This window comes from Streptomyces sp. NPDC002676 (assembly GCF_053592455.1).
On the sequence record NZ_JBSFVT010000014.1, the window covers coordinates 168,574 to 222,639 of the forward strand.

Sequence of the window (54,066 nt, forward strand, 5' to 3'; positions counted from 1 at the left end):
AGGCGGGGCCCGATCTCATCAAAGCGGTGTAGCTCAGTCGGTAGAGCAAGCGGCTCATAATCGCTGTGTCACCGGTTCAAGTCCGGTCACCGCTACTGACAGTAGCCGATTGTGGGGTCGGTCCTTCGATCGGCTACTCTTTCTTGCGTTGTATTAGACCATCCGTTCGTCTTAGGAGCACTCACGTGGCTGCCACCGACGTCCGCCCGAAGATCACGCTGGCCTGCGTGGAGTGCAAGGAGCGGAACTACATCACCAAGAAGAACCGGCGTAACAACCCGGATCGCCTTGAGATGAAGAAGCACTGCCCGCGTTGCAATGCGCACACCGCGCACCGCGAAACGCGATAAATCAGGCTCGTACATGAGGCCGCCCCCGCAGTCCGGGGGGCGGCCTCATGTCGTTTCACACGCTGCGAGACCAGGAGGTTCCGGGCCATGGCGCTCGACCAGTCCTTCGTGGGGCGGACCTATCCGCCCACCGCGCCCTATGAGGTGGGCCGGGAGAAGATCCGCGAGTTCGCCGAGGCGGTGGGCGAGACCAACCCGGTGTACACGGACCCGGAAGCCGCCAAGGAATTCGGTCACGCCGATGTGATCGCCCCGCCGACCTTCGTGTTCTCCATCACCTTCCGCGCCGCCGGACAGGTCGTCCAGGACCCGCAGCTCGGCCTCGACTACAGCCGCGTGGTGCACGGCGACCAGAAGTTCGCCTACAACCGCCCGGTGCGCGCCGGTGACCGTCTTGCCGTCACCTCCACGATCGAGGGAATCAAGTCCCTCGCGGGCAACGACATCCTCGACATCCGGGGCGACGTGCACGACGAGACGGGCGAACTCGTCGTGACCGCCTGGACCAAGCTGGTCGCGCGCGCGGCAGAGGAGGCGTGAGGAAGCGATGACGGCGAAGATCGCGTATGACGATGTCGAGGTCGGCACCGAACTGCCGGCGCAGACCTTCCCCGTGACCCGCGCCACCCTGGTGCGGTACGCGGGCGCCTCCGGGGACTTCAACCCGATCCACTGGAACGAGAAGTTCGCCAAGGAGGTGGGCCTGCCGGACGTCATCGCGCACGGCATGTTCACCATGGCCGAGGCGATCCGCGTGGTCACCGACTGGACCGGCGACCCGGGCGCGGTCGTCGAGTACGGCGTCCGCTTCACCAAGCCGGTCGTGGTCCCGAACGACGACGACGGTGCTCTGATCGAGGTCAGCGCCAAGGTCGCCGCCAAGCTCGACGACAACACGGTGCGCGTGGACCTGACCGCGACCAGCGCGGGCCAGAAGGTGCTGGGCATGTCCCGGGCGGTCGTACGGCTGGCCTGACGGCAGACATCCGGGTAGTCCGGGTAAGGGGCGTCCGCCATTGCGTACGCCCCTTACGCATGTCTGCGGCCAGGGCGGCACGCGGGTCTGCGGCCAGGGCATTCAGGTCGTTCGGAAGCGCCCCTTGCCAAGTTAGTGATTGAGTACTAACTTACTGCCCATGGTCAGGATGAGCGCAGAAGAGCGGCGTGAGAGCGTCATCCGCGCGGCGATCGCGGAGTTCGCGCAGAAGGGGTACTACGGCACCTCCACCGAGGCGATCGCCAAGCGGGTCGGGGTGTCGCAGCCGTACCTCTTCCGGCTCTTCCCGGGCAAGAAGGCGATCTTCGCCGCCGCCTCGCTCCGCTGTGTGGAGGACACCTGCCGGGTCTTCAGGGAGGCGGCCGAGGGGCTGGAGGGCGAAGAGGCCCTGCATGCCATGGCGAGCGCGTACGTCCGGCTGATCACGGAGCACCCCGAGAGGCTCCAGATGCAGATGCAGACGTACATCACGGTGGCGGCGGCCGAGGCGGAAGGCGACCACGCATTCGGCGAGGCCGTGCGGTCCTCCTGGATGCGGCTCTGGGAGACCGTGTATCTGCCGCTGGGGGCGGATGACATCGAGACCACGACCTTCCTGGCGTACGGCATGCTCGTCAACACCCTCACGGCCATGGGGTTTCCGCCCGAGCACCGGGTCTGGCAGGGGATGTACCCGTCGGCACGGATCACCGGGCGGCTGGAGAAGTAGCGCGACCGGAGGCGGTGTCCCGCCTCTTTCATGAACGTCAAAGTTAGTCAGCAATAACTAATCAACGGCAGTGATCGCTCTCTGGGGGAGAGATGTCAGAAGAGATGTCAGAGCAGACAACCATGCGCGGGGGAGCGGTCTGGGCCCTCGTCATCACCAGCGTCGCCGGATTCATGGCGGCCCTCGACAATCTCGTCGTCACCACCGCCCTGCCCTCCATCCGCAAGGACCTCGGCGGCGCGCTGGACGACCTGGAGTGGACCGTGAGCGCCTACACGCTCACCTTCGCCGTCCTGCTGATGTTCGGCGCGGCCCTCGGTGACCGCTTCGGACGCCGGCGGCTCTTCCTCGCCGGACTCGCCGTCTTCACCGGTGCCTCCGCCGCCGCGGCCATGGCACCCGGCATCGGTTCCCTGATCGCCGCCCGCGCGGTCCAGGGCGTCGGCGCGGCCGTGATGATGCCGCTCACGCTCACCCTGCTGACGGCGGCCGTGCCCGCGGCCAAGCGGGGGACGGCGTACGGCATCTGGGGCGCCGTCAACGGGCTCGCGGTCGCCTCCGGGCCGCTGATCGGCGGCAGCCTCACCGAGCACGTCTCCTGGCACTGGATCTTCTGGCTGAACGTTCCGCTCGGCCTCGCCCTGCTGCCGCTCGCCCGTCTCCGCCTGGCCGAGTCCCACGGAACCGGCGCCCCGCTCGACATCCCCGGCACCCTGCTCGTCAGCGGCGGCCTCTTCGGCATCGTGTACGGGCTGGTGCGCGGCCCCTTCGACGGCTGGACAGGCGCCCCTGTGCTGACCGGGCTGATCGCGGGCGCCGCGCTGCTCGCCGGCTTCGTCCACCACGGCATCAACAACAAGAACCCCATGCTGCCGATGCGGCTGTTCCGCTCCCGGGCCTTCTCCGGCATCAACGCAGCGAGCCTGCTGATGTTCCTCGGGATGTTCGGCTCGATCTTCCTGCTCAGCCAGTACATGCAGGGCGTGCTCGGCTACTCGCCCACCGAGGCGGGCCTGCGGATGCTGCCGTGGACCGGCATGCCGATGCTGGTCGCACCCGTCGCCGGGATCCTCTCCGACCGCATCGGCGGCCGGCCGGTCGTCGCCGCCGGGCTCTTCCTGCAGGCGCTCGGCCTCGGCTACATGGCCGCCGTGGTCACCGCGGACGCCTCCTATGCGGACCAGCTTCCCGGCCTGATCATCAGCGGCGTCGGCATGGCCCTGTACTTCGCCCCGGCGGCCAACCTGGTGATGTCCAGCGTCCTCCCGCACGAGCAGGGCATCGCCTCCGGCGCCAACAACGCGCTGCGCGAGGTCGGCGGGGCGCTCGGTATCGCGGTGATGTCGTCGATCTTCTCCGCGCAGGGCGGCTACCGGAGCGCGCAGGACTTCGTGGACGGCCTGCGGCCCGCCCTCGTCGTCGGCTCGGCGACGGTCGCCCTCGCGGCGGTGGCGGCCCTGGTGATCCCGGCACGGCGCGCGGCAGCGCGAGTCGTGGTGGCGGGGGAGCCGGCCGAGGCGGCCGTCGGCCGCTGAGAGGGACCTCGGGACCGAGTCCGAGCATTGCGAACGCCACGCGCGCGTACGGCCCCGTCTTCACGATCGGGGCCGTACGCGCGCGTGGGCGCACTCCCGCAGCCCCCGAGGGCGCCAGGGCCGGGGCTGTCAGAGCCGTCTCGTAGTCTTGGGCCCGTGCAGGTACTCCACGACGCCCCCCTTGCCCCGCTGACCACCTTCCGGCTGGGCGGTCCCGCGGCGCGGCTGGTCACCGCCTCGACCGACGCCGAGGTGATCGCCGCCGTCCGTGAGGCCGACGACAGCGGTACCCCGCTGCTGGTCATCGGCGGCGGGTCCAACCTGGTCATCGGCGACAAGGGCTTCGACGGCACCGCCCTGCGCATCGCCACGCGCGGTGTCGAGCTGCGCGGGACGACGGTGGAGCTGGCGGCCGGCGAGGTGTGGACGGACGCCGTCGCCCGCACGGTCGAGGCCGGGCTCGCCGGGATCGAGTGCCTGGCCGGGATCCCGGGCTCCGCGGGAGCCACGCCGATCCAGAACGTGGGCGCCTACGGCCAGGAGGTCTCCTCCACCATCACCGAGGTGATCGCGTACGACCGGCGCGCGGGCGAGACCGTCACGCTGACGAACGAGGAGTGCGCCTTCTCGTACCGCCACAGCCGCTTCAAAGCCGACCCCGAGCGCTACGTCGTGCTGCGCGTCCGCTTCGAGCTGGAGGACGCGGACGGGCTGTCGGCGCCGCTGCGGTACGCCGAGACGGCGCGGGCGCTCGGCGTGGAGCCGGGCGAGCGGGTGCCGCTGGCCGCCGCGCGCGAGACCGTGCTGAAGCTGCGTGCCGGCAAGGGCATGGTCCTCGACCCGGAGGACCACGACACCTGGTCGGCCGGGTCGTTCTTCACGAACCCGATCCTCACCGACGAGCAGTTCGCCGTGTTCCACGTGCGCGTGCGGGAGCGGCTGGGCGACGGCGTGGAGCCGCCCGCGTACCCGGCGGGGGAGGGCCGTACGAAGACCTCCGCGGCCTGGCTGATCGACAAGGCCGGCTTCACCAAGGGGTACGGCACCGGGCCCGCCCGAATCTCCACCAAGCACACGCTCGCCCTCACCAACCGGGGCGCCGCCACGACCGAGGACCTGCTGGCCCTGGCCCGCGAGGTCGTCGCCGGAGTCCGGGAGGCCTTCGGGGTCACCCTGGTCAACGAGCCGGTGACGGTGGGCGTGAGCGTGTAGTCCTGCCTCAGCGCTCCCGCGGCGCTCCGCAGGGGCTCAGTCGGCCACCCCGACCCCCTGCTTCACCGTCCCCTCGTCGTCGATCATCGACAGCATCGCGTGGGCGACGTCCGCGCGGGCGATGAAGCGGCCGTTGCGCGGGAAGCCGCCGACCACCGTGCGGTAGCGGCCGGTGAGTGGCTTGTCCTGGAGGCGTGGCGGGCGTACGGACGTCCAGTCGGTGCTGCTGCGGGACAGTTCCGCCTCCATCTCGCGCAGGTCGTCGTAGACGCCCTTGAGGAGCGCCGAGACCACGCCCTTCATCGCGCGGTCCAGCAGGCTGTCGTCCGCGGCCGTCGGGCCGATCGGGGCGGCGCTGACCACCAGCAGCCGCCGTACGCCCTCGGCCTCCATGGCGCGCAGGACCGTGCGGGTCAGCCGGGTGGCGATCCCGGCGTCCTTGCGGCTGCGCGCGCCGAGGCCCGACAGGACCGCGTGCCGGCCGCGGACGGCGGCCCGCAGCGGCTCCGGGTCGCTGAGGTCGGCGCGGACGACGTCCAGGCGGTCGCCGACGACGGTGAGCCGGGCGGGGTCCCGGACGACCGCCGTGACCTCGTGGCCGGCGTCCAGGGCCTGGCGGACGACCTCCTTGCCGATTCCTCCGGTGGCGCCGAAAACGGTGAGCTTCATGGCGACGTTCCTGTTCCCGAGAGGTGGGTGAGTATTTACTCACCCCTGCCTCCTCTAGAGTGGGTAAGCACTCACCCACTCGTCAAGCCGATTGGACGCCCTCATGGAGACGAAGCCGGCCCGCGTCCGCATCCTCGATGCCGCATACGAGCTGATGCTCACCGTCGGACTGGCCCGCGCCACCACCAAGGAGATCGCGAAGGCCGCCGGGTGCTCCGAAGCGGCGCTCTACAAGTACTTCGGCGGCAAGGAAGACCTGTTCGTCCAAGTGCTCATGGAGCGCCTGCCCCCGCTCAAGCCCCTGCTGAGCAGCCTCGCGGCCGAGCCGGGCCAGGGCACGCTGGAGGAGAACCTCACCGAGATAGCCCGCCAGGCGGCCCTGTTCTACGAGCAGAGCTTTCCGATCGCCGCGTCCCTGTTCGCCGAGAAGCAGCTCAAGCGGCGGCACGACGATGCGCTGCGCAAGCTCGGCTCCGGCCCGCACAAGCCGATCGAGGCGCTGGACGCCTACCTGCGCGCCGAACGCGACGCCGGCCGGATCCGCGCCGACGCCGACACCTTCGCCGCCGCCTCCCTCCTCCTCGGCGCCTGCTCCCAACGAGCCTTCGCCTACGAGGCAACCGAAACCGGCGAACGCCCCCCACTGGACGACTTCGCCACCCGCCTCACCCGAGCCCTGCTGACCGGCCTGGTGTAGCGACAAGACCCCGCCCGCCTTAGGCCCTGTCGTCGGATGACCGGGGCCCTCAGCCGGCCGGTGACCGGGTCAGCCAGTCGTCGATGCCGGTCAGCAGTCGCTCCTTGGCGTCCTCGGGGGCCGCGGAGGCGCGGACCGACTGGCGGGCCAGTTCTGCGAGTTCTGGGTCCGTGAAGTTGTGGGAGTGGCGGGCGAGCTCGTACTGGGCCGTCAGGCGGGAGCCGAAGAGGAGGGGGTCGTCGGCGCCCAGGGCCAGGGGGACGCCTGCCTCGAAGAGGGTGCGCAGGGGGACGTCCTCCGGCTTCTCGTAGACGCCGAGCGCCACGTTCGACGCCGGGCACACCTCGCAGGTCACGCCCCTGTCGGCCAGCCGCTTGAGCAGGCGCGGGTCCTCCGCCGCGCGTACCCCGTGCCCGATCCGCGAGGCGTGCAGGTCGTCGAGGCAGTCCCGGACCGACGCCGGGCCGGTCAGCTCGCCGCCGTGCGGGGCCGAGAGGAGGCCGCCTTCGCGGGCGATCGAGAAGGCGCGGTCGAAGTCCCGGGCCATGCCGCGCCGCTCGTCGTTCGAGAGGCCGAAGCCGACCACGCCCCGGTCCGCGTACCGCACCGCCAGCCGGGCCAGCGTGCGCGCGTCCAGGGGGTGCTTCATACGGTTGGCGGCGACCAGGACGCGCATGCCGAGGCCGGTCTCCCGGGAGGTCGTGTCGACCGCGTCCAGGATGATCTCCAGCGCCGGGATCAGACCGCCCAGCCGGGGCGCGTACGACGTCGGGTCCACCTGGATCTCCAGCCAGCCCGAGCCGTCCCGCAGGTCCTCCTCGGCGGCCTCCCGGACCAGCCGCTGGATGTCCTCCGGCTCTCTGAGGCAGGAGCGCGCCGCGTCGTACAGCCGCTGGAAGCGGAACCAGCCCCGCTCGTCCGTGGCCCGCAGCTTCGGCGGCTCACCGCTGGTCAGCGCGTCCGTCAGCGCCTCGGGCAGGCGCACGCCGTACTTGTCGGCCAGTTCCAGCACGGTCTTCGGCCGCATCGAGCCGGTGAAGTGCAGGTGCAGATGGGCTTTCGGCAGCTCAGAGAGATCACGTACACGCTCCATCCCAGGATCCTGCCGTACGTCCCTGAATTCCCGGTAGCGGTTTCCCTGAACGTGGTCTTGCTCGCACGGACGAACGAGGGCCACCTGCGAAGAGCAGAGGGCCGCCTGCAAACGTTCGCAGGCGGCCCTCCGGCAGAGCGGCGGACGTCAGTCCCGCGCCTCCGCCAGCAGCTTCTGCACCCGGCTCACGCCCTCGACGAGGTCCTCGTCACCGAGCGCGTACGACAGCCGCAGGTAGCCCGGCGTGCCGAAAGCCTCGCCCGGGACGACCGCGACCTCGGCCTCCTCCAGGATCAGCGCGGCCAGCTCGACCGTGTTCTGCGGGCGCTTGCCGCGGATCTCCTTGCCCAGCAGGGCCTTGACCGACGGGTACGCGTAGAACGCGCCCTCGGGCTCCGGGCAGAGCACGCCGTCGATCTCGTTGAGCATCCGCACGATCGTCTTGCGGCGGCGGTCGAAGGCCTCGCGCATCTTCGCCACGGCCTCCAGGTCGCCGGAGACGGCGGCCAGGGCGGCCACCTGGGCCACGTTGGAGACGTTCGAGGTGGCGTGCGACTGGAGGTTCGTCGCGGCCTTGACGACGTCCTTCGGGCCGATGACCCAGCCCACGCGCCAGCCGGTCATGGCGTACGTCTTCGCCACACCGTTGACCACGATGCACTTCTCGCGCAGCTCGGGCAGCAGCGCCGGCAGGGAGACGGCCGTGGCGTCGCCGTAGACCAGGTGCTCGTAGATCTCGTCCGTGAGGACCCACAGGCCGTGCTCGACGGCCCAGCGGCCGATCGCCTCGGTCTCGGCCTCGGAGTACACCGCGCCGGTCGGGTTGGACGGGGAGACGAAGAGGACGACCTTGGTCTTCTCCGTGCGCGCCGCCTCCAGCTGCTCCACGGTGACGCGGTAGCCGGTCGTCTCGTCCGCGACGACCTCGACCGGGACACCGCCGGCCAGGCGGATCGACTCCGGGTACGTCGTCCAGTACGGAGCCGGGACGATGACCTCGTCGCCCGGGTCGAGGATCGCGGCGAACGCCTCGTAGATCGCCTGCTTGCCGCCGTTGGTGACCAGGATCTGGGAGACATCGGGCTCCCAGCCGGAGTCGCGCAGCGTCTTCGCGGCGATCGCGGCCTTCAGCTCGGGCAGGCCGCCGGCCGGGGTGTAGCGGTGGTACTTGGGGTTCTTGCAGGCCTCGACGGCCGCCTCGACGATGTAGTCCGGGGTGGGGAAGTCGGGCTCTCCGGCGCCGAAGCCGATCACCGGACGCCCGGCGGCCTTGAGGGCCTTGGCCTTGGCGTCCACGGCGAGGGTGGCGGACTCGGAGATCGCGCCGATTCGGGCGGAGACCCGGCGCTCGGTGGGAGGGGTTGCAGCGCTCATGGGGCCCATCGTTTCAGACCGGAAACCCCCACGGCACGCCCGTTTCACTTGTTGGCCGATGCAGCCGGTCCGGGAGCCCTTGGAGGCACGAACCCCGCTCGCCCGGGTCACACGGTTGTGGTCGGCGCCGAGCAGGCCCGCGTAACCGGGTTTTCCGGTGTGGGGCCTGGCCGTCGGTCCCGTGCCCATCAGGGGGGATGCGACCTCGACGCCGCAGCCGGCGGTGGTGCGGAGCGCGACGAGGTGTGATCAGCCGAGCGTGCTGCTCGGCCGTTCACGGCTGAGAAGGCGGCAGACCGAAGAGCAGGGGTTGGGGCGTGAACAGGAATCCGAATCCGGCCCCCGGCCAGGACGATCTTCGGCCCGGCGACTTCGGACAGGCACTTTCTGTTCGACGCCGGGCCGCGGACCACGTACACTCTCACCTCGTTGGCCTTCAGCAGCCGCAGCCGAAACCGGTGCACTCCGAGCATCCGGCCGGATGCGGTACGTTGGGGGACACACAAAGGGTCGTAGCTCAATTGGTAGAGCACCGGTCTCCAAAACCGGCGGTTGGGGGTTCAAGTCCCTCCGGCCCTGCTACACACACCGCCAGGATGTGTGCGCATGTACGTACAGCAATGCACCGCCGTGCGGCTCCAGAACCGGGCGCGGCACGGCCACGACCCGGGATCAGGTGAGGAAGAATGACGGACGCCGTGGGCTCCATCGACACGCCTGATGCGCAGGACGAGGTGCAGGAGTCCAAGAAGAAGGCCCGCAAGGGCGGTAAGCGCGCCAAGAAGGGCCCGCTGAAGCGCCTCGGCATCTTCTACCGCCAGGTCATCGCGGAACTCCGCAAGGTCGTCTGGCCGACGCGCAATCAGATGACGTCGTACACCACCGTGGTGATCTTCTTCGTTGCGATCATGATCGGTCTGGTGACCGTGATTGACTATGGGCTCAACCACGCGGCCAAGTACGTCTTCGGCTGAGCCAAGAGCGAAGGGCGCCGTGGTACCGGCGCCCGTTTTCGCATGTTCCACCCCTATGTATCCAGGAAGAAGCAGCCATCGTGTCTGACCCGAACCTGAACGACGCCATCGAGCCGGAAAAGTCGGTGGATGACGAGCTCGACATCGTCGAGGGCGCGGACGAGACGGACGAGTTCGAGGCTGCCGAGGCCGAGGCGGGGGAGGCGGCCGAGGAAGCCGCTCTGCACGTTGAGGACGAGGACGCCGAAGAGGCCCCTGTCGCCGAGGCCGAGGAAGCAGCCGAGGCCGACGAAGCAGCCGAGGTCGAGGAAGTCGCCGAGGCTGAGGAGGAGGCCGCGCCGGTCGACCCGGTCCAGGCCCTGCGCGAGGAACTGCGCACCCTCCCCGGCGAGTGGTATGTCATCCACACCTACGCCGGTTACGAGAACCGCGTGAAGACCAACCTGGAGCAGCGCGCCGTCTCGCTGAACGTCGAGGACTACATCTTCCAGGCCGAGGTGCCGCAGGAAGAGGTCGTCCAGATCAAGAACGGCGACCGCAAGACGATCAAGCAGAACAAGCTGCCGGGTTACGTCCTGGTCCGCATGGACCTGACCAACGAGTCCTGGGGCGTCGTCCGCAACACCCCGGGCGTCACCGGCTTCGTCGGCAACGCCTACGACCCGTACCCGCTGACCCTGGACGAGATCGTCAAGATGCTCGCCCCGGAGGCCGAGGAGAAGGCCGCCCGCGAGGCCGCCGAGGCCGAGGGCAAGCCCGCCCCGCAGCGCAAGGTCGAGGTCCAGGTGCTCGACTTCGAGGTCGGCGACTCGGTCACCGTCACGGACGGCCCGTTCGCCACGCTGCAGGCGACCATCAACGAGATCAACCCCGACTCGAAGAAGGTCAAGGGCCTGGTCGAGATCTTCGGCCGCGAGACGCCGGTCGAGCTGTCCTTCGACCAGATCCAGAAGAACTGACGCCTTCGGCGACTTAAGCCACCGGCCAGGTCAGACGGGCTGTTACAGCCTGTCTGACCTGCTCGGTTTTTGGCCGCACATCCATACCCGTTATCGTTGTGCGGTATGCCTGTGTCCGGGTGGTCCCGGAAGCGGGCATAGGACCCGAATGAAAGGACCCGGAGAGTAATGCCTCCCAAGAAGAAGAAGGTCACGGGGCTCATCAAGCTCCAGATCAACGCCGGTGCGGCGAACCCGGCCCCGCCGGTCGGCCCCGCGCTGGGTCAGCACGGCGTGAACATCATGGAGTTCTGCAAGGCGTACAACGCCGCGACCGAGTCGCAGCGTGGCTGGGTGATCCCGGTGGAGATCACGGTCTACGAGGACCGTTCCTTCACCTTCGTCACCAAGACGCCGCCGGCCGCGAAGATGATCCTCAAGGCCGCTGGTGTCGAGAAGGGCTCCGGCGAGCCGCACAAGACCAAGGTCGCCAAGATCACCGAGGCGCAGGTCCGCGAGATCGCCCAGACCAAGATGCCCGACCTGAACGCCAACGACCTGGACGCCGCGTCGAAGATCATCGCCGGCACCGCCCGTTCCATGGGCATCACGGTCGAGGGCTGACCTCACCCCCCAGCAGTCATGCGGCCGTAGCCGGTCGCACGTGGCAGGGCCTGCTCGGCCCGTGGACCACGACTCCTTTCAGAACACACAGGAGCAAGTTGTGAGCAAGCGCAGCAAGGCTCTCCGCGCTGCGGACGCCAAGGTCGACCGGGAGAAGCTGTACGCCCCGCTCGAGGCCGTCCGTCTCGCCAAGGAGACCTCCACGACCAAGTTCGACGGCACCGTCGAGGTCGCCTTCCGCCTGGGTGTCGACCCGCGCAAGGCCGACCAGATGGTCCGTGGCACCGTGAACCTTCCGCACGGCACCGGTAAGACCGCCCGGGTCCTGGTCTTCGCGACCGGTGACCGTGCCGAGGCCGCGCGTGCCGCGGGCGCCGACATCGTCGGTGCCGACGAGCTGATCGACGAGGTGGCGAAGGGCCGTCTGGACTTCGACGCCGTCGTCGCCACCCCGGACCTCATGGGCAAGGTCGGCCGCCTCGGCCGCGTCCTCGGCCCGCGTGGTCTGATGCCGAACCCGAAGACCGGCACCGTGACCCCGGACACCGCCAAGGCCGTGACCGAGATCAAGGGCGGCAAGATCGAGTTCCGCGTCGACAAGCACTCGAACCTGCACTTCATCATCGGCAAGGCGTCCTTCGACGACGCCAAGCTGGTGGAGAACTACGGCGCCGCGCTGGAGGAGATCCTCCGTCTGAAGCCGTCCGCCGCCAAGGGTCGCTACATCAAGAAGGCCGCCATCACCACCACGATGGGCCCCGGCATCCCGGTCGACCCGAACCGCACCCGCAACCTCCTCGTCGAGGAGGACCCGGCCGCCGTCTGAGCCCCGCGCTCACCCGGTAGCCGCGTCACGGACGCGTAAGTAGAGGGCGGGCCCTGCAACCTTCGAGGTGCGGGGCCCGTCCTTCTTTTTGACGTACGACTGTCAGAGGCCTGGGTTACCGTGCAGGCACAGGACTCGCATTAGGGGTGGGACGAGAAATGAAGAGCACGACCGTGCGCCGGACGGCCCTTTCCATCGCCATGGTGGCCGCGCTGACCGGAGTGGCCGCCTGCGGCGGTTCCGACTCAGGCAAGGGTGACAAGGGCGACAAGGCCGCCGGCGGGACTCCGATCCACGTCGACCCCATCGCCGCCCTGCGCTCCGCCGAGCAGTCCACCCAGAACGCCGACTCGGCGAAGGTCCAGGGCACCACCTCCATCGGCACGATGATGACGATGGACGCCTCCGGCGCCCTCACCTGGGGCCACGGCCTCAAGGGCAGCCTCACCATGACGTACACCGGCGGCCAGATGGGCGAGGCCATGCGCAAGGCCGGCTCCGCGTCGATGCAGGCGCGCTACCTGCCGGACGCCTACTACGTGAAGATGAGCGACAAGTTCGCCCAGCGCATGGGGGGCAAGCACTGGCTCCGGTACGGCTACGACGACCTCGCCAAGCTCGGCGGCGGCTCTGGTGCCTACGTGAAGGACCAGATGCAGAACTCCTCGCCGAACCAGTCGGTGAAGATGCTGCTGGCCTCCGGCGACGTGAAGAAGGCCGGCGAGGAGACCGTTGCCGGCCAGCACACCACGCACTACGCGGGCACGGTGAACATCGCCGACCTGGCCGACCGGACGAACCACAACCTCACCGCCTCCCAGCTGGCGGACATGAAGGCGCAGCTCACCAAGGCGGGCATCACCACGGAGCACGTGGACCTCTGGATCAACGACCAGAACCTCCTGGTCAAGAAGGTCGAGAAGGCCGACATGAAGAACGGCCGCATGGTCAGCACCGCCACCTACAGCGACTACGGCGTGAAGGTGACCGCAGTGGCGCCGCCGACCAGTGACACCAAGGACTTCGGGGACCTGCTGAAGTCCGGCGGCGCCGCGTCGGGCAGCAGCAGCTCCAGCAGCGGCATGGGCACCATGTCCTGACTCCGCAAGAACCGAATCCGGGGGAACTCCGGGAACCCCTGAGGTACGCTCGCGATCTTGCTGCGCGCCGACCACGCGCAGGCTGAGCGCTCCTCGGGGGTTTTCCATGAAGTCGCCGCTGTCGTCGAAGTCGTCCATACGCGTGCCGCTCGCCGTCCTGGCCGCCCTCCTCACCGCAGGCCTGGCCGGCTGCACGACGGCGGCCGACGGCGAGAAGGCTCCCGGCGGGCCGGAGGCGGCGGCCGTCGACAAGGCCGTACGCAGGTCCGAGGCCGCCGGCTCGCTGCATTACCGCACCACCGGCCGGGTACCCGGGCAGCGGCTGACCGTCGAGGCCGCGACCGGCACCAGACCCGCCGCCGCCCAAATGAGGATCAGCTACCTCGACGGCGCCGACGCGAGCATGCTCGTCGAGTTCCGCCTGGTCGACGGCCACCTCTACGAGAGCATGAGCGAGCACGGCGTCGTCAAGAAGACCCAGGGCAAGCACTGGGCCGACTTCGGCACCACCGCCCACTTCCACACCGGCGGCGGCCTGAGGATGGACATGAGCGGAATGCGCGACACGGCCGCGCAGAACCCCGTCCGCGAGGCCGCCTTCCTCACCGCCGCCGAAGACATCCGCCGTACCGGCACCGAGACCGTCGACAAGGCCCGCACCACGCACTACACGGGCACGGTCACCGTCCACGACCTGCGGAGCTGGCTGAAGGGCCAGGAGGGCCCCGGCCGCGCCGGGCGGAAGCGGAGCCTGGACGCGTACGCGCAGATGGGCGTCGACGAGCTGACCCTGGACGTGTGGATCGACAGTCAGGACCACGTGAAGCGCCAGCGCGTGCGCGGCTTCGGCCGGCACGGCGAACTCGACCTGACCGTCACCTTCCGCGGCTACGACAAGCCGGTGGGCGTGGCGAAGCCCCCGGCCGGGGACACCGTGGTCGTTCCCGAGCGTGCGAAGAAGGCCCACTGAGCGTCGTACGCCCCGGTCAGGGCCCGATTTGCTTGACGGCGACCGGGTCCCGTACTCTCTTGCAGAAGCCAAAGACCGCTGGTCGTTGCCGTGCGCTCTAGTGAGGGTGCGGTGGCCGAAGGATCCGCTGCAAAGTGGACGACCCGCGCAGGTGTCAGTGGAAGAACTCCCGGAACATACGCGCTCGACGCGTGTGCAGCCGGTCGAGTCCGCCCCGTGCGCCTGCGCCGGGGCGTTTCGTTTTCCCCAGTCCTCCTTCGGGTCCGCGCGGTCCGAATCACCCGGAAGGAGGCCGAGGCTCTATGGCGAGGCCCGACAAGGCTGCCGCGGTTGCGGAGCTGACGGACAAGTTCCGCAGCTCCAACGCCGCCGTGCTGACCGAGTACCGCGGTCTCACCGTGGCGCAGCTCAAGACGCTGCGCCGGTCGCTCGGTGAGAACGCCCAGTACGCCGTGGTGAAGAACACGCTGACCAAGATTGCGGCCGACGAGGCCGGGATCACGCTGCCGGGCGAGCTTTTCGCTGGCCCGACGGCTGTTGCCTTCGTCACCGGTGACCCGGTGGAGTCGGCGAAGGGTCTCCGTGACTTCGCCAAGGACAACCCGAATCTCATCATCAAGGGCGGTGTCCTTGAAGGTAAGGCGCTGACCGCCGATGAGATCAAGAAGCTTGCGGACCTCGAGTCCCGCGAGGTTCTGCTCGCCAAGCTGGCGGGCGCCATGAAGGGCAAGCAGTCCCAGGCTGCCTCGCTCTTCCAGGCGCTCCCGTCGAAGCTCGTCCGCACCGTGGACGCGCTTCGCGCCAAGCAGGCCGAGCAGGGCGGTGCCGAGTAATTCGGCTCGCATCATGACCGCCGCCTGAGGCAGCGGTCGTAGCGGGCCAACGTACGCCCGCCAGTCATGTACATCCGGCACCAGCCGATTTAGTGGAAGGAAAGCCATCATGGCTCTCACCCAGGACGAACTGCTCGCCGAGTTCGAGTCGATGACCCTCATCCAGCTCTCCGAGTTCGTGAAGGCGTTCGAGGAGAAGTTCGACGTCACCGCCGCCGCCGCCGCTCCGGTCATGATGGCCGGCCCGGGCGCCCCGGCCGCCGAGGCCGAGGAGGAGAAGGACGAGTTCGACGTCATCCTCACCGGCGCCGGCGAGAAGAAGATCCAGGTCATCAAGGTCGTGCGCGAGCTCACCTCCCTGGGCCTGAAGGAGGCCAAGGACCTGGTCGACGGCACCCCGAAGCCGGTTCTCGAGAAGGTCAACAAGGAAGCCGCCGACAAGGCCGCCGAGGCCCTCAAGGGCGCCGGCGCCTCCGTCGAGGTCAAGTAAGACCTTCCGGGGTTCCTCGAACCTCACTGCACGCTGACTACAGCCCCGTAGGGCTGTAACGCGGACGCACCGAAGAGCGATCATCCATCCGGGTGGTCGCTCTTCGGCATGTTCGGGGGCCTGACCACGGTTGCCTTGCACTCGCGTCGGTGAGGGGTATGGTGATCTTCGTTGTGTCTCCGGAGGCCCCGTTCGGGCTGGGGGGCCTTGACGAACCGCACGCAGCGCGCAATTCTCAGGACGCGTCGTCACAAGGATCCGAATCCGAGGCATGGATCGACGACGAAGAGGGCAGTATCAACGTGCGTTGAGGGCAGGCAGGCCGAAGGCGTTGAGAACAACGAGGGTCTCGCAAAACCCGCACTGGACATCAGTGTGCCAAGTGGCTACACTGACCCTTTGCGCTGCCTGTTAGCTGTCCCCTGCCCGTCACCAGGGGTCTGCCCTCACTCGAGCATCGATGACAAAAGCTCCCCTGACCTGGGGTTTCTGTCTCTGTGTATGGGAGAGGGACCGGTACGCGCGTAGTGAGTCCGAGCCCTCGGAAGGACCCCCTCTTGGCCGCCTCGCGCACTGCCTCGAACGCGAATACGAACAACGGCGCCAGCACCGCCCCGCTGCGCATCTCCTTTGCAAAGATCAAGGAGCCCCTCGAGGTTCCCAACCTGCTCGCGCTGCAGACCGAGAGCTTCGACTGGCTGCTCGGCAACATCGCCTGGCAGAGTCGGGTCGAGGAGGCTCTTGAGAACGGTCAGGACGTCCCCACCAAGTCCGGTCTGGAGGAGATCTTCGAGGAGATCTCCCCGATCGAGGACTTCTCCGGGTCGATGTCCCTGACGTTCCGGGACCACCGCTTCGAGCCGCCGAAGAACTCCATCGACGAGTGCAAGGAGCGCGACTTCACGTACGCCGCCCCGCTCTTCGTCACGGCTGAGTTCACCAACAACGAGACCGGCGAGATCAAGTCCCAGACGGTCTTCATGGGCGACTTCCCGCTCATGACGAACAAGGGCACCTTCGTCATCAACGGCACCGAGCGTGTCGTGGTGTCTCAGCTGGTCCGTTCCCCCGGTGTCTACTTCGACTCCAGCATCGACAAGACGTCCGACAAGGACATCTTCTCCGCCAAGATCATCCCGTCCCGGGGTGCCTGGCTGGAGATGGAGATCGACAAGCGCGACATGGTCGGTGTCCGTATCGACCGCAAGCGCAAGCAGTCGGTCACCGTGCTGCTCAAGGCGCTCGGCTGGACGACCGAGCAGATCCTCGAGGAGTTCGGCGACTACGAGTCGATGCGCGCCACCCTGGAGAAGGACCACACCCAGGGCCAGGACGACGCGCTGCTCGACATCTACCGCAAGCTGCGTCCGGGCGAGCCCCCCACGCGTGAGGCCGCGCAGACGCTGCTGGAGAACCTCTACTTCAACCCGAAGCGTTACGACCTCGCGAAGGTCGGCCGCTACAAGGTCAACAAGAAGCTGGGTGCGGACGCTCCGCTCGACGCGGGCATCCTGACCGTCGAGGACATCATCTCGACGATCAAGTACCTGGTGCAGCTGCACGCCGGCGAGACCGAGACCACCGGTGACAACGGCGACACGATCGTTGTCGAGACGGACGACATCGACCACTTCGGCAACCGTCGTCTGCGCAGCGTCGGCGAGCTGATCCAGAACCAGGTCCGTACGGGTCTCGCCCGTATGGAGCGTGTCGTGCGCGAGCGCATGACCACTCAGGACGTCGAGGCGATCACGCCGCAGACCCTGATCAACATCCGGCCGGTCGTCGCCTCCATCAAGGAGTTCTTCGGCACCAGCCAGCTGTCCCAGTTCATGGACCAGAACAACCCGCTGTCGGGTCTCACCCACAAGCGCCGTCTGTCGGCGCTTGGCCCGGGTGGTCTCTCCCGTGAGCGGGCCGGCTTCGAGGTCCGTGACGTGCACCCCTCGCACTACGGCCGCATGTGCCCGATCGAGACCCCTGAAGGCCCGAACATCGGTCTGATCGGCTCGCTCGCCTCCTACGGCCGGGTCAACGCGTTCGGTTTCGTCGAGACCCCGTACCGCAAGGTGAACGACGGCCAGGTCACCGACGAGGTCGACTACCTGACCGCCGACGAGGAGGACCGCTTCGTCATCGCGCAGGCCAACGCCACGCTGAACGACGAACTCCGGTTCGCCGAGGCGCGTGTCCTGGTCCGCCGCCGTGGCGGTGAGGTCGACTACGTCAGCCCCGAGGACGTCGACTACATGGACGTCTCGCCGCGCCAGATGGTGTCGGTCGCGACCGCCATGATCCCGTTCCTCGAGCACGACGACGCCAACCGTGCCCTCATGGGCGCGAACATGATGCGTCAGGCCGTGCCGCTGATTAAGTCCGAGTCCCCGCTCGTCGGCACCGGCATGGAGTACCGCTCCGCCGTCGACGCCGGCGACGTGGTCAAGGCCGAGAAGGCGGGTGTGGTCCAGGAGGTCTCCGCGGACTACATCACCACGGCCAACGACGACGGCACGTACATCACGTACCGCCTGGCCAAGTTCGCCCGCTCCAACCAGGGCACCTCGGTCAACCAGAAGGTCATCGTCAACGAGGGCGACCGCATCATCGAGGGCCAGGTCCTCGCCGACGGTCCGGCCACCCAGAACGGTGAGATGGCCCTCGGCAAGAACCTGCTCGTGGCGTTCATGCCGTGGGAGGGTCACAACTACGAGGACGCGATCATCCTGTCGCAGCGCCTCGTGCAGGACGACGTCCTCTCCTCGATCCACATCGAGGAGCACGAGGTCGACGCCCGTGACACCAAGCTCGGCCCCGAGGAGATCACCCGGGACATCCCGAACGTCTCCGAGGAGGTCCTCGCCGACCTCGACGAGCGCGGCATCATCCGCATCGGTGCCGAGGTCATCGCCGGTGACATCCTCGTCGGCAAGGTCACCCCGAAGGGTGAGACCGAGCTGACCCCCGAGGAGCGCCTGCTGCGCGCGATCTTCGGTGAGAAGGCCCGTGAGGTCCGTGACACCTCGCTGAAGGTGCCGCACGGCGAGACCGGCAAGGTCATCGGCGTGCGCGTCTTCGACCGCGAGGAGGGCGACGAGCTGCCGCCGGGCGTGAACCAGCTGGTCCGCGTCTACGTCGCGCAGAAGCGCAAGATCACCGACGGTGACAAGCTCGCCGGCCGTCACGGCAACAAGGGTGTCATCTCCAAGATCCTGCCGATCGAGGACATGCCGTTCCTGGAGGACGGCACCCCGGTCGACATCATCCTCAACCCGCTGGGTGTGCCGTCCCGAATGAACCCGGGACAGGTCCTGGAGATCCACCTCGGCTGGCTCGCCAGCCGCGGCTGGGACGTCTCCGGCCTCGCGGACGAGTGGGCCCAGCGCCTGCAGGCCATCGGCGCCGACCAGGTCGCCCCGCGCACCAACGTCGCGACCCCGGTCTTCGACGGTGCCCGCGAGGACGAGCTGGCGGGTCTGCTGCAGCACACCATCCCGAACCGCGACGGCGAGCGCATGGTGCTCCCGTCCGGCAAGGCGCGGCTGTTCGACGGCCGCTCCGGTGAGCCGTTCCCGGACCCGATCTCGGTCGGCTACATGTACATCCTGAAGCTGCACCACCTGGTCGACGACAAGCTGCACGCCCGTTCGACCGGCCCGTACTCGATGATCACCCAGCAGCCGCTGGGTGGTAAGGCCCAGTTCGGTGGCCAGCGCTTCGGCGAGATGGAGGTGTGGGCCCTCGAGGCCTACGGCGCCGCGTACGCCCTCCAGGAGCTGCTGACCATCAAGTCCGACGACGTCACCGGCCGCGTGAAGGTCTACGAGGCCATCGTCAAGGGCGAGAACATCCCCGAGCCCGGCATCCCCGAGTCCTTCAAGGTGCTCATCAAGGAGATGCAGTCGCTCTGCCTGAACGTGGAGGTGCTGTCCAGCGACGGTATGTCCATCGAGATGCGTGACACCGACGAGGACGTCTTCCGCGCTGCGGAGGAGCTCGGCATCGACCTGTCCCGGCGCGAGCCGAGCAGCGTCGAAGAGGTCTGACGGGAGTCCGGCGGGGCCCTCACCCACAGGGCCCCGCCGACCCCCAGGCCCCCGTTTCAGACCAAAGACTTTCGACCCTGAGAGGGATTGACGCATAGTGCTCGACGTCAACTTCTTCGACGAGCTCCGGATCGGCCTGGCCACCGCTGACGACATCCGTCAGTGGAGCCACGGCGAGGTCAAGAAGCCCGAGACCATCAACTACCGCACCCTCAAGCCCGAAAAGGACGGACTCTTCTGCGAGAAGATCTTCGGTCCGACCCGGGACTGGGAGTGCTACTGCGGTAAGTACAAGCGCGTCCGCTTCAAGGGCATCATCTGCGAGCGCTGTGGCGTCGAGGTCACGCGCGCGAAGGTTCGTCGTGAGCGGATGGGCCACATCGAGCTGGCCGCTCCCGTCACGCACATCTGGTACTTCAAGGGTGTTCCGTCGCGGCTGGGCTACCTGCTCGACCTCGCCCCGAAGGACCTGGAGAAGGTCATCTACTTCGCGGCGTACATGATCACGTACGTCGACGAGGAGCGCCGCACGCGCGACCTGCCCTCTCTGGAGGCGCACGTCTCCGTGGAGCGCCAGCAGATCGAGAACCGTCGCGACGCCGACCTGGAGGCCCGCGCCAAGAAGCTCGAGACCGACCTGGCCGAGCTCGAGGCCGAGGGTGCCAAGGCCGACGTGCGCCGCAAGGTGCGCGAGGGTGCCGAGCGCGAGATGAAGCAGCTGCGCGACCGTGCGCAGCGCGAGATCGACCGCCTCGACGAGGTGTGGAACCGCTTCAAGAACCTCAAGGTCCAGGACCTCGAGGGCGACGAGCTGCTCTACCGCGAGCTGCGTGACCGCTTCGGCACGTACTTCGACGGCTCGATGGGTGCCGCGGCGCTGCAGAAGCGCCTGGAGTCCTTCGACCTCGAGGAGGAGGCCGAGCGCCTCCGCGAGATCATCCGCACCGGCAAGGGCCAGAAGAAGACCCGCGCCCTCAAGCGCCTGAAGGTCGTCTCCGCGTTCCTGCAGACGTCCAACAGCCCCAAGGGCATGGTCCTGGACTGCGTCCCGGTCATCCCGCCGGACCTGCGTCCGATGGTGCAGCTGGACGGTGGCCGCTTCGCGACCTCCGACCTGAACGACCTGTACCGCCGTGTGATCAACCGCAACAACCGCCTGAAGCGCCTTCTCGACCTCGGTGCGCCCGAGATCATCGTGAACAACGAGAAGCGCATGCTCCAGGAGGCCGTCGACGCGCTCTTCGACAACGGCCGTCGTGGTCGCCCGGTCACGGGCCCCGGCAACCGCCCGCTGAAGTCCCTCAGCGACATGCTGAAGGGTAAGCAGGGTCGATTCCGTCAGAACCTGCTCGGTAAGCGTGTGGACTACTCCGCGCGTTCCGTGATCGTCGTCGGTCCGCAGCTGAAGCTGCACCAGTGCGGTCTGCCGAAGGCGATGGCGCTGGAGCTGTTCAAGCCGTTCGTGATGAAGCGCCTGGTCGACCTGAACCACGCGCAGAACATCAAGTCGGCCAAGCGCATGGTCGAGCGCGGTCGCACCGTGGTGTACGACGTCCTCGAAGAGGTCATCGCCGAGCACCCGGTGCTGCTGAACCGTGCGCCCACCCTGCACCGCCTCGGCATCCAGGCCTTCGAGCCGCAGCTGGTCGAGGGCAAGGCCATCCAGATCCACCCGCTCGTCTGCACCGCGTTCAACGCGGACTTCGACGGTGACCAGATGGCCGTGCACCTGCCGCTGTCCGCGGAGGCGCAGGCCGAGGCCCGCATCCTGATGCTGTCCTCGAACAACATCCTCAAGCCGGCCGACGGCCGTCCGGTGACGATGCCGACCCAGGACATGGTCCTCGGTCTGTTCTTCCTCACCACCGACGGCGAGCTGCGTGACGTCAAGGGCGAGGGCCGCGCGTTCGGCTCCACGGCCGAGGCGATCATGGCGTTCGACGCCGGCGAGCTCGCGCTGCAGTCGTCGATCGACATCCGCTTCCCGGTGGGCACCATCCCGCCGCGCGGCTGGACCCCGCCGGCGCGCGAGGAGGGCGAGCCCGAGTGGCAGCAGGGTGACTCGTTCCGCCTGCGCACGACCCTGGGCCGCGCGCTCTTCAACGAGCTGCTGCCCGAGGACTACCCGTTCGTCGACTACTCGGTGGGCAAGAAGCAGCTCTCCGAGATCGTCAACGACCTGGCCGAGCGCTACCCCAAGGTCATCGTGGCGGCGACGCTCGACAACCTGAAGGCGGCCGGCTTCTACTGGGCGACCCGTTCCGGTGTCACCGTGGCCATCTCCGACGTCGTCGTTCCCGAGGCGAAGAAGGAGATCGTCCGCGGCTACGAGGCGCAGGACGAGAAGGTCCAGAAGCAGTACGAGCGCGGTCTGATCACCAAGGAAGAGCGCACTCAGGAGCTCATCGCGATCTGGACCAAGGCGACCAACGAGGTTGCCGAGGCGATGAACGAGAACTTCCCCAAGACGAACCCCATCTTCATGATGGTTGACTCGGGTGCCCGAGGAAACATGATGCAGATGCGGCAGATCGCCGGTATGCGTGGTCTGGTGTCGAACGCGAAGAACGAGACCATCCCGCGTCCGATCAAGGCCTCGTTCCGTGAGGGCCTGTCCGTGCTGGAGTACTTCATCTCCACCCACGGTGCCCGTAAGGGTCTGGCGGACACCGCTCTGCGTACCGCCGACTCGGGTTACCTCACCCGTCGTCTGGTCGACGTCTCCCAGGACGTCATCATCCGCGAGGAGGACTGCGGCACCGAGCGCGGCCTCAAGCTGGCGATCGCCGAGCGCGGCGAGGACGGTGTCCTGCGCAAGACGGGCAACGTCGAGACGTCCGTGTACGCGCGCTGCCTCGCCGAGGACATCGTGGTCGACGGTCAGGTCCTGGCCCCGGCCGGTACCGACCTGGGCGACGTCCTCATCGAGGAGCTCGTGGGCCGCGGCATCGAGGAGGTCAAGACCCGCTCGGTCCTGACCTGCGAGTCCGCCGTCGGTACCTGCGCGATGTGCTACGGCCGTTCGCTGGCCACCGGCAAGCTGGTCGACATCGGTGAGGCGGTCGGCATCATCGCCGCCCAGTCCATCGGTGAGCCCGGTACCCAGCTGACGATGCGTACCTTCCACACCGGTGGTGTGGCCGGTGACGACATCACCCAGGGTCTGCCCCGTGTCGTCGAGCTCTTCGAAGCCCGCACGCCGAAGGGTGTCGCCCCGATCTCCGAGGCCAACGGCCGCATCCGGATCGAGGAGACCGAGAAGACCAAGAAGATCGTCGTCACCCCGGACGACGGCAGCGACGAGACGGCGTTCCCGATCTCGAAGCGTGCCAAGGTCCTGGTCCGCGAGGGCGACCACGTCGAGGTGGGCCAGCAGCTCACCGTGGGTGCCACCAACCCGCACGACGTGCTGCGCATCCTGGGTCAGCGTGCCGTCCAGGTCCACCTGGTCGGCGAGGTCCAGAAGGTCTACAACTCGCAGGGTGTGTCGATCCACGACAAGCACATCGAGATCATCATCCGGCAGATGCTCCGCCGCGTGACGATCATCGAGTCGGGCGACGCCGAGCTGCTGCCCGGCGAGCTGGTCGAGCGCTCGAAGTTCGAGACCGAGAACCGTCGTGTGGTCCAGGAGGGCGGTCACCCCGCCTCCGGTCGTCCGCAGCTGATGGGTATCACCAAGGCCTCGCTGGCGACGGAGTCCTGGCTGTCGGCCGCCTCCTTCCAGGAGACGACCCGAGTCCTGACGGATGCGGCGATCAACGCCAAGTCCGACAGCCTCATCGGCCTCAAGGAGAACGTCATCATCGGTAAGCTCATCCCGGCCGGTACGGGTCTGTCCCGCTACCGCAACATCCGGGTCGAGCCGACCGAGGAGGCCAAGGCCGCGATGTACTCGGCCGTCGGCTACGACGACATCGACTACTCGCCGTTCGGCACGGGCTCCGGCCAGGCCGTTCCGCTGGAGGACTACGACTACGGTCCGTACAACCAGTAAGCGAGCTGCATGAAGGGCGGCCACTCCCGTTGGGGGGTGGCCGCCCTTCGGCGTGTCCGCACGGCTCAGTGCGGCTGCTGCTGCGGGAGGTACGGCTGCAGGTGGTGCAGCCGGGTGTAGTAGTCCGGGTGGGAGGAGAGCAGCTTCGTCAGGGCGCTCTCCGTGACGGGCACCCCGCCGTTCTGAGCGGTGAGCGCGGCCTGCTGGTACTGCTCCTGCTGGTGCAGTTTGTGGAGTACGGCAGCGAGCATCGGCGCGAAACCGAGCGCCGCCGCGTGCTCGTCGGCGCGCAGCTCGGCGCGGCGGCCGACGGCGGCGAGCGCGTACGGGACGCCCAGGATCAGCAGGGGCAGGCCGTAGAGCGAGCTGACGGTCGCCAGGGTGAAGCCGCCGACGGTCAGGACGACGAAGCCGATACCGAAGCAGCCGAAGGCGCGCGAGACCTTGTACGCGACGCGGGCGACGCTTCTCAGGACCCGCCAGGCGATCCGGCCGGGGAGCGCGTACCAGTAGCCGAGCAGTCCGGACCAGGCGTGACCGCCGACGTGGTGGCCCAGCTCGTGGGCCATGACGGCGGCCAGCTCGCCGTTGGGGAGCTGGTTCATGGCGAAGCTGGTGACGCCGACGATGTGCCCGGCCGCGGCGACCGCGTTCAGGCCGTCGCTGTCCTCGACCCACAGCTCGTAGTTGCGGCCCTCGATGCCCGCCCGGGCGGTGACCTCGCGCCACACCGGTTCGAGTTTGGCGCGTTCTGGCGGCGTGGGGTAGCGCAGACGGAGCAAATGGCGCGCGAGGGCGCTTTCGGCCGGCCGGTAGAAGACGAGTGCGCCGCTGGCGAGCCAGGCCAGGACCACCACGAAGCCGAGGGCGCCGAAGAAGGCGGAGACCAGGCCGACGACGAAGAGGCTGCACAGGAAGTTCGGCAGATGGAGGAGCAGGTTGCCGACGGCGGTGGCGTCGGTGCGGCGCTGGTCCTTGGAGATGTGCACGCGACGGGCGTCGGTGCTGATGTGGTGGGGGTGCGCCGGGTCGTCGGGGGAGAGGGGCGCGGTGGGCGGCGCCGACGGTGCCTGCGGCGGCTGCGGGTACGGCGGCGGGACCGTGCCGCTGTGCGGGTACGGCGGTGCGGTCGGGGGCTGGGGGGACTGCGGGTAGGCGGGAGGCTGCTGGGGGTACTGCGGCGGCTGCTGGGGAGGGTGCGGGGACTGCTGGGGGTACTGAGGCGGCTGCCCGGGGTACTGGGGTGGCTGCTGAGGGTGGGCGGGATGGGTCATCGGTGGTTCGTTCCTTCACGAGCGGGTGTGGTCAGCCGAGGAACAGGGACGCGGGCAGCAGGACCGTGCCGGTGCAGAAGGCGACGAGGCCGGCGCGGATCCACTGGTGCTTGCGCGCGGCGATCCGGCTCGTCTCGCCCAGGGCCCTGATCAGACCGGCCGTGCGATGGGTCTCCGTATCGGCGAGCGCGGCTTCCAGGTGCCCCTGCCGGACGGCCTGGTGGATGTCGCCGAAGTACGACAGTGGCTGGCCCGGGGACCAGGTCCCCGGGCGGTAGCGGGGGAGTACGGCGAGCAGCAGCGCGAACAGCGAGAACGCCAGCGAGGCGGTCCCCGCCCACCACAGCACCGTGCCGGTCCCGGACAGCTCGGCCGGACTCCAGTCCCGCCCGGCGAGCAGCCCGCTGATGACCCCCGCGCTCAGACCGAGCGCGGCAACCAGTACGGCGGCCTTGCTGTCGGCCCGCGCGATCTCGCCGCGCAATTCGCGAAGGAGCTGCTCGCAGAGCTGGGCACGTGTGTCGGGGGCGGCGGGGGGACCGGCGTTGAGGGGGGTGGGCGCGGGGTCGATGGCCGTCATGGGGCGTTCCCCTGGTCGCCGTCGGCCGCGCCGCCGTCGCCGGCCTTCTTGCCGGTGGGTTCGGAGGGTGCCGCCGGGTTTCGCTGGTCGGGCACGGTCGGGACGGAGGCGGGTTCGGTGGCTGCCGCCGGGCCGGCGTGCTGGTCGGGCAGGGTTGGCGTGGTGCCGTAGCCCGGCGGGGGCTGCCAGGACGGGGGCGGAGGGACGTTCGGCGGGAGCGGCGCCTGCCAGCCGGGGAGCGCGAGTCCCGGCGGAGCGGCGGGGGGCGGCGGCGTGGGCGCGCTCGCGGGCATCGGCGGCGTGGGCGCGGTCGAGGGCACCGGCGGGTGGGCGTACGTGGTGCCGCCTCCGTACGCGCCGCCGACGCTGTACGGCTGCTGCTGCGGAACGGCACCAGCGGTGCCATAGCTTGCGGCAGTTCCCGCAGGCGGTCCGGCTGGTGTGGCTCCGATGCCGTCGGCGCCGTTCTGATCGGGCCCCATGGGCAAGGGCTCTGCCGGGGGTGTCGGTTGAGGTGCCGTCGGATAGGCCGGGCCGGGTGGGGTGGGGAGTTGGGGCGGGGTCGAGGGGACGCCGGGGAGGCGTTGGTTGAGGATGTCGCTGACGGTGCGCAGGGCCAGTTGCTTGGGGCCCTCCAGCTCGTAGTTCTCCGCGGTGTCGCCGCTCAGCAGCTGTTTCACCAGGTCCATCTGGGCCTGGATCATCCGGAGTTGGTCCTCGCGCATGCTGGACATGACGAGCTGGGAGTCCTCCGGATGCTGGGCGAGGTGGAGCGCCCAGGCGTGCACGCCGCCCTGCTGGAGGTGCCACTGGTAGAACTCGATCTTCTTCGCCTCGAGCTGCTGCAGCTCCAGCTCCTGCTGCCCCCGCAGCATGGCCTGCGCGTGCTGCCACTCCTGCTGTCGCAGGAGCAGTTCGTGCTGCTGGGTGCCGTACGCCAGCGCCCGGTCGACCTGCAGGGAGTCCTGCTGCCGCAGCCGGCGGTCCACCTCGACGTCGACCTCCATGCCCCGCTGGGCCGCGTGCACCTGCTCGGCGGCGGAGTGCTCGATGGCCTGCAGCCGCTGCTGGTGCTCGATGTTCGCCTGGTCGCGCTTGAGCCGCAGCGTCCAGGTGACCTGGAGCCCCGCGGGCGCGCCGAGCGGCCCGAGCACGGTGACGGCCTGCAGCAGTTCCCGCTCGGCCGCCGCGCTGTCGGCGATGGCGAAGCGGCGGGTCACCGGCCGGGCCGCCTGCTGGAGTTCACCGAGCAGCATCCCCGGCACGTCCCGGTGCCCGCCGGCCACGAACCGGGCCGGGTCGAGGACCTGCCAGGCCAGCTCGATCTGGGCCGTGAACTCGAACGCGTCGTTGTTGCTGGGCAGAGTGAGGTCGGCGGTGTACGGGTGCACGCCCATGTCCACCTCGTACACGGCGGTGTACCGCCTGGCCACGACCTCCGGACGCGTGGGGCGCCGCGGCGGCAGGTACGGCTCGTAGGTGCCGTCCGGGGTGGAGAAGACGAGCGCGTGGTCGATGCGGAGGAACCACTTGAGGTTGAAGTCGAAGCGGGACAGCTGCCGGACGGTGAGGACCGGGTCGATCAGCTGTGTGTGCCGGTCCGCCGGTTGCTGCCACTCGGGCTGGCGGTAGAAGCGGGACATCGTGCGTGGGTCTCCTTGGGACGACGTGCGAACGACGTGCGAACGCCGTACGGGCGTGCCGTACGGGTCAGCGGGTGGGAAGCGTGGTCAGCAGACGGGCCGCGACCGGCGGCGGGGGAGCGCCGTCCTCGCCGGACATGGTCCGCAGCAGATGGCTCAGCCGCTGGTGCTCGGCAGGCGTGGTGACGAGCGTGGGCAGCAGCGCGGCCAGCGCCCATTCGGCGGCCGTGGACCGGGCGGCGATCAGCACCCAGTCGCGCAGCGCGTCGAGCGCGTGCCGGGTGGTGCGCGGATCGCCGAGCGCGGCCCGCCACAGGAACGGGATGCCCTGGGCGGCCGGGCCGCTCTCGCCGACGGCACGGGCGTACCAGCCGAGGACGAGCGGGGTGCCGTACCGCTCGTCGTCCTCGGTGCGCGCGCAGGCGGCGACGAAACCGCCGAGTGCGAGGTCGTGCACCGCCCGGTCGTCGTCCAGATGGGCGCGCAGCTCGGCGAGGACCGGGTCGCTCGCGGAGGAGAGCAGCAGCAGTTCCACGGCCTGGGCGAGTTCAGCCGCCAGTTCGCCGCCGGTGTCGTCGGGCGCCTCCTCGTACAGGCGCCGTACGGCAGCGCGGAGCGCGGCCAGGGCCTGTTCCGGACGCTCCGGCCCGATCAGCCCGTACGCCCGCACCGCCGCCCAGCGCAGCTTCCGGTCCTCGCCCGTGCACCAGGTGTCGAGGATGCGCGGGATGTTGGGCGTGTCGACGAGGTGGGCGAGGGTGAGCGCGTTGACGGCGACGAGCCGCTGCCGGAACCGGTTCGAGGTCGCCCACGGCTCGATGACGAGCGCCATCGCGGACGGCAGGTCGGTGCGGGCGAGGACGGCGACGGTGGCGGCGGCACGGGTGCGGACCAGGGGGCGGCCATCCTCGGCGAGCCCGCGCAGCCAGCGGATCAGGGCGGGCCGGGCGGACGGATGACCGGTCCACACTTCACGCAGCAGCACGAGGGAGGCCCGCTCGTCGCGGAACGCGGCCTTCTGCTGGGTGACGGGGCCCCACTCGGTGTGCTCTTCATCCAAGTAGGTGTGAGCTCGGGCGAGTTGGAGCCGCTTGCCGACGTGTGTGCCGAAGACGGGTACCTCGGGGACGCGGGCCGGGTTCTCGGTCTCCTGGAGGAAGCGGTAGAGCAGGTCGCTGAGTTCGGCGGTGAGGGCGTAGGGGCCGCCGTCGAAGGCGGCGAGGGCGACGAGGAACGCCTTGTCCCGCAGGTGGAGGGTGGCCTCGTCCTCCTCGAACCACTCCTGGACCTGGTTCTCCAGGGACACCAGCGAGAACCGCGCGAGCGTGTCCTCGTCGGCCTCCCCGGCGGCGTACCGGCCGAGCAGCCGCGCGAACGCCGCGACCTCGCGCAGCTGGTGGCCCCGGCTCAGGAAGTCGGTCACGGCCGGGAGTTGGAGCAGCCGGTCGGTGGTCTCCTCGTCGGTACCGGTGCGCAGGTGCGCGGCCAGCACCCGGGCCGCCGCCGGTGGCCGCCACTCCTCCACGGCCACGTCCTCCAGTACGGCGGTGGGGCCGACGGTGACGACCAGATAGGCGTCCTGTTCGGCGAGGCGGTCGCGGGCGGCCAGCAGATGGGGTTCGCGCAGCGGGCTGTCGCGGCGGGTGGACAGGTCGCACAGGACGTGCCCGCGGGCCTGGTTCTCGCCGGTCACCTGCTCGGCGAGGGCGCTCGGGCCGGTGTCGCGGTCCAGGGTGCGGACCGGGAGGGCGCCGAGCCGGTGCAGGAGCATCAGGGCGGCCGTACGCCGCCCGGTGAAGCGTCCGCCGGACAGCACGAGCACCCGGTCGCGGCGCAGCCGGTCCAGCAGGCGGGCTATGAGGTCCTCGTCGGCGACGAAGTGACCGGCCAGCCGCTCCAGGGTGGTGTGCGGGACCTCGCCGGAGGCGGCAGCGGCCCCGCCGAGGCCCGGGACGGCGAGCTGGTAGATCTCCGTCTTGCTGCCCAGGAAGACGTCGCCGGAGAAGTGCCCGCCGCTGATGCCGCCGTGCTGGTCGCCGCCGAGAAGGCCGCCGCCGAAGCGTGCCCGGGCACCGACGTTCATGGTCCGCGGGCTGTGGTCGACCAGGTCGCGCCGGGCCGACCAGGCGTTCTGCGGCTGGTCGCGCTCCTCGGCGGCGCCGTCCTCGCCGTGCCCGCTGTCCTCCGCACTCTGCGCGTCGGCCGGCGGCTGCTCCGGCCCGGGACCGGCGGGCTGTACGGGCGCCTCCGCCTCGGGCGTACTCATGAGCGATCACCCCGCCCGCGGTCACCGAAGCTCACGTCGCCGGAGAAGTGTCCGCCGCTGATGCCACCGTGCTGGTCACCACCGATCACACCGCCGCTGAACGTGCCGCCGTGGATGGTGATCACAGGGCCCGACGCCTGGGCTCCCGGTGATCCGCCCGGTGCCGGGCTGTCCTCGGGGCGGTCGGCGCCCGGGGGTGCGACCGGTGCCGGGCGGTCCCCCGAACCGCCCGGCACCTCCCCCTCCCCCGTGCCACGGTGGTCTTCATGGGTGCCCCCGGCCTGGCCGCCGGGGACCGGCCCGTGCAGCCATGCCGTCAAGGGACCGTTCTTGCTCTCCAGAGTCACCGGGTGGAAGTCGGCGGCCGGGATGCCGACGTGGTCGTGGCGGACGACGCCGCAGTACAGGGCGTCGGAGACGCACAGCGCGAAGTCGTCGGCCCGCTCTCGCAGGGCCTCGCGCAGCAGGCGGGCGTCGAGCAGCCGGCAGGCGTGGTTGAGGTCGGAGCCGACCCAGCCGCCCTGCTCGTCGACGGCGACGTAACCGGTGGCGACGACGCCGCGCAGCCGGATCTGCGCCGAGCGGGACGCCATGCGGTTGACCGCCCGCAGCTGTGCCGGCACCTCCGTGAGCAGGGCCCGCAGCAGTGCCGTGACCGGGGTGCCGGCGTCGATCAGTTCCATCAGGGAGTCGCCGCGGTCGGCCCGCAGCCGCCGGGTCTCGTCGATGCCGGCGCGCTCCAGGGTGCGGTCGGTGATGTCGTAGAGCATGCGGCGCAGATACGCCTGCTCCACGTCGTCCCGGTCGCTGTACCGCTCGATGTCCAGCAACAGGATGGTCCGGCTCACGGGGTCGCTCATGGTCGCCTTCCGATGGGTCCGCAGTGCCGGGCAGCAGCGTGGCCCTGCGGGGCCTTGGGCGGTGAGGGCGGATGACCCACTCGGAGTGTGACCGTGTGCACAGAGCGATGGGCGGGGCGGCGGGGGTGGGGGCACCGCACGGTGCGGCGGCCGTCAGCCCTCGATCGGACCGTCAGCCCTCCACTGCTCCGGCCCGGCCGACGCGATCCTGCGCAGGATGTCCGGCCGCCGGATCAGAAGCGTGCGGCGGCCCGTGACGACCGCCTCCTTGTCGCGCAGTTCCTTCAGGAGGCGCTGCACCATCTCGCGGGAGGCGCCCACGGAGCCCGCCAGTTCCTGTTTGCTCAGCGGGACGGACAGCTCGATGCCCTCGGGGGTGCGGCGGCCGTGGGTGCGGGCGAGGTCGAGGAGCAGGACGGCGAAGCGCTCCCGGACGCTCAGGGAGGCGAACTCCAGCCGGCGCCGGTCGGCCGCCCGGGTGCGGTCCGCGGTCAGACCCAGCAGGGCGAAGGAGACGGCTGGGGAGCCGCCCAGCAGGTCCCTGAACCGCTCGTGCTCGACGGCCACCGCCCGCACCAGCTCCAGCGCGGTCACCGTCGCCGAGCGGGGCCGCCCGGTGAGGGCCGCCGACTCGCCCACGACGTCACCGGGGCCGCGCAGCGCGAGCAGTGCCTCGTAGCCGTTGGCCGCGGAGGCGGTGACCTTGGTCCAGCCGCGCACCAGGAAGAGGACGTGGGAGGAGGGCTCATGCTGGTGGATCAGGACCATCCGGGGAGTGAAGGTCAGCTCACGTCCGAGTGACAGAAGCGCCGCGCGGTCCTCGGTCTCCAGCCGGGCCAGGAACGGAACCCGGTCGTCCAGCCCACCGTCGTCGGCCGCGTACGGCACCGTTCCTGTCACTGTCATGCGCATCCCCGATCTCCGTGCCCTCCCGCGGGCGGATCAACGTACTGAATGCGCAAGACCGCCGGGTGTGAAACGCTTCGATCCGGCCATGCTCCCCCCGCGCCCCCGCGGGCACGCCCCCGACCTGGTGCTTTGCCGCGCGCTCCGACCGCGCGCGCGGTTCCCGGGGCGGGTGGCGCAATGCGGGTGAGCAGGGGAGAAGTCCGGCGTGTCGGGCCGCGCTCCATTTGTTTTGACCGAACTCGGTGAGGTAGGTACGCTCAGACCTTGTGCCTGGGGTGTGCCCTGGCTCTCGTGCGTGCCTTCAAACCGCATGGCGAGCCGCGACTGGCCACCGTAATCTGCGCCCTTTTCGCCTTGCGGCGAAGGTCCGCGGGATTCGACACACCCGACCGCGTGGGTCGGCGAAGTTCCAGGTTAGCTTTACGTTCGGCACACAGAAACCGGAGAAGTAGTGCCTACGATCCAGCAGCTGGTCCGGAAGGGCCGGCAGGACAAGGTCGAGAAGAACAAGACGCCCGCACTCGAGGGTTCCCCTCAGCGTCGCGGCGTCTGCACGCGTGTGTTCACGACCACCCCGAAGAAGCCGAACTCGGCCCTGCGTAAGGTCGCGCGTGTGCGTCTGACCAGCGGCATCGAGGTCACCGCTTACATTCCGGGTGAGGGACACAACCTGCAGGAGCACTCCATCGTGCTCGTGCGCGGCGGCCGTGTGAAGGACCTGCCGGGTGTTCGCTACAAGATCATCCGCGGTTCCCTCGACACCCAGGGTGTCAAGAACCGCAAGCAGGCCCGCAGCCGCTACGGCGCCAAGAAGGAGAAGTAAGAATGCCTCGTAAGGGCCCCGCCCCGAAGCGCCCGGTCATCATCGACCCGGTCTACGGTTCTCCTCTGGTGACCTCCCTGATCAACAAGGTGCTGCTGAACGGCAAGCGCTCCACCGCCGAGCGCATCGTCTACGGCGCCATGGAGGGTCTGCGTGAGAAGACGGGCAACGACCCGATCATCACGCTGAAGCGCGCGCTGGAGAACATCAAGCCGACCCTCGAGGTCAAGTCCCGCCGTGTCGGTGGTGCGACGTACCAGGTTCCGATCGAGGTCAAGCCCGGTCGTGCCAACACGCTCGCGCTGCGCTGGCTCGTCGGTTACTCCCGCGCCCGTCGCGAGAAGACCATGACCGAGCGTCTGCTCAACGAGCTTCTCGACGCCTCCAACGGCCTCGGTGCCGCTGTGAAGAAGCGCGAGGACACGCACAAGATGGCCGAGTCCAACAAGGCCTTCGCGCACTACCGCTGGTAGTCGCTACCCACATCGAGACCGAGAGAAGACTGAAGCCTTATGGCTACCACTTCACTTGACCTGGCCAAGGTCCGCAACATCGGGATCATGGCCCACATCGACGCGGGCAAGACGACCACCACCGAGCGGATCCTGTTCTACACCGGTGTGTCGTACAAGATCGGTGAGGTCCACGACGGCGCTGCCACCATGGACTGGATGGAGCAGGAGCAGGAGCGTGGCATCACGATCACCTCTGCTGCCACCACCTGCCACTGGCCGCTGGAAGACGTCGACCACACCATCAACATCATCGACACCCCGGGCCACGTCGACTTCACCGTCGAGGTGGAGCGCTCCCTGCGCGTGCTCGACGGTGCCGTGACGGTGTTCGACGGCGTCGCCGGTGTTGAGCCCCAGTCCGAGACGGTGTGGCGTCAGGCGGACCGCTACGGCGTTCCGCGTATCTGCTTCGTCAACAAGCTCGACCGCACCGGTGCCGAGTTCCACCGCTGCGTCGACATGATCAGCGACCGCCTGGGTGCGCAGCCGATCGTCATGCAGCTCCCGATCGGCGCCGAGGCCGACTTCAAGGGCGTCGTGGACCTGGTCCGCATGAAGGCGCTCGTGTGGTCCGCCGAGGCGACCAAGGGCGAGATGTACGACGTCGTCGACATCCCGGACACGCACACCGAGGCTGCCGAGGAGTACCGCGGCAAGCTGGTCGAGGCCGTGGCCGAGAACGACGAAGAGATCATGGAGCTGTACCTGGAGGGCCAGGAGCCCACCGAGGAGCAGCTGTACGCCGCGATCCGTCGTATCACCATCGCGTCCGGCAAGAGCAAGGGCACCACGGTCACCCCGGTGTTCTGTGGCACCGCGTTCAAGAACAAGGGCGTCCAGCCCCTGCTCGACGCGGTCGTGCGCTACCTGCCTTCCCCGGTCGACATCGAGGCCATCGAGGGCCACGACGTCAAGGACCCGGAGACGGTCGTCAAGCGCAAGCCGTCCGACGACGAGCCGCTGTCGGCGCTGGCGTTCAAGATCATGAGCGACCCGCACCTCGGCAAGCTCACCTTCGTCCGGGTTTACTCGGGCCGCCTGGAGTCCGGTTCTTCGGTGCTGAACTCCGTCAAGGGCAAGAAGGAGCGCATCGGCAAGATCTACCGCATGCACGCCAACAAGCGTGAGGAGATCGAGTCGGTGGGCGCCGGCGACATCGTCGCCGTCATGGGCCTGAAGCAGACCACCACCGGTGAGACGCTGGCCGACGACAAGAACCCGGTCATCCTGGAGTCCATGGACTTCCCGGCGCCGGTCATCCAGGTCGCCATCGAGCCCAAGTCGAAGGGCGACCAGGAGAAGCTGGGCGTCGCGATCCAGCGCCTGGCCGAGGAGGACCCGTCCTTCCAGGTCCACTCGGACGAGGAGACCGGCCAGACCATCATCGGTGGTATGGGCGAGCTGCACCTCGAGGTGCTGGTCGACCGTATGCGCCGTGAGTTCAAGGTCGAGGCCAACGTCGGCAAGCCGCAGGTGGCCTACCGCGAGACGATCCGCAAGGCCGTCGAGCGCGTCGACTACACCCACAAGAAGCAGACCGGTGGTACCGGTCAGTTCGCCAAGGTGCAGATCGCGATCGAGCCGATCGAGGGCGGCGACGCCTCGTACGAGTTCGTGAACAAGGTCACCGGTGGTCGTATCCCGAAGGAGTACATCCCTTCGGTCGACGCCGGTGCGCAGGAAGCCATGCAGTTCGGCATCCTCGCCGGCTACGAGATGACCGGTGTCCGCGTCATCCTCATCGACGGTGGCTACCACGAGGTCGACTCCTCCGAGCTCGCCTTCAAGATCGCCGGTTCGCAGGCCTTCAAGGAGGCCGCGCGCAAGGCCAGCCCCGTGCTGCTCGAGCCGATGATGGCCGTTGAGGTCACCACGCCCGAGGACTACATGGGTGAGGTCATCGGCGACATCAACTCCCGCCGTGGCCAGATCCAGGCCATGGAGGAGCGGGCCGGTGCCCGCGTCGTGAAGGGTCTCGTGCCCCTCTCGGAGATGTTCGGTTACGTCGGCGACCTGCGCAGCAAGACGTCCGGCCGTGCGAGCTACTCCATGCAGTTCGACTCCTACGCCGAGGTTCCGCGGAACGTCGCCGAGGAGATCATCGCGAAGGCCAAGGGCGAGTAACGCACCGCGTTCACACGCTTTAGGCTTGACTCCGGAGCCTCGTGGGGCAAACAACCGCAAACACGGATGTTTGCCCCGGGTTCCGGGCTTTAACAGCAAAGATCACCTGGCGCCGATGAAGTAAGGCGTACAGAACCACTCCACAGGAGGACCCCAGTGGCGAAGGCGAAGTTCGAGCGGACTAAGCCGCACGTCAACATCGGCACCATCGGTCACATCGACCACGGTAAGACGACCCTCACGGCCGCCATTACCAAGGTGCTGCACGACGCGTACCCGGACCTGAACGAGGCCACCCCGTTCGACAACATCGACAAGGCGCCCGAAGAGCGTCAGCGTGGTATCACCATCTCCATCGCGCACGTCGAGTACCAGACCGAGGCGCGTCACTACGCCCACGTCGACTGCCCGGGTCACGCGGACTACATCAAGAACATGATCACCGGTGCCGCGCAGATGGACGGCGCGATCCTCGTGGTCGCCGCCACCGACGGCCCGATGCCGCAGACCAAGGAGCACGTGCTCCTGGCCCGCCAGGTCGGCGTTCCGTACATCGTCGTCGCCCTGAACAAGGCCGACATGGTGGACGACGAGGAGATCCTGGAGCTCGTCGAGCTCGAGGTCCGTGAGCTCCTCTCCGAGTACGAGTTCCCGGGCGACGACGTTCCGGTCGTCAAGGTCTCCGCTCTGAAGGCCCTTGAGGGCGAGAAGGAGTGGGTGGACTCCGTCCTCAACCTGATGAACGCCGTCGACGAGGCCATCCCGCAGCCGGAGCGCGAGGTCGACAAGCCGTTCCTGATGCCGATCGAGGACGTCTTCACGATCACCGGTCGTGGCACCGTCGTCACCGGTCGTATCGAGCGCGGTCTGCTCAAGGTCAACGAGACCGTCGACATCATCGGCATCAAGCCGGAGAAGACCACCACCACGGTCACCGGCATCGAGATGTTCCGCAAGCTGCTCGACGAGGGCCAGGCCGGTGAGAACGTCGGTCTGCTGCTCCGCGGCATCAAGCGCGAGGACGTCGAGCGCGGCCAGGTCATCATCAAGCCGGGCTCGGTCACCCCGCACACCGAGTTCGAGGCGCAGGCCTACATCCTGTCCAAGGACGAGGGTGGCCGCCACACGCCGTTCTTCAACAACTACCGCCCGCAGTTCTACTTCCGCACGACGGACGTGACCGGCGTTGTGACCCTCCCCGAGGGCACCGAGATGGTCATGCCGGGTGACAACACCGAGATGTCGGTGCAGCTCATCCAGCCCATCGCCATGGAAGAGGGCCTGAAGTTCGCCATCCGTGAGGGTGGCCGCACCGTGGGCGCCGGCCAGGTCGTCAAGATCGTCAAGTAAGTTCCGCTTGCTTGAGGGTCATCTGACCTGAGGTCTCTGACCTGAGGACTGACCTGAGGAGAGGCCCGTACGACTTCGGTCGTACGGGCCTCTTCGCTGTTTCTACGGCCCTGTCACTGCATGTTCTGAAAGGGCGGATGCTCGTACGACGCCTCGCACACGTACACCTGGAGGCTGTAGCTGCGCCCGATGGTGATCTGGGTGTCGAGCGCCGGCCCGAGGAAGTGGTACCCGCTGTACCCGGCATCCTCCACCGGCCGCCAGCTGCGGCTGCCGCCGTCCCACTCGGTGCCGTCGATGGTGATGAGCGGCCGTACGCCACTGCCGCACTCGGCGCAGGACATGGGGAAGGGGTCGGAGAAGCTCCAGGGGGCGTGTCCGCCGAGCTTCCACCCAGGGGCGACGGCCAGATCGAACTGATAACAGACCGCCGACTCCCCGTCCTCCTCCTCCCTCTCCTCATCCCACTTCTCGATCCGGTCCGCCAGCTCCTCCGGCAGCTCGTGCGGGGCCGGGTACTCGATGACGGTCTCGGGGTGCAGCACGCACGGCGCGGGAAGGTAGTCGTCACTTCCGATGACCGCGGGCGCCGGGGGAGCGGTGAGCGGTTCGAGGATGTCGGCGGCCCTGCGCCAGCGAAGTTCGACCCGGGGTACGTAGTGGTCCTCGGGGTGATCGAAGGCGCACCACAGCACCTGGAGCAGGTCCATGCCCTCGGGCCAGGGGAGGTCGGGCACGTCGTCGGCGTATATCTGCGCCACGGGCACCATGGGCACGGGCCCGTCCTGCGCTATCCGGCGGTCCTTGGAGCCGAGGTCGACCAGCGTGCGCTCCTCCGCGGTCAGCAGATCGGCGCCCTCCGCCTGAGGCCGGGCCCAGGCCTGCCGCAGCACGCGCCGCCCGACATGGACGTCATCGGGCGCGACTCCCCGATGCCAGGGCCCGGCGTGCTCCGAGCAGCTGGGCCACGGCTCGCCGGCCGGCCACAGCAGCGGCCCACCTACGGAACTGTCCGCCACGCCCGGCGCCCCGGCGCGCGGATGCAGCCGTACGGCGGACCGGGCGAGGGGCGCCAACTCGGGGAAGTGGGCGGTGATGTCGAGGGGGCGGGGTGGTGTGGTGCGGGTCATGCGGGGAGGGTACTGGGCGCGACTGACAGCCCCGGCGACTACTCGTCTTCGAAGATCTCTTCGGCTGTCGGGGCGGTGACGGCGCGTCGGTGCCAGAAAAACCCCAGGTGTTTCAACACCAGTTCCCTCCACAGTTCCAGGACGGCCGGATCGCTGGCCAGGCGCTGCGACAGAATCTCGGTGCTGGGGCTACTCATCCGTGAAGATCTTGTCGGCGGAGGGAGCGGTGACGGCGCGCCGGTGCCAGTGGCGTCTCCGCGGCGGGCGGGCGAGCTGACCATAGGGGGTTCCTGTGTGTGGGAAGCCGCATGGAAAGACATTGCCTCTGGCACATGCCATCAGTGCGTCTTGTAGCGGAGCGTAGGTTGTAACTCGGCGTCGAAGTAGGCCAGTTGGTGATGTTCACCCGTGAGGGTGAGGTTCCGGTGTCGGTACGGTGATCTCGGCCCATACGGTCTTGCGTGGAGGCCGGCCCGGCGAGACGCCCCAGCGCTCGGCCAGCGCCTCCACCAGGACCAGTCCCCGGCCCGAGTCGCCCGCGGCAGAAGGGTGTTGGATCCTAGGAACTCGGTCAGCGCGCGTGTCGGTCACCTCGATGCGGAGCGTCTCGCCGACGACGTAGAGCGTGAGGCGGAAGTTCCTCCCGGGCACCCTCCCGTGGGTCGCGGCGTTGGCCGCCAGCTCGGCCACGACGTGTGCGGCCGACTCCAGCGGCAGTCCCCAGTTGCGGAGTTGTTCGGTGGCGAGCAGGCGGGCAAGACGGGCGCCGCGGGGCGTGGGGGACAGCAGCACGGTGAAGTTGGGGATGGGGCTGGTGAGTTCGGCCGGGGGCTCGGCGGTTTCTTGATTCATGTCACTCAGCGTGGCCGAGCGTGCTTGTGTTGAGGTGCGATGACGCCTGTGCGTATGGGGACTGTCCCTTCGTTGTCCCGTTCTGTCTCGGCTGTCCGGGGTGCCGTACGGGTACGGCTGCGCGTTGGAGGTGGGTGACCGTGAGCGAAGAGGGTGTGGACGAGGCCGGGTGGAATGTCGAACCCGGCGATGAGAGCGCGCCGTTGGTGGAGGCCGTGGGGCGCCTGGTCAGGCACTGCCGGGAGGCGGCCGGGATGCGGGTGGCCGAGCTGGGGGAGGCACTCGGGTACGGCGAGGACCTGGTCCGGAAGGTGGAGCGCGGGGTACGGATTCCCCGGCCGGAGTTCCTGGACAGGGCGGACGAGATCCTGAACGCGGGCGGGCTCCTCAAGGCCTTCAAGGAGGACATGGAGAAGGCCCGGTACCCGAAGAAGGTCCGCGAGCTGAAGATGCTGGAGGACCGGGCGGTCGAGTTGCTGCTGTACAGCAACCACAACATCCATGGCCTGTTGCAGACGGAGGAGTACGCGCGGGCCTTGCTGCGTACCTGGCGTCCGGCTTACTCACTGGACGAACTGGAGCGCATGGTGGCCGCTCGGATGGCCCGAAAGTCCGTCTTCGAGCGCTCGCCGGCGCCCGAGTTCAGCTTCGTCCAGGAAGAGGTGACGCTGCGCCGCCCGATCGGGGACACAATGGTGCTGCGCCGACAGCTCGAACACATGCTTGAGGTGGCCCGGTTGCCGTTCGTGGAGCTTCAGGTGATGCCGACTGCGCGCGCGAACCACCCTGGGACGGGAGGCCGGATCCAGGTGTTGAAGTTCGCGGACGGTACGGGGATGGGCCGTACCGACGGTGACTTCGCGGGCCGTCCGGTCTCGAACCCGAGGCAGCTCAGGGTCCTCGACCTGCGCTATGGCATCATCCGGGCTCAGGCGCTCACGCCAGAGGAGTCTCTGGTCTTCATCGAGCAAGCGCTGGGAGAACTATGAGCACCCCGGAACTCCACTGGTTCAAGAGCAGCTACAGCGACAGCAGCAACGGCAACGACTGCGTCGAGGTAGCCATAGCCCCCACCACCATCCACATCCGCGACTCCAAGACCACCGAAGGCCCTCAGCTCGCCGTGACCCCCACCGCCTGGTCCGGCTTCGTCACGTACGCCTCGCGGAACGCCTAGGCCGTTGGTCGTCGTGGTCAAAGGCTGGAGGGCGACCGCCCCTGCCGTGGCGATGCTTGCAGTGGTCGGCCTGGTCGGCCGGTTCCGGGTCCGGCTGATGCTCACCTCCACCGCGTCGCAGCATCCCGCCCTGCTGGACGACTTCCGGGACTTGGTGCGCACCGTCCGCCCGGGCGAGAGTGCGACACCATAGCGGTTTCCGGGGAGCCGGCGAGGCTTGTGTCGCCAGCCCCGTCCTTCGTAGGTTGGCCCGGTGGGACTCTTCGACAAGCTGACCGGCACCCGGCACCCACAAGAGGGAGTGTCGCCGGTCCTGGGGGAGGAGTTGCGGGCGGCGCTGCTCGGACTCAACCAGCCCGAGGTTCCGTACGTCATCCGTTACGGCGGCGGTGAGCAGTGCGACCTGCTGGCGGAGTGGCGGTTGACGGAGCCCGCCTGGCAGCAGGGTCGATACGTGGTGGAACACCCTGCGCTCGGGCGGGCTCAAGAACAGCTCGGACGTCCTTGAGCAGCAGAGCGCCGACATGGTGGATGCCTGGGGAAGGCTCGGGGGCTCACCGCCAAAGCCCAGAACTCACTCCATGAAAACGCCCTGAACGACTCGTTCAACGCACGCTTCGAAGCGCGTCGCGACCTTTCCTGACGTATCAGGCGAGTCGGCAGCGTCAGGGGTGCTTGATGTTCCACCTGGACAGTCATGATCTTGATGTAGAGAGGATGTATGCGATGACCCGGCGCCTTCGGGGCCGTTCCACGCACGAGACACCGCCGGGCAGCGGCATGGCACCAAGGCGCCGATCACAGGCCCGCACCGACCCCGCCGTCCGTGTCCTCGCCCTTGCTGCCCTCCTCGGTACGACCACGCTCGCCTGCGGCTCAGGTTCCGGTTCTGGCGGGGATCGGGGAGGGGCCGGTACCGGGAGTGACGCCCCCACCGTCAGCGCGCCCGCTGACCCGGCAGCCACCGGTGCTCCGGCCATAGAAATGATCAAGCAGGTCAACGACACGATGCGCGAGACGCCGTTCAGCGGGATCGGCACGACGACGGCCTTCGAGGGTGCGGGGCTGCAGAGGATCGTGTGGAATCCCGATCAGGGGCTGCGCATCTTCTACACGGGGACCGTCGGAGGCGACATGTACTGCAAGGACGGCGTCACGTACATGAGCTCGGGCCTGCTCGCCGAGAGCCTCAAGTCCCAGGGGACCGAGATCACCGTCCCGGACCGGCTCGCCGGCACCTATGTGACCACGCGGAGCGGGCAGGGGTGTGACGCCTATTTCGCCCTGCCCACCTCGGGCACCTTCGCACCCGAGAAGGACACCACCGTCGAGGGCGTGCGTGCCCGGGCGATCGTGGCGGCGGCCGGGGCCACCTCGGACACCTACCTCGTCAGCGCGCAGGACCCCGCCAGGCTCCTGAAGACGAAGTCCGTCCGCGACGGGCGCAGCAGCAGTACGACGTACGTCGACTTCGGCAAGAAGAAGGACGTCACGCTCCCCAGCCCGGACAAGACCATGTCCATGGAGAAGTTCCGCGCGCAGGTGGACGCCGGATGACAGCGGGCAGCGGGGACCCCGGTCAGGTGGCGTTGCGTGTGCCGGGGGCAACCGGCGCCTGTCTGCCGGGCTCGCTCGCCCTGGCGATCAGCAGCGTTTCTGCGGCATCGCCGGGGTACGTCTAGCAAAGCGGATGACCGCGGGAGCAGACGGTCCCATCCGCACCTGCGACATTGTGGCTGGTGAAAACGATCACCCTCGGTGCCGGCTGGAGACGATCCGCCGGAGCTGCCGCAGGGCCTTCGGCGGCCTGGAGTCGCCCGCCTCCACCTTGGCCGCAGAGCCTGAGCGAGAACGCTGCGGTCCACTGGAGATCAGGATCCCGGACTGACCGGAACCGGACCGCTCAGGCGCGCCCCGCCCGCTGTGCCCGCCCACAGTTTGATCTCCGTCACCCCCGGGGTATTCTCTCCGGCCCGATTGGCGGAGCACCCACCCCATGTGGCAGACTGTCCGAGTTGCTCGGTCGAGTGTTGATGTCGCGCGCCTCCCGCCGGGAGGACTGGAAGCGAGTCCCACAGTACTCGTCGTCCTAACTGCCACCACGGCAGCACTGGGACGGACGTACGGGAATCTTCCGGGAAGCGTAGGCGCGGCACCGGCCAGGCACCCGGTGGGCCTTCCGTCCCCGGCTTGCGGTTCCGGAAGGGCCGTGTGCATTCCCCGCAGGGATGTTCGAACAAGGGGCATCCATGTCAGCGGGAGCGCGACACGCCCGACCGCGTGGGTCGGAGAAGGAAGCAAGGAACACCGGGTTCCAGAGCGTTGAAGAGACAGGACTACTGAGTAGCCATGGCGGGACAGAAGATCCGCATCCGGCTCAAGGCCTACGACCACGAGGTCATCGACTCCTCGGCGAAGAAGATCGTCGAGACGGTGACTCGCACTGGTGCGTCGGTCGCGGGCCCGGTGCCGCTGCCCACTGAGAAGAACGTGTACTGCGTCATCAAGTCGCCGCACAAGTACAAGGACTCGCGCGAGCACTTCGAGATGCGCACGCACAAGCGCCTGATCGACATTCTCGACCCGACCCCCAAGACCGTTGACTCTCTGATGCGACTCGACCTCCCGGCCGGTGTCGACATCGAGATCAAGCTCTGAGGCTGGTGGGCTGAGAATGGCTAAGCAGATCAAGGGCATCCTGGGCGAGAAGCTCGGCATGACGCAGGTGTGGGACGAGAACAACCGTGTTGTTCCGGTCACCGTCGTCAAGGCCGGCCCCAACGTCGTCACCCAGGTTCGTACGAACGATGTCGACGGCTACGAGTCGGTCCAGATCGCCTTCGGCGAGATCGACCCGCGCAAGGTGAACAAGCCCCTCAAGGGCCACTTCGCCAAGGCCGACGTCACTCCCCGCCGCCACCTCGTCGAGATCCGTACCGCTGACGCCAGCGAGTACACCCTCGGCCAGGAGATCACCGCCGAGGTGTTCGAGGCCGGCATCAAGGTCGACGTGACCGGCAAGAGCAAGGGCAAGGGCTTCGCCGGTGTCATGAAGCGTCACAACTTCAAGGGCCTCGGCGCCGGACACGGCACCCAGCGCAAGCACCGCTCGCCCGGTTCCATCGGTGGCTGCGCCACCCCGGGCCGCGTGTTCAAGGGCCTCCGCATGGCGGGTCGCATGGGCAACGAGCGGGTCACCACCCAGAACCTGACCGTCCACGCCGTTGACGCGGAGAAGGGTCTGCTGCTCATCAAGGGCGCGGTTCCCGGTCCGAACGGCGGCCTCGTCCTGGTCCGCACCGCGGCCAAGGGGGCCTGAGGTAACCGATGAGCACTGTTGACATCCTTTCGCCGGCGGGCGACAAGGCCGGTTCCGTCGAGCTCCCCGCGGAGATCTTCGACGCCAAGGTCAGCGTTCCGCTGATCCACCAGGTCGTCGTCGCGCAGCTGGCTGCTGCCCGTCAGGGCACGCACAAGACGAAGACCCGTGGCGAGGTCCGTGGTGGCGGCAAGAAGCCGTACCGCCAGAAGGGCACCGGTCGCGCCCGTCAGGGTTCGACCCGCGCGCCGCAGTTCGCCGGTGGTGGCGTCGTCCACGGCCCGCAGCCGCGTGACTACTCGCAGCGCACCCCGAAGAAGATGAAGGCCGCCGCCCTGCGCGGTGCCCTCACCGACCGGGCGCGTCACAACCGCATCCACGTCGTCTCCGGCGTGGTCGAGGGCGGCAACCCGTCCACGAAGGCCGCGAAGAGCCTGTTCGGCAAGATCTCGGAGCGCAAGAACCTGCTCCTGGTCGTCGAGCGCGCCGACGAGGCCGCGTGGCTGTCCGCCCGCAACCTGCCCCAGGTCCACATCCTGGAGCCGGGCCAGCTGAACACGTACGACGTTCTCGTCTCGGACGACGTGGTCTTCACCCAGGCCGCTTTCGAGTCCTTCGTGTCTGGCCCCAAGGCCGCTGACACCGAAGGGAGCGAGGCCTGATGGCTACGCGTCACCCGAGCATTGCCTCGAAGGCCGCCAAGGCCGCCAAGGCCGCGCGCCTCGCCAAGGCGAAGCGCCACGCCACCGAGGGCAAGAACACCGTCGAGACCCCGCTGAGCAAGTCGTACACGGACCCCCGTGACGTGCTGCTCAAGCCGGTCGTCTCCGAGAAGAGCTACGCGCTCCTCGACGAGAACAAGTACACGTTCATCGTCGACCCGAACGCCAACAAGACCCAGATCAAGCAGGCCGTCCAGGCGGTCTTCTCGGTCAAGGTCACCGGGGTCAACACGATCAACCGCCAGGGCAAGCGCAAGCGCACGAAGACCGGTTTCGGTCAGCGTGCCGGCAGCAAGCGCGCGATCGTGACCCTCGCCGAGGGCGACCGTATCGACATCTTCGGCGGTCCGACCGCCTAAGGGCGGTCCGGATCGTCCGATATCGGACGAGGACTGAGAAATGGGAATCCGCAAGTACAAGCCGACTACGCCGGGCCGTCGTGGCGCCAGCGTTGCCGACTTCGTCGAGGTCACGCGGTCCACGCCGGAGAAGTCGCTGGTCCGCCCCCTGCACAGCAAGGGCGGCCGTAACAACGCCGGTCGTGTGACCGTTCGCCACCAGGGTGGCGGACACAAGCGCGCCTACCGTGTGATCGACTTCCGTCGTCACGACAAGGACGGCGTGCCGGCGAAGGTCGCGCACATCGAGTACGACCCCAACCGCACCGCGCGCATCGCGCTGCTGCACTACGCCGACGGCGAGAAGCGCTACATCCTCGCCCCGCGCAACCTGCAGCAGGGTGACCGCATCGAGAACGGTCCCGGGGCCGACATCAAGCCGGGCAACAACCTGGCCCTCCGCAACATCCCGGTCGGTACCACGATCCACGCGATCGAGCTCCGTCCCGGTGGCGGTGCCAAGTTCGCCCGCTCCGCCGGTGCCTCCGTGCAGCTGCTCGCGAAGGAGGGCTCCTACGCCCACCTGCGCATGCCGTCCGGCGAGGTCCGCCTGGTCGACGTCCGCTGCCGCGCCACCATCGGTGAGGTCGGCAACGCCGAGCAGAGCAACATCAACTGGGGTAAGGCCGGCCGTAAGCGGTGGCTGGGCGTTCGCCCGACCGTCCGTGGTGTCGTGATGAACCCGGTCGACCACCCGCACGGTGGTGGTGAGGGCCGGACCTCCGGTGGTCGCCACCCTGTGTCCCCGTGGGGCAAGAAGGAAGGCCGTACTCGTTCGCCCAAGAAGGCGTCGAACAAGTACATCGTCCGCCGCCGCAAGACGAACAAGAAGCGCTAAGGACGGGTTGAGATGCCTCGTAGCTTGAAGAAGGGGCCCTTCGTCGACGACCACCTGATCAAGAAGGTGGATGTCCAGAACGAAGCCGGCACCAAGAACGTCATCAAGACCTGGTCCCGTCGCTCGATGATCGTCCCGGCCATGCTCGGCCACACGATCGCGGTGCACAACGGCAAGACCCACATCCCGGTGTTCGTCACCGAGTCGATGGTCGGCCACAAGCTCGGCGAGTTCTCGCCGACCCGCACCTTCCGGGGCCACGTCAAGGACGACCGGAAGTCGAAGCGCCGCTAGTAGCGGATCGCATTCAGACACGTAAGTAACTGAGAGGGACAACCATGGAAGCCAGGGCCCAGGCGCGGTACATCCGCGTCACGCCCATGAAGGCCCGCCGCGTGGTGGACCTGATCCGTGGCATGGACGCCACGGAGGCTCAGGCTGTTCTGCGATTCGCTCCGCAGGCAGCCTCCGTGCCGGTCGGCAAGGTGCTCGACAGCGCCATTGCCAACGCCGCGCACAACTACGACCACACCGACGCCGACAGCCTCTTCATTTCCGAGGCCTACGTCGACGAGGGCCCGACCCTGAAGCGGTTCCGTCCGCGTGCCCAGGGCCGTGCCTACCGGATCCGCAAGCGGACCAGCCACATCACCGTGGTCGTCAGCAGCAAGGAAGGAACCCGGTAATGGGCCAGAAGGTTAACCCGCATGGGTTCCGGCTCGGTGTCACCACGGACTTCAAGTCCCGGTGGTACGCCGACAAGCTGTACAAGGACTACGTCAAGGAAGACGTCGCCATCCGTCGGATGATGACGTCCGGCATGGAGCGCGCCGGTATCTCGAAGGTTGAGATCGAGCGCACCCGTGACCGCGTGCGGGTGGACATCCACACCGCTCGTCCGGGCATCGTCATCGGCCGCCGTGGCGCCGAGGCCGACCGCATCCGCGGTGACCTCGAGAAGCTCACGGGCAAGCAGGTCCAGCTGAACATCCTCGAGGTCAAGAACCCCGAGACCGACGCTCAGCTCGTGGCCCAGGCCGTTGCCGAGCAGCTCTCCTCCCGCGTCTCCTTCCGCCGCGCCATGCGAAAGAGCATGCAGTCGGCGATGAAGGCGGGCGCCAAGGGCATCAAGATCCAGTGCGGTGGCCGCCTCGGCGGCGCCGAGATGTCCCGCTCGGAGTTCTACCGCGAGGGCCGTGTGCCCCTGCACACGCTCCGCGCGAACGTGGACTACGGCTTCTTCGAGGCCAAGACGACCTTCGGCCGCATCGGTGTGAAGGTCTGGATCTACAAGGGCGACGTCAAGAACATCGCCGAGGTCCGCGCCGAGAACGCTGCGGCCCGTGCGGGTAACCGCCCGGCCCGTGGTGGTGCCGACCGCCCGGCCCGTGGTGGCCGTGGTGGCGAGCGGCGCGGTCGCAAGCCGCAGCAGGCTGCCGGCGCCGAGGCCCCCAAGGCCGAGGCCCCCGCCGCTCCGGCTGAGAGCACCGGAACGGAGGCCTGACCGACATGCTGATCCCCCGTAGGGTCAAGCACCGCAAGCAGCACCACCCGAAGCGCCGTGGTATGGCCAAGGGCGGTACGACGGTTGCGTTCGGCGAGTACGGCATCCAGGCCCTCACGCCGGCGTACGTGACCAACCGCCAGATCGAGGCGGCCCGTATCGCGATGACCCGCCACATCAAGCGTGGCGGCAAGGTCTGGATCAACATCTACCCGGACCGTCCGCTGACCAAGAAGCCTGCCGAGACCCGCATGGGTTCCGGTAAGGGTTCGCCGGAGTGGTGGATCGCGAACGTTCACCCGGGTCGGGTGATGTTCGAGCTGTCCTACCCGAACGAGAAGATCGCCCGTGAGGCCCTCACTCGCGCAGCCCACAAGCTGCCGATGAAGTGCCGGATCGTCAAGCGCGAGGCAGGTGAAGCGTGATGTCGGCCGGTACCAAGGCGTCCGAGCTGCGCGAGCTGGGCAACGAGGAGCTTCTGGGGAAGCTCCGCGAGGCCAAGGAAGAGCTGTTCAACCTCCGCTTCCAGGCGGCGACGGGTCAGCTCGAGAACCACGGTCGGCTCAAGGCCGTCCGTAAGGACATCGCGCGGATCTACACCCTGATGCGTGAGCGCGAGCTGGGCATCGAGACGGTGGAGAGCGCCTGATGAGCGAGAGCAACGTGACTGAGAACACTGAGGCGCGCGGTTTCCGCAAGACCCGTGAGGGTCTCGTCGTCAGCGACAAGATGGACAAGACCGTCGTCGTCGCCGTCGAGGACCGCGTCAAGCACGCGCTGTACGGCAAGGTCATCCGCCGTACGAACAAGCTCAAGGCGCACGACGAGCAGAACGCTGCGGGTGTCGGCGACCGCGTCCTCCTCATGGAGACCCGGCCGCTGTCCGCGACGAAGCGCTGGCGCGTCGTCGAGATCCTCGAGAAGGCCAAGTAGGTAATTCCCGCAAGGGAATTCCAAAAAGTACGTTCCTGCGAGGCACCCCTCGCAGGACAGTTCCGCCAGGCTCCGGGAGCCGCTCAGCTGAGCGGCTCCCGGGGAACCGGCAGACAAACAGGAGATAGACGTGATCCAGCAGGAGTCGCGACTGCGCGTCGCCGACAACACTGGTGCGAAGGAAATCCTTTGCATCCGTGTGCTCGGTGGCTCCGGTCGCCGCTACGCGGGCATCGGTGACGTCATCGTCGCCACCGTCAAGGACGCGATCCCCGGTGGCAACGTGAAGAAGGGTGACGTCGTCAAGGCGGTCATCGTTCGCACCGTCAAGGAGCGCCGCCGTCCGGACGGCTCGTACATCCGCTTTGACGAGAACGCCGCCGTCATTCTGAAGAACGACGGCGACCCTCGCGGCACCCGCATCTTCGGCCCGGTCGGCCGTGAGCTGCGCGAGAAGAAGTTCATGAAGATCATCTCGCTCGCGCCGGAGGTGCTGTAAGCATGAAGATCAAGAAGGGCGACCTGGTCCAGGTCATCACCGGTAAGGACAAGGGCAAGCAGGGCAAGGTCATCGCGGCCTTCCCCCGCGAGGACCGCGTCCTGGTCGAGGGTGTCAACCGGGTCAAGAAGCACACCAAGGCCGGCCCGACCGCCAGTGGCTCGCAGGCCGGCGGCATCGTGACCACCGAGGCCCCCATCCACGTGTCCAACGTTCAGCTGGTCGTGGAGAAGGACGGCAACAAGGTCGTCACGCGTGTCGGTTACCGCTTCGACGAAGAGGGCAACAAGATCCGCGTTGCCAAGCGGACGGGTGAGGACATCTGATGGCTACCACCACCACTCCGCGTCTGAAGACGAAGTACCGCGAGGAGATCGCGGGCAAGCTGCGTGACGAGTTCAAGTACGAGAACGTCATGCAGATCCCCGGCCTCGTCAAGATCGTGGTCAACATGGGTGTGGGCGACGCCGCCCGCGACTCCAAGCTGATCGAGGGCGCCATCCGCGACCTCACCACGATCACCGGCCAGAAGCCGCAGGTCACCAAGGCTCGCAAGTCCATCGCGCAGTTCAAGCTGCGTGAGGGCCAGCCGATCGGTGCCCACGTCACGCTCCGTGGCGACCGCATGTGGGAGTTCCTGGACCGCACCCTGTCGCTCGCGCTCCCGCGCATCCGCGACTTCCGCGGCCTGTCCCCCAAGCAGTTCGACGGCCGTGGCAACTACACCTTCGGTCTCACGGAGCAGGTCATGTTCCACGAGATCGACCAGGACAAGATCGACCGCGTCCGGGGTATGGACATCACCGTGGTCACCACGGCGACCAACGACGCTGAGGGCCGCGCGCTCCTTCGTCACCTCGGCTTCCCGTTCAAGGAGGCGTGAGCGAGATGGCGAAGAAGGCTCTGATCGCTAAGGCTGCTCGCAAGCCCAAGTTCGGTGTGCGTGGCTACACGCGCTGCCAGCGCTGCGGCCGTCCGCACTCCGTGTACCGCAAGTTCGGCCTCTGCCGTGTGTGCCTTCGTGAGATGGCTCACCGCGGCGAGCTGCCGGGCGTGACCAAGAGCTCCTGGTAATCCCTGTAATAGGGGATTCCTGAAGCTCTCGGTAAGCATCTGGGTCGGCAGGGGCCCTTCTCCGCATGCCGTAGGCTTGCGGGGTTGGGCGTCTGTCGCGCCCGTACGACTTACTACGCCGTAGGTCCACCGCGCCGCACCCGTCCCGTCCCGGATCGGGGAGAGGGATGGCGCACCAGGAAACCCCGGCGAGAGAGGCCGAAGGCCAATTCATGACCATGACTGATCCGATCGCAGACATGCTTACGCGTCTGCGGAACGCGAACTCGGCATACCACGACTCCGTGACGATGCCGGCATCGAAGATCAAGTCGCACATCGCGGAGATCCTCCAGCAGGAGGGCTTCATCACGGGCTGGAAGGTCGAGGACGCCGAGGTCGGCAAGAACCTCGTTCTCGAGCTGAAGTTCGGCCCGAACCGTGAGCGCTCCATCGCGGGCATCAAGCGGATCTCCAAGCCCGGTCTCCGGGTTTACGCGAAGTCCACCAACCTGCCGAAGGTGCTCGGCGGCCTCGGCGTGGCGATCATCTCCACGTCCCACGGGCTCCTCACCGACAAGCAGGCCGGCAAGAAGGGCGTGGGTGGGGAAGTCCTCGCCTACGTCTGGTAGCGGAAGGGAACGGAGGAAACAGCTATGTCGCGTATTGGCAAGCTCCCCATCACGGTTCCCGCCGGCGTGGACGTCACCATCGACGGCCGTACGGTCTCGGTCAAGGGCCCCAAGGGCACGCTGACCCACACCGTCGTGGCGCCGATCGACATCGCCAAGGGCGAGGACGGCACCCTGCAGGTGTCCCGCCCCAACGACGAGCGTCAGAACAAGGCCCTGCACGGCCTGTCCCGCACGCTGGTGGCGAACATGATCACCGGCGTGACCCAGGGTTACGTGAAGAAGCTCGAGATCAGCGGTGTCGGTTACCGCGTTACGGCCAAGGGCTCGAACCTCGAGTTCGCGCTCGGCTACAGCCACCCGATCACCGTCGAGGCGCCCGAGGGCATCACCTTCAAGGTGGAGACCCCGACCCGCTTCCAGGTCGAGGGCATCGACAAGCAGAAGGTCGGCGAGGTTGCGGCCAACATCCGCAAGCTGCGCAAGCCTGACCCGTACAAGGCCAAGGGCGTCAAGTACGAGGGCGAAGTCATCCGCCGCAAGGTCGGAAAGGCGGGTAAGTAAGCCATGGCATACGGGCAGAAGATCCTCAAGGGCGACGCCTACAAGCGCGCCGCGATCAAGCGCCGTCACATCCGGATCCGCAAGCGGATCGCCGGTACGGCGGAGCGTCCCCGTCTGGTCGTGACCCGCTCCAACCGCCACATCGTGGCGCAGGTGATCGACGACCTCAAGGGCCACACCCTGGCGTCCGCGTCCACCCTGGACGCGTCCGTCCGCGGTGGCGAGGGCGACAAGTCCGCGCAGGCCAAGCAGGTCGGCGCCCTGGTCGCCGAGCGTGCCAAGGCCGCCGGTGTCGAGGCTGTCGTGTTCGACCGTGGTGGCAACCAGTACGCCGGGCGCATCGCCGCCCTGGCGGACGCCGCCCGCGAAGCCGGGCTCAAGTTCTGAGCCTGCCGTAGCTAGCGGAAACAGAGAGAGGTAATTCCAATGGCTGGACCCCAGCGCCGCGGTGGCGGTGCCGGTGGCGGCGAGCGGCGGGACCGGAAGGGCCGTGACGGCGGCGCTGCTGCCGCCGAGAAGACCGCGTACGTTGAGCGCGTTGTCGCGATCAACCGCGTCGCCAAGGTTGTGAAGGGTGGTCGTCGCTTCAGCTTCACCGCGCTGGTCGTGGTGGGCGACGGTGACGGCACCGTGGGTGTCGGTTACGGCAAGGCCAAGGAGGTGCCGGCCGCCATCGCCAAGGGTGTTGAGGAGGCCAAGAAGCACTTCTTCAAGGTCCCCCGTATCCAGGGCACCATCCCGCACCCGATCCAGGGTGAGAAGGCTGCCGGCGTCGTGCTGCTCAAGCCCGCGTCCCCGGGTACCGGTGTTATCGCCGGTGGTCCGGTGCGTGCCGTGCTCGAGTGCGCCGGTATCCACGACATCCTGTCGAAGTCGCTCGGCTCCGACAACGCGATCAACATCGTGCACGCGACCGTGGAGGCCCTGAAGGGCCTGCAGCGTCCCGAGGAGGTCGCGGCCCGCCGCGGTCTGCCGCTCGAGGACGTCGCCCCCGCGGCCCTGCTGCGTGCGCGTGCCGGGGCTGGTGCGTAATGGCTCAGCTCAAGATCACGCAGGTTAAGTCGTACATCGGCAGCAAGCAGAACCACCGTGACACCCTGCGCTCCCTTGGTCTCAAGGGCATCAACACGCAGGTCGTCAAGGAGGACCGCCCCGAGTTCCGCGGCATGGTGCACACCGTCCGCCACCTCGTGACGGTCGAGGAGGTCGACTGATCATGGCGGAGCAGAACCCGCTCAAGATCCACAACCTTCGTCCGGCCCCCGGCGCCAAGACCGCCAAGACCCGTGTCGGTCGTGGTGAGGCGTCGAAGGGTAAGACGGCCGGTCGTGGTACCAAGGGTACGAAGGCCCGTTACCAGGTTCCGGAGCGCTTTGAGGGTGGCCAGATGCCGCTGCACATGCGCCTCCCGAAGCTGAAGGGCTTCAAGAACCCGTTCAAGACGGAGTACCAGGTCGTGAACCTGGACAAGCTCTCCGCCCTCTACCCCGAGGGTGGCGAGGTCACCGTGGCCGACCTGGTCGCCAAGGGTGCCGTCCGCAAGAACAGCCTCGTCAAGGTCCTCGGCCAGGGCGAGATCTCCGTGGCGCTGCAGGTGACGGTGGACGCCGTCTCCGGCTCCGCCAAGGAGAAGATCGCCGCCGCCGGCGGCACGGTCACCGAGCTGGTCTGAGTCCCTCAGGGCAACGCTCGATGACGTAGACGATCCCGACCGGGGATACCCCACAATGGGGTATCCCCGGTTGGTCGTTCCTAGGGGGGCAGTGTCGCCGGTAAGGTGGCCTGCACTGTTCCATTTCTATATCCGTCGAACTTCAAGACCGTCACCCTTGACGCAGTTGCGCGGGGGTCGCAGGAGGCACCGTGCTCACCGCGTTCGCCCGGGCGTTCAGGACGCCCGACCTGCGCAAGAAGCTACTCTTCACGCTGGCCATCATCGTGGTCTACCGGGTCGGTACCCACATCCCGATCCCTGGCGTTGACTACAAGAACGTCCAGCAGTGTGTCCGCGAGGCGTCCGGCAACCAGGGCCTCTTCGGACTGGTCAACATGTTCAGCGGTGGTGCGCTGCTGCAGATCACGATCTTCGCGCTCGGCATCATGCCGTACATCACGGCCAGCATCATCCTTCAGCTGCTGACCGTGGTCATCCCGCGCCTGGAAGCCCTTAAGAAGGAGGGACAGGCCGGCACTGCCAAGATCACGCAGTACACCCGCTACCTGACCGTGGCGCTCGCCATCCTTCAGGGCACGGGTCTGGTCGCCACCGCCCGGAGCGGAGCCCTGTTCAGTTCCTGCTCGGTGGCTAGCCAGATCGTTCCCGACCAGGCGATCTTCACCACGATCACGATGGTCATCTGCATGACCGCCGGTACGTGCGTCGTCATGTGGCTCGGTGAGCTGATCACCGACCGCGGCATCGGCAACGGCATGTCGATCCTGATGTTCATCTCGATCGCCGCGACCTTCCCCTCCGCCCTGTGGGCGATCAAGAAGCAGGGCACCCTGGCCGGCGGCTGGATCGAGTTCGGCACCGTCATCGCGGTCGGCCTGGTCATGGTCGCGCTTGTCGTCTTCGTCGAGCAGGCCCAGCGCCGCATCCCGGTGCAGTACGCGAAGCGCATGATCGGCCGTCGTTCCTACGGCGGTACGTCCACCTACATCCCGCTCAAGGTGAACCAGGCGGGTGTGATTCCCGTCATCTTCGCCTCCTCGCTGCTCTACATCCCGGCGCTGGTGGCGCAGTTCTCCGGTGGTAAGTCCGGTTGGAAGCTGTGGGTTCAGAACAACCTGACCAAGGGCGACCACCCGATTTACATCACTTCGTACTTCTTGCTCATCGTCTTCTTCGCGTTCTTCTATGTCGCTATCTCCTTCAACCCCGAGGAAGTAGCCGACAACATGAAGAAGTATGGTGGCTTCATCCCGGGCATCCGGGCTGGCCGACCGACCGCTGAGTACCTCAGCTACGTGCTCAACCGGATCACCTGGCCGGGTTCGCTGTATCTGGGCGTGATCGCTCTCGTGCCGACAATGGCGTTGGTGGGCTTCAACGCGAGCGGGAACTTCCCGTTCGGCGGGACCAGCATCCTGATCATCGTGGGTGTGGGCCTTGAGACGGTGAAGCAGATCGAGAGCCAGCTCCAGCAGCGCAATTACGAAGGGTTCCTCCGCTGATGCGTATCGTCCTCGTCGGGCCGCCGGGTGCCGGTAAGGGAACGCAAGCCGTCCGACTCGCTGAGAAGCTGACCATCCCGCACATCTCCACGGGCGACCTCTTCCGGGCCAACATCAGCCAGCAGACCGAGCTGGGCAAGCTCGCGAAGTCCTACATGGACGCCGGCAACCTCGTTCCGGACGAGGTGACCATCGCGATGGCCAAGGACCGCATGGAGCAGCCGGACGCCGAGAAGGGCTTCCTGCTGGACGGCTTCCCGCGCAACGTCAAGCAGGCCGAGGCGCTGGACGCACTGCTGGAGACCGAGGGCATCAAGCTGGACGCCGTCCTGGACCTGGAGGTCCCGGAGGACGAGGTCGTGAAGCGGATCGCCGGCCGGCGCATCTGCCGCAACGACTCCTCGCACGTCTTCCACGTGACGTACAGCAAGCCGAAGAAGGACGGCGTCTGCGACGTCTGCGGCGGCGAGCTGTACCAGCGCGACGACGACCGCGAGGAGACCGTCCGCACGCGGCTGGAGGTCTACCACACGCAGACCGAGCCGATCATCGACTACTACAAGGCGCAGGGCCTGGTCGTGACGATCTCCTCCCTGGGCCCGGTGGACGAGATCACGCAGCGGGCGCTGGAGGCGCTCAAGCGCGAGAAGGCCGAGAAGTAGAGTCCCGGCCCTTCCGGCCGCGGTGCCCCTCCGGGCGCCGCGGCCGTACTGTTGTGTAGATATCCCAGCCCACGTGAGTGACGGAGAGCGCAGGCCCCCATGGTGCAGATCAAGACCCCCGAGCAGATCGCCAAGATGCGTGCGGCGGGCCTGGTCGTAGCCGCCATTCACGCGGCCACGCGCGAAGCGGCGGTTCCGGGCGCCTCCACGAAGGACCTGGACGAGGTCGCCCGCAAGGTGCTCGCCGAGCACGGCGCGAAGTCGAACTTCCTCGGGTACGGCGGCTTCCCGGCGACGATCTGCACCTCGGTCAACGACGTGGTCGTCCACGGCATCCCCTCCGACGAGGTCGTCCTCAAGAACGGCGACGTCATCTCCATCGACTGCGGCGCGATCATCGACGGCTGGCACGGCGACGCGGCCTACACCGCCTTCGTCGGCTCCGGTCACTCACCGGAGCTGATCGAACTCTCCCGGGTGACGGAAGAGTCCATGTGGGCCGGCATCGCCGCGATGAAGCAGGGCAACCGCCTGGTCGACATCTCCCGGGCGATCGAGACGTACATCCGCCGCCAGCCGAAGCCCGGCGGCGGCAAGTACGGGATCATCGAGGACTACGGCGGCCACGGCATCGGCACCGAGATGCACATGGACCCGCACCTGCTGAACTACGTCGAGCGCCGCCGCGGCAAGGGTCCCAAGCTGGTCCCCGGCACCTGCCTCGCGATCGAGCCGATGGTCTCCCTCGGCACCCCGAAGACCGAGGTCCTCCAGGACGACTGGACGGTCGTCACCCTCGACGGCACCTGGTCCTCCCACTGGGAACACTCG

At 68.1% G+C, this 54,066-nt stretch carries 61 protein-coding genes, 2 tRNA genes and 1 pseudogene (1 of these 64 only partly in view); 52 read left to right on the forward strand and 12 right to left on the reverse strand.

The genetic code is table 11. The annotated features are described in order from the left end of the window. Positions 1-22 precede the first annotated feature (22 nt). The 7 genes from ACWD3E_RS30975 (at position 23) to ACWD3E_RS31005 (ending at position 4,803) form a co-directional block, all read left to right on the forward strand. Positions 23-95: transfer RNA gene (locus tag ACWD3E_RS30975), tRNA-Met, on the forward strand. 90 nt (positions 96-185) lie between these two features. Next, entirely contained in the window at positions 186-350 is a 165-nt protein-coding gene (gene rpmG, locus ACWD3E_RS30980) for a 50S ribosomal protein L33 (protein ID WP_003948671.1), read from the forward strand. 87 nt (positions 351-437) lie between these two features. Continuing rightward, a complete protein-coding gene (locus ACWD3E_RS30985; protein ID WP_451390870.1) occupies positions 438-890 on the forward strand; it encodes an FAS1-like dehydratase domain-containing protein in 453 nt (150 codons plus the stop codon). Positions 891-897: 7 nt separating this feature from the next. Beyond that, complete coding sequence (locus ACWD3E_RS30990) at positions 898-1,326, forward strand: MaoC family dehydratase (protein ID WP_451390871.1); 429 nt, start codon at positions 898-900, stop codon at positions 1,324-1,326. A gap of 160 nt (positions 1,327-1,486) precedes the next feature. Beyond that, entirely contained in the window at positions 1,487-2,056 is a 570-nt protein-coding gene (locus ACWD3E_RS30995) for a TetR/AcrR family transcriptional regulator (protein WP_451390872.1), read from the forward strand. A gap of 104 nt (positions 2,057-2,160) precedes the next feature. Then, positions 2,161-3,591, forward strand: coding sequence for an MFS transporter (locus ACWD3E_RS31000; RefSeq protein WP_451390873.1), 1,431 nt, complete (start codon positions 2,161-2,163; stop codon positions 3,589-3,591). A 156-nt stretch (positions 3,592-3,747) separates the two neighbouring features. Beyond that, positions 3,748-4,803, forward strand: coding sequence for a UDP-N-acetylmuramate dehydrogenase (locus ACWD3E_RS31005; RefSeq protein WP_451390874.1), 1,056 nt, complete (start codon positions 3,748-3,750; stop codon positions 4,801-4,803). Between the two features lie 36 nt (positions 4,804-4,839). Here the strand turns inward: ACWD3E_RS31005 and ACWD3E_RS31010 are convergent, their stop codons facing one another. Next, a complete protein-coding gene (locus ACWD3E_RS31010) occupies positions 4,840-5,472 on the reverse strand; it encodes an NAD(P)-dependent oxidoreductase (protein WP_451390875.1) in 633 nt (210 codons plus the stop codon). Between the two features lie 103 nt (positions 5,473-5,575). Here ACWD3E_RS31010 and ACWD3E_RS31015 point away from each other — a divergent pair, with 103 nt between their 5' ends. Further along, positions 5,576-6,169 (forward strand): TetR/AcrR family transcriptional regulator, encoded by a 594-nt coding sequence (locus ACWD3E_RS31015; RefSeq protein ID WP_451390876.1) that lies wholly within the window; start codon positions 5,576-5,578, stop codon positions 6,167-6,169. A 49-nt stretch (positions 6,170-6,218) separates the two neighbouring features. Here the strand turns inward: ACWD3E_RS31015 and ACWD3E_RS31020 are convergent, their stop codons facing one another. Both ACWD3E_RS31020 and ACWD3E_RS31025 read right to left on the reverse strand, forming a co-directional pair. Continuing rightward, on the reverse strand, positions 6,219-7,262 hold the full coding sequence (locus tag ACWD3E_RS31020; protein WP_451390877.1) for an adenosine deaminase: 1,044 nt from the start codon (positions 7,260-7,262) through the stop codon (positions 6,219-6,221). A gap of 147 nt (positions 7,263-7,409) precedes the next feature. Next, complete coding sequence (locus ACWD3E_RS31025; protein WP_451390878.1) at positions 7,410-8,636, reverse strand: pyridoxal phosphate-dependent aminotransferase; 1,227 nt, start codon at positions 8,634-8,636, stop codon at positions 7,410-7,412. A 506-nt stretch (positions 8,637-9,142) separates the two neighbouring features. Here ACWD3E_RS31025 and ACWD3E_RS31030 point away from each other — a divergent pair. The 11 genes from ACWD3E_RS31030 to ACWD3E_RS31080 all read left to right on the forward strand — a co-directional run bounded on the left by ACWD3E_RS31030 (position 9,143) and on the right by ACWD3E_RS31080 (position 23,431). Continuing rightward, positions 9,143-9,215, forward strand: a tRNA-Trp gene (locus ACWD3E_RS31030). Between the two features lie 107 nt (positions 9,216-9,322). Then, a complete protein-coding gene (secE, locus tag ACWD3E_RS31035) occupies positions 9,323-9,610 on the forward strand; it encodes a preprotein translocase subunit SecE (RefSeq protein ID WP_451390879.1) in 288 nt (95 codons plus the stop codon). An 80-nt stretch (positions 9,611-9,690) separates the two neighbouring features. Further along, positions 9,691-10,569, forward strand: a complete 879-nt coding sequence (nusG, locus tag ACWD3E_RS31040; RefSeq protein ID WP_451390880.1) for a transcription termination/antitermination protein NusG — start codon at positions 9,691-9,693, stop codon at positions 10,567-10,569. 168 nt (positions 10,570-10,737) lie between these two features. Beyond that, on the forward strand, positions 10,738-11,172 hold the full coding sequence (gene rplK, locus ACWD3E_RS31045) for a 50S ribosomal protein L11 (protein ID WP_031167035.1): 435 nt from the start codon (positions 10,738-10,740) through the stop codon (positions 11,170-11,172). Between the two features lie 100 nt (positions 11,173-11,272). Further along, complete coding sequence (gene rplA / locus ACWD3E_RS31050; RefSeq protein WP_023547414.1) at positions 11,273-11,998, forward strand: 50S ribosomal protein L1; 726 nt, start codon at positions 11,273-11,275, stop codon at positions 11,996-11,998. A 158-nt stretch (positions 11,999-12,156) separates the two neighbouring features. Further along, positions 12,157-13,098 (forward strand): hypothetical protein, encoded by a 942-nt coding sequence (locus ACWD3E_RS31055; RefSeq protein WP_451390881.1) that lies wholly within the window; start codon positions 12,157-12,159, stop codon positions 13,096-13,098. Between the two features lie 106 nt (positions 13,099-13,204). Then, positions 13,205-14,068 (forward strand): hypothetical protein, encoded by an 864-nt coding sequence (locus ACWD3E_RS31060; RefSeq protein WP_451390882.1) that lies wholly within the window; start codon positions 13,205-13,207, stop codon positions 14,066-14,068. A gap of 302 nt (positions 14,069-14,370) precedes the next feature. Beyond that, a complete protein-coding gene (rplJ, locus tag ACWD3E_RS31065; protein WP_451390883.1) occupies positions 14,371-14,901 on the forward strand; it encodes a 50S ribosomal protein L10 in 531 nt (176 codons plus the stop codon). Between the two features lie 109 nt (positions 14,902-15,010). Beyond that, the gene (gene rplL / locus ACWD3E_RS31070; RefSeq protein WP_451352953.1) at positions 15,011-15,391 is read left to right on the forward strand and encodes a 50S ribosomal protein L7/L12; all 381 of its coding nucleotides are present in this window, start codon (positions 15,011-15,013) and stop codon (positions 15,389-15,391) included. 557 nt (positions 15,392-15,948) lie between these two features. After that, positions 15,949-19,434 carry a DNA-directed RNA polymerase subunit beta gene (rpoB, locus tag ACWD3E_RS31075; RefSeq protein ID WP_451390884.1) on the forward strand — a complete coding sequence of 1,162 codons (3,486 nt, stop codon included), beginning with the start codon at positions 15,949-15,951 and terminating at the stop codon, positions 19,432-19,434. A 97-nt stretch (positions 19,435-19,531) separates the two neighbouring features. Beyond that, entirely contained in the window at positions 19,532-23,431 is a 3,900-nt protein-coding gene (locus tag ACWD3E_RS31080; RefSeq protein ID WP_451390885.1) for a DNA-directed RNA polymerase subunit beta', read from the forward strand. Between the two features lie 65 nt (positions 23,432-23,496). On the opposite strand, the gene ACWD3E_RS31085 is transcribed toward ACWD3E_RS31080, so the two are convergent. The 6 genes from ACWD3E_RS31085 to ACWD3E_RS31110 all read right to left on the reverse strand — a co-directional run bounded on the left by ACWD3E_RS31085 (position 23,497) and on the right by ACWD3E_RS31110 (position 30,960). Next, complete coding sequence (locus tag ACWD3E_RS31085) at positions 23,497-24,705, reverse strand: M48 family metalloprotease (RefSeq protein WP_451390886.1); 1,209 nt, start codon at positions 24,703-24,705, stop codon at positions 23,497-23,499. A 31-nt stretch (positions 24,706-24,736) separates the two neighbouring features. Next, a complete protein-coding gene (locus ACWD3E_RS31090) occupies positions 24,737-25,285 on the reverse strand; it encodes a Pycsar system effector family protein (protein ID WP_451390887.1) in 549 nt (182 codons plus the stop codon). Continuing rightward, positions 25,282-26,928, reverse strand: a complete 1,647-nt coding sequence (locus ACWD3E_RS31095; protein WP_451390888.1) for a hypothetical protein — start codon at positions 26,926-26,928, stop codon at positions 25,282-25,284. Before ACWD3E_RS31095 ends, ACWD3E_RS31090 begins: the two co-directional genes overlap by 4 nt. A gap of 67 nt (positions 26,929-26,995) precedes the next feature. Next, on the reverse strand, positions 26,996-29,194 hold the full coding sequence (locus tag ACWD3E_RS31100) for a hypothetical protein (RefSeq protein ID WP_451390889.1): 2,199 nt from the start codon (positions 29,192-29,194) through the stop codon (positions 26,996-26,998). Further along, complete coding sequence (locus ACWD3E_RS31105; protein ID WP_451390890.1) at positions 29,191-30,054, reverse strand: hypothetical protein; 864 nt, start codon at positions 30,052-30,054, stop codon at positions 29,191-29,193. The genes ACWD3E_RS31100 and ACWD3E_RS31105 overlap by 4 nt, the downstream gene beginning before the upstream one ends. A 153-nt stretch (positions 30,055-30,207) precedes the next feature. Continuing rightward, positions 30,208-30,960, reverse strand: a complete 753-nt coding sequence (locus ACWD3E_RS31110) for a Crp/Fnr family transcriptional regulator (RefSeq protein WP_451390891.1) — start codon at positions 30,958-30,960, stop codon at positions 30,208-30,210. A 454-nt stretch (positions 30,961-31,414) separates the two neighbouring features. Here ACWD3E_RS31110 and rpsL point away from each other — a divergent pair, with 454 nt between their 5' ends. The 4 genes from rpsL to tuf all read left to right on the forward strand — a co-directional run bounded on the left by rpsL (position 31,415) and on the right by tuf (position 35,775). Further along, positions 31,415-31,786, forward strand: coding sequence for a 30S ribosomal protein S12 (gene rpsL / locus ACWD3E_RS31115; protein WP_003948652.1), 372 nt, complete (start codon positions 31,415-31,417; stop codon positions 31,784-31,786). 2 nt (positions 31,787-31,788) lie between these two features. Next, positions 31,789-32,259 (forward strand): 30S ribosomal protein S7, encoded by a 471-nt coding sequence (gene rpsG, locus ACWD3E_RS31120; protein WP_003992340.1) that lies wholly within the window; start codon positions 31,789-31,791, stop codon positions 32,257-32,259. A 39-nt stretch (positions 32,260-32,298) separates the two neighbouring features. Continuing rightward, entirely contained in the window at positions 32,299-34,425 is a 2,127-nt protein-coding gene (fusA, locus tag ACWD3E_RS31125) for an elongation factor G (protein WP_451390892.1), read from the forward strand. Between the two features lie 156 nt (positions 34,426-34,581). After that, on the forward strand, positions 34,582-35,775 hold the full coding sequence (gene tuf / locus ACWD3E_RS31130) for an elongation factor Tu (RefSeq protein WP_451390893.1): 1,194 nt from the start codon (positions 34,582-34,584) through the stop codon (positions 35,773-35,775). Between the two features lie 113 nt (positions 35,776-35,888). On the opposite strand, the gene ACWD3E_RS31135 is transcribed toward tuf, so the two are convergent. The 3 genes from ACWD3E_RS31135 to ACWD3E_RS31145 form a co-directional block, all read right to left on the reverse strand. Beyond that, positions 35,889-36,905 carry a hypothetical protein gene (locus ACWD3E_RS31135; RefSeq protein WP_451390894.1) on the reverse strand — a complete coding sequence of 339 codons (1,017 nt, stop codon included), beginning with the start codon at positions 36,903-36,905 and terminating at the stop codon, positions 35,889-35,891. 38 nt (positions 36,906-36,943) lie between these two features. Next, positions 36,944-37,102: a hypothetical protein gene (locus ACWD3E_RS31140; RefSeq protein WP_451390895.1), complete on the reverse strand. Its 159-nt coding sequence runs from the start codon at positions 37,100-37,102 to the stop codon at positions 36,944-36,946. 205 nt (positions 37,103-37,307) lie between these two features. After that, the gene (locus tag ACWD3E_RS31145) at positions 37,308-37,757 is read right to left on the reverse strand and encodes an ATP-binding protein (RefSeq protein WP_451390896.1); all 450 of its coding nucleotides are present in this window, start codon (positions 37,755-37,757) and stop codon (positions 37,308-37,310) included. Between the two features lie 140 nt (positions 37,758-37,897). On the opposite strand from ACWD3E_RS31145, the gene ACWD3E_RS31150 reads away from it, so the two are divergent. The 29 genes and pseudogenes from ACWD3E_RS31150 to map all read left to right on the forward strand — a co-directional run. Further along, entirely contained in the window at positions 37,898-38,746 is an 849-nt protein-coding gene (locus tag ACWD3E_RS31150; protein ID WP_451390897.1) for a helix-turn-helix domain-containing protein, read from the forward strand. Then, positions 38,743-38,934, forward strand: coding sequence for a DUF397 domain-containing protein (locus ACWD3E_RS31155; RefSeq protein WP_451390898.1), 192 nt, complete (start codon positions 38,743-38,745; stop codon positions 38,932-38,934). The genes ACWD3E_RS31150 and ACWD3E_RS31155 overlap by 4 nt, the downstream gene beginning before the upstream one ends. A gap of 46 nt (positions 38,935-38,980) precedes the next feature. Then, complete coding sequence (locus tag ACWD3E_RS31160; RefSeq protein WP_451390899.1) at positions 38,981-39,127, forward strand: hypothetical protein; 147 nt, start codon at positions 38,981-38,983, stop codon at positions 39,125-39,127. Between the two features lie 60 nt (positions 39,128-39,187). Continuing rightward, positions 39,188-39,376, forward strand: a pseudogene (locus ACWD3E_RS31165) (hypothetical protein); the annotation flags it as partial. 284 nt (positions 39,377-39,660) lie between these two features. Continuing rightward, positions 39,661-40,491 carry a hypothetical protein gene (locus tag ACWD3E_RS31170; RefSeq protein WP_451390900.1) on the forward strand — a complete coding sequence of 277 codons (831 nt, stop codon included), beginning with the start codon at positions 39,661-39,663 and terminating at the stop codon, positions 40,489-40,491. 792 nt (positions 40,492-41,283) lie between these two features. Next, entirely contained in the window at positions 41,284-41,592 is a 309-nt protein-coding gene (gene rpsJ, locus ACWD3E_RS31175) for a 30S ribosomal protein S10 (protein ID WP_003948644.1), read from the forward strand. A 16-nt stretch (positions 41,593-41,608) separates the two neighbouring features. Then, complete coding sequence (gene rplC, locus ACWD3E_RS31180; RefSeq protein ID WP_020135811.1) at positions 41,609-42,253, forward strand: 50S ribosomal protein L3; 645 nt, start codon at positions 41,609-41,611, stop codon at positions 42,251-42,253. 8 nt (positions 42,254-42,261) lie between these two features. After that, on the forward strand, positions 42,262-42,915 hold the full coding sequence (gene rplD, locus ACWD3E_RS31185; RefSeq protein WP_451390901.1) for a 50S ribosomal protein L4: 654 nt from the start codon (positions 42,262-42,264) through the stop codon (positions 42,913-42,915). Next, the gene (gene rplW, locus ACWD3E_RS31190; protein ID WP_132857209.1) at positions 42,915-43,334 is read left to right on the forward strand and encodes a 50S ribosomal protein L23; all 420 of its coding nucleotides are present in this window, start codon (positions 42,915-42,917) and stop codon (positions 43,332-43,334) included. The genes rplD and rplW overlap by 1 nt, the downstream gene beginning before the upstream one ends. 40 nt (positions 43,335-43,374) lie before the next feature. Further along, the gene (gene rplB / locus ACWD3E_RS31195) at positions 43,375-44,211 is read left to right on the forward strand and encodes a 50S ribosomal protein L2 (RefSeq protein ID WP_451390902.1); all 837 of its coding nucleotides are present in this window, start codon (positions 43,375-43,377) and stop codon (positions 44,209-44,211) included. A 12-nt stretch (positions 44,212-44,223) separates the two neighbouring features. Beyond that, positions 44,224-44,505 (forward strand): 30S ribosomal protein S19, encoded by a 282-nt coding sequence (rpsS, locus tag ACWD3E_RS31200; RefSeq protein WP_003948639.1) that lies wholly within the window; start codon positions 44,224-44,226, stop codon positions 44,503-44,505. A 44-nt stretch (positions 44,506-44,549) separates the two neighbouring features. Then, on the forward strand, positions 44,550-44,897 hold the full coding sequence (gene rplV, locus ACWD3E_RS31205) for a 50S ribosomal protein L22 (RefSeq protein ID WP_003974262.1): 348 nt from the start codon (positions 44,550-44,552) through the stop codon (positions 44,895-44,897). Further along, the gene (rpsC, locus tag ACWD3E_RS31210; protein ID WP_055706471.1) at positions 44,897-45,715 is read left to right on the forward strand and encodes a 30S ribosomal protein S3; all 819 of its coding nucleotides are present in this window, start codon (positions 44,897-44,899) and stop codon (positions 45,713-45,715) included. Before rplV ends, rpsC begins: the two co-directional genes overlap by 1 nt. A 5-nt stretch (positions 45,716-45,720) precedes the next feature. Continuing rightward, positions 45,721-46,140, forward strand: a complete 420-nt coding sequence (rplP, locus tag ACWD3E_RS31215) for a 50S ribosomal protein L16 (RefSeq protein WP_007443989.1) — start codon at positions 45,721-45,723, stop codon at positions 46,138-46,140. Then, positions 46,140-46,364 carry a 50S ribosomal protein L29 gene (gene rpmC / locus ACWD3E_RS31220; protein ID WP_030174543.1) on the forward strand — a complete coding sequence of 75 codons (225 nt, stop codon included), beginning with the start codon at positions 46,140-46,142 and terminating at the stop codon, positions 46,362-46,364. Before rplP ends, rpmC begins: the two co-directional genes overlap by 1 nt. Next, complete coding sequence (gene rpsQ / locus ACWD3E_RS31225) at positions 46,364-46,648, forward strand: 30S ribosomal protein S17 (protein ID WP_014674375.1); 285 nt, start codon at positions 46,364-46,366, stop codon at positions 46,646-46,648. Before rpmC ends, rpsQ begins: the two co-directional genes overlap by 1 nt. Before the next feature lie 130 nt (positions 46,649-46,778). Then, positions 46,779-47,147 (forward strand): 50S ribosomal protein L14, encoded by a 369-nt coding sequence (gene rplN, locus ACWD3E_RS31230; RefSeq protein ID WP_003998823.1) that lies wholly within the window; start codon positions 46,779-46,781, stop codon positions 47,145-47,147. Between the two features lie 2 nt (positions 47,148-47,149). Continuing rightward, positions 47,150-47,473, forward strand: a complete 324-nt coding sequence (rplX, locus tag ACWD3E_RS31235; RefSeq protein WP_402631495.1) for a 50S ribosomal protein L24 — start codon at positions 47,150-47,152, stop codon at positions 47,471-47,473. Further along, positions 47,473-48,030 carry a 50S ribosomal protein L5 gene (gene rplE / locus ACWD3E_RS31240; protein ID WP_158923772.1) on the forward strand — a complete coding sequence of 186 codons (558 nt, stop codon included), beginning with the start codon at positions 47,473-47,475 and terminating at the stop codon, positions 48,028-48,030. The genes rplX and rplE overlap by 1 nt, the downstream gene beginning before the upstream one ends. 5 nt (positions 48,031-48,035) lie before the next feature. Beyond that, the gene (locus ACWD3E_RS31245) at positions 48,036-48,221 is read left to right on the forward strand and encodes a type Z 30S ribosomal protein S14 (RefSeq protein WP_003948630.1); all 186 of its coding nucleotides are present in this window, start codon (positions 48,036-48,038) and stop codon (positions 48,219-48,221) included. Between the two features lie 212 nt (positions 48,222-48,433). Then, positions 48,434-48,832 (forward strand): 30S ribosomal protein S8, encoded by a 399-nt coding sequence (gene rpsH, locus ACWD3E_RS31250; RefSeq protein WP_007384075.1) that lies wholly within the window; start codon positions 48,434-48,436, stop codon positions 48,830-48,832. Positions 48,833-48,856: 24 nt separating this feature from the next. Next, positions 48,857-49,396: a 50S ribosomal protein L6 gene (gene rplF, locus ACWD3E_RS31255; protein WP_451390903.1), complete on the forward strand. Its 540-nt coding sequence runs from the start codon at positions 48,857-48,859 to the stop codon at positions 49,394-49,396. 3 nt (positions 49,397-49,399) lie between these two features. Continuing rightward, positions 49,400-49,783 (forward strand): 50S ribosomal protein L18, encoded by a 384-nt coding sequence (gene rplR / locus ACWD3E_RS31260; RefSeq protein WP_030860987.1) that lies wholly within the window; start codon positions 49,400-49,402, stop codon positions 49,781-49,783. A 39-nt stretch (positions 49,784-49,822) separates the two neighbouring features. Next, positions 49,823-50,428, forward strand: coding sequence for a 30S ribosomal protein S5 (gene rpsE, locus ACWD3E_RS31265; RefSeq protein ID WP_015658456.1), 606 nt, complete (start codon positions 49,823-49,825; stop codon positions 50,426-50,428). Beyond that, positions 50,428-50,610, forward strand: coding sequence for a 50S ribosomal protein L30 (gene rpmD / locus ACWD3E_RS31270; protein WP_003974250.1), 183 nt, complete (start codon positions 50,428-50,430; stop codon positions 50,608-50,610). Before rpsE ends, rpmD begins: the two co-directional genes overlap by 1 nt. 2 nt (positions 50,611-50,612) lie before the next feature. After that, a complete protein-coding gene (gene rplO, locus ACWD3E_RS31275) occupies positions 50,613-51,068 on the forward strand; it encodes a 50S ribosomal protein L15 (RefSeq protein ID WP_451352984.1) in 456 nt (151 codons plus the stop codon). Positions 51,069-51,259: 191 nt separating this feature from the next. Further along, on the forward strand, positions 51,260-52,573 hold the full coding sequence (gene secY / locus ACWD3E_RS31280) for a preprotein translocase subunit SecY (RefSeq protein ID WP_451390904.1): 1,314 nt from the start codon (positions 51,260-51,262) through the stop codon (positions 52,571-52,573). Further along, on the forward strand, positions 52,573-53,235 hold the full coding sequence (locus ACWD3E_RS31285; RefSeq protein WP_451352986.1) for an adenylate kinase: 663 nt from the start codon (positions 52,573-52,575) through the stop codon (positions 53,233-53,235). Before secY ends, ACWD3E_RS31285 begins: the two co-directional genes overlap by 1 nt. 99 nt (positions 53,236-53,334) lie before the next feature. Next, a protein-coding gene (gene map / locus ACWD3E_RS31290) for a type I methionyl aminopeptidase (protein WP_451390905.1) crosses the window boundary here: on the forward strand, positions 53,335-54,066 show its 5' portion. The gene runs 105 nt beyond the window's last position; the window shows 732 of its 837 coding nt (coding positions 1-732); its start codon is at positions 53,335-53,337; its stop codon lies off the right edge, out of view.

What these genes read in the sequence shown, in the direction of transcription:
- ACWD3E_RS30985 (WP_451390870.1), top strand. Translation starts at nt 438, where the DNA reads ATGGCGCTCGACCAGTCCTTCGTGGGGCGGACCTATCCGCCCACCGCG.
- ACWD3E_RS30990 (WP_451390871.1), top strand. Translation starts at nt 898, where the DNA reads ATGACGGCGAAGATCGCGTATGACGATGTCGAGGTCGGCACCGAACTG.
- ACWD3E_RS30995 (WP_451390872.1), top strand. Translation starts at nt 1,487, where the DNA reads ATGGTCAGGATGAGCGCAGAAGAGCGGCGTGAGAGCGTCATCCGCGCG.
- ACWD3E_RS31000 (WP_451390873.1), top strand. Translation starts at nt 2,161, where the DNA reads ATGTCAGAGCAGACAACCATGCGCGGGGGAGCGGTCTGGGCCCTCGTC.
- ACWD3E_RS31010 (WP_451390875.1), bottom strand. Translation starts at nt 5,472, where the DNA reads ATGAAGCTCACCGTTTTCGGCGCCACCGGAGGAATCGGCAAGGAGGTC.
- ACWD3E_RS31015 (WP_451390876.1), top strand. Translation starts at nt 5,576, where the DNA reads ATGGAGACGAAGCCGGCCCGCGTCCGCATCCTCGATGCCGCATACGAG.
- ACWD3E_RS31020 (WP_451390877.1), bottom strand. Translation starts at nt 7,262, where the DNA reads ATGGAGCGTGTACGTGATCTCTCTGAGCTGCCGAAAGCCCATCTGCAC.
- ACWD3E_RS31025 (WP_451390878.1), bottom strand. Translation starts at nt 8,636, where the DNA reads ATGAGCGCTGCAACCCCTCCCACCGAGCGCCGGGTCTCCGCCCGAATC.
- secE (WP_451390879.1), top strand. Translation starts at nt 9,323, where the DNA reads ATGACGGACGCCGTGGGCTCCATCGACACGCCTGATGCGCAGGACGAG.
- rplK (WP_031167035.1), top strand. Translation starts at nt 10,738, where the DNA reads ATGCCTCCCAAGAAGAAGAAGGTCACGGGGCTCATCAAGCTCCAGATC.
- ACWD3E_RS31055 (WP_451390881.1), top strand. Translation starts at nt 12,157, where the DNA reads ATGAAGAGCACGACCGTGCGCCGGACGGCCCTTTCCATCGCCATGGTG.
- ACWD3E_RS31060 (WP_451390882.1), top strand. Translation starts at nt 13,205, where the DNA reads ATGAAGTCGCCGCTGTCGTCGAAGTCGTCCATACGCGTGCCGCTCGCC.
- rplJ (WP_451390883.1), top strand. Translation starts at nt 14,371, where the DNA reads ATGGCGAGGCCCGACAAGGCTGCCGCGGTTGCGGAGCTGACGGACAAG.
- rplL (WP_451352953.1), top strand. Translation starts at nt 15,011, where the DNA reads ATGGCTCTCACCCAGGACGAACTGCTCGCCGAGTTCGAGTCGATGACC.
- ACWD3E_RS31085 (WP_451390886.1), bottom strand. Translation starts at nt 24,705, where the DNA reads ATGACCCATCCCGCCCACCCTCAGCAGCCACCCCAGTACCCCGGGCAG.
- ACWD3E_RS31090 (WP_451390887.1), bottom strand. Translation starts at nt 25,285, where the DNA reads ATGACGGCCATCGACCCCGCGCCCACCCCCCTCAACGCCGGTCCCCCC.
- ACWD3E_RS31095 (WP_451390888.1), bottom strand. Translation starts at nt 26,928, where the DNA reads ATGTCCCGCTTCTACCGCCAGCCCGAGTGGCAGCAACCGGCGGACCGG.
- ACWD3E_RS31100 (WP_451390889.1), bottom strand. Translation starts at nt 29,194, where the DNA reads ATGAGTACGCCCGAGGCGGAGGCGCCCGTACAGCCCGCCGGTCCCGGG.
- ACWD3E_RS31105 (WP_451390890.1), bottom strand. Translation starts at nt 30,054, where the DNA reads ATGAGCGACCCCGTGAGCCGGACCATCCTGTTGCTGGACATCGAGCGG.
- ACWD3E_RS31110 (WP_451390891.1), bottom strand. Translation starts at nt 30,960, where the DNA reads ATGACAGTGACAGGAACGGTGCCGTACGCGGCCGACGACGGTGGGCTG.
- rpsG (WP_003992340.1), top strand. Translation starts at nt 31,789, where the DNA reads ATGCCTCGTAAGGGCCCCGCCCCGAAGCGCCCGGTCATCATCGACCCG.
- fusA (WP_451390892.1), top strand. Translation starts at nt 32,299, where the DNA reads ATGGCTACCACTTCACTTGACCTGGCCAAGGTCCGCAACATCGGGATC.
- ACWD3E_RS31135 (WP_451390894.1), bottom strand. Translation starts at nt 36,905, where the DNA reads ATGACCCGCACCACACCACCCCGCCCCCTCGACATCACCGCCCACTTC.
- ACWD3E_RS31140 (WP_451390895.1), bottom strand. Translation starts at nt 37,102, where the DNA reads ATGAGTAGCCCCAGCACCGAGATTCTGTCGCAGCGCCTGGCCAGCGAT.
- ACWD3E_RS31145 (WP_451390896.1), bottom strand. Translation starts at nt 37,757, where the DNA reads ATGAATCAAGAAACCGCCGAGCCCCCGGCCGAACTCACCAGCCCCATC.
- ACWD3E_RS31155 (WP_451390898.1), top strand. Translation starts at nt 38,743, where the DNA reads ATGAGCACCCCGGAACTCCACTGGTTCAAGAGCAGCTACAGCGACAGC.
- ACWD3E_RS31170 (WP_451390900.1), top strand. Translation starts at nt 39,661, where the DNA reads ATGACCCGGCGCCTTCGGGGCCGTTCCACGCACGAGACACCGCCGGGC.
- rpsJ (WP_003948644.1), top strand. Translation starts at nt 41,284, where the DNA reads ATGGCGGGACAGAAGATCCGCATCCGGCTCAAGGCCTACGACCACGAG.
- rplC (WP_020135811.1), top strand. Translation starts at nt 41,609, where the DNA reads ATGGCTAAGCAGATCAAGGGCATCCTGGGCGAGAAGCTCGGCATGACG.
- rplD (WP_451390901.1), top strand. Translation starts at nt 42,262, where the DNA reads ATGAGCACTGTTGACATCCTTTCGCCGGCGGGCGACAAGGCCGGTTCC.
- rplW (WP_132857209.1), top strand. Translation starts at nt 42,915, where the DNA reads ATGGCTACGCGTCACCCGAGCATTGCCTCGAAGGCCGCCAAGGCCGCC.
- rplB (WP_451390902.1), top strand. Translation starts at nt 43,375, where the DNA reads ATGGGAATCCGCAAGTACAAGCCGACTACGCCGGGCCGTCGTGGCGCC.
- rpsS (WP_003948639.1), top strand. Translation starts at nt 44,224, where the DNA reads ATGCCTCGTAGCTTGAAGAAGGGGCCCTTCGTCGACGACCACCTGATC.
- rplV (WP_003974262.1), top strand. Translation starts at nt 44,550, where the DNA reads ATGGAAGCCAGGGCCCAGGCGCGGTACATCCGCGTCACGCCCATGAAG.
- rpsC (WP_055706471.1), top strand. Translation starts at nt 44,897, where the DNA reads ATGGGCCAGAAGGTTAACCCGCATGGGTTCCGGCTCGGTGTCACCACG.
- rplP (WP_007443989.1), top strand. Translation starts at nt 45,721, where the DNA reads ATGCTGATCCCCCGTAGGGTCAAGCACCGCAAGCAGCACCACCCGAAG.
- rpmC (WP_030174543.1), top strand. Translation starts at nt 46,140, where the DNA reads ATGTCGGCCGGTACCAAGGCGTCCGAGCTGCGCGAGCTGGGCAACGAG.
- rpsQ (WP_014674375.1), top strand. Translation starts at nt 46,364, where the DNA reads ATGAGCGAGAGCAACGTGACTGAGAACACTGAGGCGCGCGGTTTCCGC.
- rplX (WP_402631495.1), top strand. Translation starts at nt 47,150, where the DNA reads ATGAAGATCAAGAAGGGCGACCTGGTCCAGGTCATCACCGGTAAGGAC.
- rplE (WP_158923772.1), top strand. Translation starts at nt 47,473, where the DNA reads ATGGCTACCACCACCACTCCGCGTCTGAAGACGAAGTACCGCGAGGAG.
- ACWD3E_RS31245 (WP_003948630.1), top strand. Translation starts at nt 48,036, where the DNA reads ATGGCGAAGAAGGCTCTGATCGCTAAGGCTGCTCGCAAGCCCAAGTTC.
- rpsH (WP_007384075.1), top strand. Translation starts at nt 48,434, where the DNA reads ATGACCATGACTGATCCGATCGCAGACATGCTTACGCGTCTGCGGAAC.
- rplF (WP_451390903.1), top strand. Translation starts at nt 48,857, where the DNA reads ATGTCGCGTATTGGCAAGCTCCCCATCACGGTTCCCGCCGGCGTGGAC.
- rplR (WP_030860987.1), top strand. Translation starts at nt 49,400, where the DNA reads ATGGCATACGGGCAGAAGATCCTCAAGGGCGACGCCTACAAGCGCGCC.
- rpsE (WP_015658456.1), top strand. Translation starts at nt 49,823, where the DNA reads ATGGCTGGACCCCAGCGCCGCGGTGGCGGTGCCGGTGGCGGCGAGCGG.
- rpmD (WP_003974250.1), top strand. Translation starts at nt 50,428, where the DNA reads ATGGCTCAGCTCAAGATCACGCAGGTTAAGTCGTACATCGGCAGCAAG.
- rplO (WP_451352984.1), top strand. Translation starts at nt 50,613, where the DNA reads ATGGCGGAGCAGAACCCGCTCAAGATCCACAACCTTCGTCCGGCCCCC.
- ACWD3E_RS31285 (WP_451352986.1), top strand. Translation starts at nt 52,573, where the DNA reads ATGCGTATCGTCCTCGTCGGGCCGCCGGGTGCCGGTAAGGGAACGCAA.